51 protein-coding genes, 2 tRNA genes and 2 rRNA genes are annotated in these 56601 nt (G+C 55.8%); 24 read left to right on the top strand and 31 right to left on the bottom strand.

Annotated elements, in window-relative coordinates; translation table 11 throughout:
* Nucleotides 1-53: 53 nt before the first annotated feature.
* The 3 genes from DMG62_18665 to DMG62_18655 all read right to left on the bottom strand — a co-directional run bounded on the left by DMG62_18665 (nucleotide 54) and on the right by DMG62_18655 (nucleotide 2640).
* On the bottom strand, nucleotides 54-1508 hold the full coding sequence (locus tag DMG62_18665; GenBank protein PYY21471.1) for an L-seryl-tRNA(Sec) selenium transferase: 1455 nt from the start codon (nucleotides 1506-1508) through the stop codon (nucleotides 54-56).
* A complete protein-coding gene (locus DMG62_18660; protein ID PYY21470.1) occupies nucleotides 1438-1929 on the bottom strand; it encodes a hypothetical protein in 492 nt (163 codons plus the stop codon). The genes DMG62_18665 and DMG62_18660 overlap by 71 nt, the downstream gene beginning before the upstream one ends.
* Nucleotides 1930-2265: 336 nt before the next feature.
* Nucleotides 2266-2640, bottom strand: a complete 375-nt coding sequence (locus DMG62_18655) for a carboxypeptidase regulatory-like domain-containing protein (protein PYY21469.1) — start codon at nucleotides 2638-2640, stop codon at nucleotides 2266-2268.
* Between the two features lie 145 nt (nucleotides 2641-2785).
* On the opposite strand from DMG62_18655, the gene DMG62_18650 reads away from it, so the two are divergent.
* Nucleotides 2786-4153 (top strand): tRNA uridine-5-carboxymethylaminomethyl(34) synthesis GTPase MnmE, encoded by a 1368-nt coding sequence (locus DMG62_18650; protein ID PYY21468.1) that lies wholly within the window; start codon nucleotides 2786-2788, stop codon nucleotides 4151-4153.
* 68 nt (nucleotides 4154-4221) lie between these two features.
* Here DMG62_18650 and DMG62_18645 read toward each other — a convergent pair whose 3' ends face one another.
* Nucleotides 4222-4416 carry a hypothetical protein gene (locus DMG62_18645; GenBank protein ID PYY21467.1) on the bottom strand — a complete coding sequence of 65 codons (195 nt, stop codon included), beginning with the start codon at nucleotides 4414-4416 and terminating at the stop codon, nucleotides 4222-4224.
* 8 nt (nucleotides 4417-4424) lie between these two features.
* Between DMG62_18645 and DMG62_18640 the strand changes: the two genes are divergently transcribed.
* Entirely contained in the window at nucleotides 4425-6479 is a 2055-nt protein-coding gene (locus DMG62_18640; GenBank protein ID PYY21466.1) for a hypothetical protein, read from the top strand.
* Between the two features lies 1 nt (nucleotide 6480).
* Here DMG62_18640 and DMG62_18635 read toward each other — a convergent pair whose 3' ends face one another.
* The 5 genes from DMG62_18635 to DMG62_18615 form a co-directional block, all read right to left on the bottom strand.
* Nucleotides 6481-7275: a hypothetical protein gene (locus DMG62_18635; protein PYY21465.1), complete on the bottom strand. Its 795-nt coding sequence runs from the start codon at nucleotides 7273-7275 to the stop codon at nucleotides 6481-6483.
* Nucleotides 7276-7356: 81 nt separating this feature from the next.
* Nucleotides 7357-8037 (bottom strand): hypothetical protein, encoded by a 681-nt coding sequence (locus tag DMG62_18630; GenBank protein PYY21464.1) that lies wholly within the window; start codon nucleotides 8035-8037, stop codon nucleotides 7357-7359.
* Between the two features lie 71 nt (nucleotides 8038-8108).
* The gene (locus DMG62_18625; protein PYY21463.1) at nucleotides 8109-8696 is read right to left on the bottom strand and encodes a Holliday junction branch migration protein RuvA; all 588 of its coding nucleotides are present in this window, start codon (nucleotides 8694-8696) and stop codon (nucleotides 8109-8111) included.
* Between the two features lie 268 nt (nucleotides 8697-8964).
* Entirely contained in the window at nucleotides 8965-9276 is a 312-nt protein-coding gene (locus tag DMG62_18620) for a hypothetical protein (protein PYY21462.1), read from the bottom strand.
* Nucleotides 9277-9343: 67 nt separating this feature from the next.
* A complete protein-coding gene (locus DMG62_18615; protein PYY21461.1) occupies nucleotides 9344-10048 on the bottom strand; it encodes a polysaccharide deacetylase family protein in 705 nt (234 codons plus the stop codon).
* Between the two features lie 246 nt (nucleotides 10049-10294).
* On the opposite strand from DMG62_18615, the gene DMG62_18610 reads away from it, so the two are divergent.
* On the top strand, nucleotides 10295-13840 hold the full coding sequence (locus DMG62_18610; protein ID PYY21460.1) for a hypothetical protein: 3546 nt from the start codon (nucleotides 10295-10297) through the stop codon (nucleotides 13838-13840).
* 389 nt (nucleotides 13841-14229) lie between these two features.
* On the top strand, nucleotides 14230-14886 hold the full coding sequence (locus DMG62_18605; GenBank protein ID PYY21459.1) for a deoxynucleoside kinase: 657 nt from the start codon (nucleotides 14230-14232) through the stop codon (nucleotides 14884-14886).
* A 205-nt stretch (nucleotides 14887-15091) separates the two neighbouring features.
* Here DMG62_18605 and DMG62_18600 read toward each other — a convergent pair whose 3' ends face one another.
* The 3 genes from DMG62_18600 to DMG62_18590 all read right to left on the bottom strand — a co-directional run bounded on the left by DMG62_18600 (nucleotide 15092) and on the right by DMG62_18590 (nucleotide 16426).
* Nucleotides 15092-15331 carry a hypothetical protein gene (locus DMG62_18600; protein PYY21458.1) on the bottom strand — a complete coding sequence of 80 codons (240 nt, stop codon included), beginning with the start codon at nucleotides 15329-15331 and terminating at the stop codon, nucleotides 15092-15094.
* A gap of 6 nt (nucleotides 15332-15337) precedes the next feature.
* The gene (locus DMG62_18595) at nucleotides 15338-15652 is read right to left on the bottom strand and encodes a hypothetical protein (protein ID PYY21457.1); all 315 of its coding nucleotides are present in this window, start codon (nucleotides 15650-15652) and stop codon (nucleotides 15338-15340) included.
* A gap of 186 nt (nucleotides 15653-15838) precedes the next feature.
* Nucleotides 15839-16426 carry a ribosome recycling factor gene (locus tag DMG62_18590; GenBank protein ID PYY21456.1) on the bottom strand — a complete coding sequence of 196 codons (588 nt, stop codon included), beginning with the start codon at nucleotides 16424-16426 and terminating at the stop codon, nucleotides 15839-15841.
* Between the two features lie 161 nt (nucleotides 16427-16587).
* Here DMG62_18590 and mviN point away from each other — a divergent pair, with 161 nt between their 5' ends.
* Complete coding sequence (gene mviN, locus DMG62_18585) at nucleotides 16588-18195, top strand: murein biosynthesis integral membrane protein MurJ (GenBank protein PYY21455.1); 1608 nt, start codon at nucleotides 16588-16590, stop codon at nucleotides 18193-18195.
* 363 nt (nucleotides 18196-18558) lie between these two features.
* Here the strand turns inward: mviN and DMG62_18580 are convergent, their stop codons facing one another.
* Nucleotides 18559-19158 carry a hypothetical protein gene (locus DMG62_18580; GenBank protein ID PYY21454.1) on the bottom strand — a complete coding sequence of 200 codons (600 nt, stop codon included), beginning with the start codon at nucleotides 19156-19158 and terminating at the stop codon, nucleotides 18559-18561.
* A 172-nt stretch (nucleotides 19159-19330) separates the two neighbouring features.
* On the opposite strand from DMG62_18580, the gene DMG62_18575 reads away from it, so the two are divergent.
* Nucleotides 19331-20005: a DNA-binding response regulator gene (locus tag DMG62_18575; GenBank protein ID PYY21453.1), complete on the top strand. Its 675-nt coding sequence runs from the start codon at nucleotides 19331-19333 to the stop codon at nucleotides 20003-20005.
* Between the two features lie 75 nt (nucleotides 20006-20080).
* Here DMG62_18575 and DMG62_18570 read toward each other — a convergent pair whose 3' ends face one another.
* From DMG62_18570 to DMG62_18540, 7 genes are all read right to left on the bottom strand, one after another.
* On the bottom strand, nucleotides 20081-20434 hold the full coding sequence (locus DMG62_18570; protein PYY21452.1) for a transcriptional regulator: 354 nt from the start codon (nucleotides 20432-20434) through the stop codon (nucleotides 20081-20083).
* Between the two features lie 94 nt (nucleotides 20435-20528).
* On the bottom strand, nucleotides 20529-21134 hold the full coding sequence (locus DMG62_18565; GenBank protein PYY21451.1) for a GNAT family N-acetyltransferase: 606 nt from the start codon (nucleotides 21132-21134) through the stop codon (nucleotides 20529-20531).
* 65 nt (nucleotides 21135-21199) lie between these two features.
* A complete protein-coding gene (gene fabG / locus DMG62_18560) occupies nucleotides 21200-21946 on the bottom strand; it encodes a 3-oxoacyl-[acyl-carrier-protein] reductase (GenBank protein ID PYY21450.1) in 747 nt (248 codons plus the stop codon).
* 76 nt (nucleotides 21947-22022) lie between these two features.
* Nucleotides 22023-23162 carry a 1,4-beta-xylanase gene (locus DMG62_18555; GenBank protein PYY21449.1) on the bottom strand — a complete coding sequence of 380 codons (1140 nt, stop codon included), beginning with the start codon at nucleotides 23160-23162 and terminating at the stop codon, nucleotides 22023-22025.
* A gap of 45 nt (nucleotides 23163-23207) precedes the next feature.
* Nucleotides 23208-23945: a peptidase C26 gene (locus DMG62_18550; GenBank protein ID PYY21448.1), complete on the bottom strand. Its 738-nt coding sequence runs from the start codon at nucleotides 23943-23945 to the stop codon at nucleotides 23208-23210.
* Nucleotides 23946-24001: 56 nt separating this feature from the next.
* Nucleotides 24002-25297: a hypothetical protein gene (locus DMG62_18545; protein PYY21447.1), complete on the bottom strand. Its 1296-nt coding sequence runs from the start codon at nucleotides 25295-25297 to the stop codon at nucleotides 24002-24004.
* 3 nt (nucleotides 25298-25300) lie between these two features.
* Nucleotides 25301-26410, bottom strand: a complete 1110-nt coding sequence (locus DMG62_18540; protein ID PYY21446.1) for a hypothetical protein — start codon at nucleotides 26408-26410, stop codon at nucleotides 25301-25303.
* Nucleotides 26411-26838: 428 nt separating this feature from the next.
* On the opposite strand from DMG62_18540, the gene DMG62_18535 reads away from it, so the two are divergent.
* The 3 genes from DMG62_18535 to DMG62_18525 all read left to right on the top strand — a co-directional run bounded on the left by DMG62_18535 (nucleotide 26839) and on the right by DMG62_18525 (nucleotide 30456).
* Nucleotides 26839-27582: a gas vesicle protein GvpFL gene (locus DMG62_18535; protein ID PYY21445.1), complete on the top strand. Its 744-nt coding sequence runs from the start codon at nucleotides 26839-26841 to the stop codon at nucleotides 27580-27582.
* Between the two features lie 344 nt (nucleotides 27583-27926).
* Entirely contained in the window at nucleotides 27927-29393 is a 1467-nt protein-coding gene (locus tag DMG62_18530; GenBank protein PYY21444.1) for a sigma-54-dependent Fis family transcriptional regulator, read from the top strand.
* A 694-nt stretch (nucleotides 29394-30087) separates the two neighbouring features.
* Nucleotides 30088-30456 (top strand): RNA polymerase-binding protein DksA, encoded by a 369-nt coding sequence (locus tag DMG62_18525; protein ID PYY21474.1) that lies wholly within the window; start codon nucleotides 30088-30090, stop codon nucleotides 30454-30456.
* 21 nt (nucleotides 30457-30477) lie between these two features.
* Here DMG62_18525 and DMG62_18520 read toward each other — a convergent pair whose 3' ends face one another.
* Nucleotides 30478-30714: a hypothetical protein gene (locus DMG62_18520; GenBank protein ID PYY21443.1), complete on the bottom strand. Its 237-nt coding sequence runs from the start codon at nucleotides 30712-30714 to the stop codon at nucleotides 30478-30480.
* Nucleotides 30715-31154: 440 nt separating this feature from the next.
* Nucleotides 31155-32258: a (2Fe-2S)-binding protein gene (locus DMG62_18515; GenBank protein ID PYY21442.1), complete on the bottom strand. Its 1104-nt coding sequence runs from the start codon at nucleotides 32256-32258 to the stop codon at nucleotides 31155-31157.
* A 615-nt stretch (nucleotides 32259-32873) separates the two neighbouring features.
* On the opposite strand from DMG62_18515, the gene DMG62_18510 reads away from it, so the two are divergent.
* Entirely contained in the window at nucleotides 32874-34256 is a 1383-nt protein-coding gene (locus DMG62_18510; protein ID PYY21441.1) for an APC family permease, read from the top strand.
* A gap of 270 nt (nucleotides 34257-34526) precedes the next feature.
* Here DMG62_18510 and DMG62_18505 read toward each other — a convergent pair whose 3' ends face one another.
* The 3 genes from DMG62_18505 to DMG62_18495 all read right to left on the bottom strand — a co-directional run bounded on the left by DMG62_18505 (nucleotide 34527) and on the right by DMG62_18495 (nucleotide 37916).
* Nucleotides 34527-35378: a pantoate--beta-alanine ligase gene (locus tag DMG62_18505; GenBank protein ID PYY21440.1), complete on the bottom strand. Its 852-nt coding sequence runs from the start codon at nucleotides 35376-35378 to the stop codon at nucleotides 34527-34529.
* A 160-nt stretch (nucleotides 35379-35538) separates the two neighbouring features.
* Nucleotides 35539-36432, bottom strand: a complete 894-nt coding sequence (gene panB / locus DMG62_18500; protein PYY21439.1) for a 3-methyl-2-oxobutanoate hydroxymethyltransferase — start codon at nucleotides 36430-36432, stop codon at nucleotides 35539-35541.
* A 230-nt stretch (nucleotides 36433-36662) separates the two neighbouring features.
* Nucleotides 36663-37916 (bottom strand): 2'-deoxycytidine 5'-triphosphate deaminase, encoded by a 1254-nt coding sequence (locus DMG62_18495; protein PYY21438.1) that lies wholly within the window; start codon nucleotides 37914-37916, stop codon nucleotides 36663-36665.
* Between the two features lie 407 nt (nucleotides 37917-38323).
* Here DMG62_18495 and DMG62_18490 point away from each other — a divergent pair, with 407 nt between their 5' ends.
* Together DMG62_18490 and DMG62_18485 are read left to right on the top strand one after the other, a co-directional pair.
* Nucleotides 38324-38467 carry an alkyl hydroperoxide reductase gene (locus DMG62_18490; GenBank protein PYY21437.1) on the top strand — a complete coding sequence of 48 codons (144 nt, stop codon included), beginning with the start codon at nucleotides 38324-38326 and terminating at the stop codon, nucleotides 38465-38467.
* 9 nt (nucleotides 38468-38476) lie between these two features.
* Entirely contained in the window at nucleotides 38477-38830 is a 354-nt protein-coding gene (locus DMG62_18485; protein ID PYY21436.1) for an alkyl hydroperoxide reductase, read from the top strand.
* 55 nt (nucleotides 38831-38885) lie between these two features.
* On the opposite strand, the gene DMG62_18480 is transcribed toward DMG62_18485, so the two are convergent.
* Nucleotides 38886-39590: a DUF2306 domain-containing protein gene (locus DMG62_18480; protein ID PYY21435.1), complete on the bottom strand. Its 705-nt coding sequence runs from the start codon at nucleotides 39588-39590 to the stop codon at nucleotides 38886-38888.
* Between the two features lie 136 nt (nucleotides 39591-39726).
* Here DMG62_18480 and DMG62_18475 point away from each other — a divergent pair, with 136 nt between their 5' ends.
* Nucleotides 39727-40503 carry a DNA replication protein DnaC gene (locus tag DMG62_18475; protein ID PYY21473.1) on the top strand — a complete coding sequence of 259 codons (777 nt, stop codon included), beginning with the start codon at nucleotides 39727-39729 and terminating at the stop codon, nucleotides 40501-40503.
* Nucleotides 40504-40789: 286 nt separating this feature from the next.
* Complete coding sequence (locus DMG62_18470) at nucleotides 40790-41842, top strand: hypothetical protein (protein PYY21434.1); 1053 nt, start codon at nucleotides 40790-40792, stop codon at nucleotides 41840-41842.
* 97 nt (nucleotides 41843-41939) lie between these two features.
* On the opposite strand, the gene DMG62_18465 is transcribed toward DMG62_18470, so the two are convergent.
* Together DMG62_18465 and DMG62_18460 are read right to left on the bottom strand one after the other, a co-directional pair.
* Nucleotides 41940-42869, bottom strand: a complete 930-nt coding sequence (locus DMG62_18465; protein PYY21433.1) for a hypothetical protein — start codon at nucleotides 42867-42869, stop codon at nucleotides 41940-41942.
* A 169-nt stretch (nucleotides 42870-43038) separates the two neighbouring features.
* A complete protein-coding gene (locus tag DMG62_18460) occupies nucleotides 43039-44637 on the bottom strand; it encodes a hypothetical protein (GenBank protein ID PYY21432.1) in 1599 nt (532 codons plus the stop codon).
* Between the two features lie 106 nt (nucleotides 44638-44743).
* Between DMG62_18460 and folP the strand changes: the two genes are divergently transcribed.
* The 4 genes from folP to DMG62_18440 all read left to right on the top strand — a co-directional run bounded on the left by folP (nucleotide 44744) and on the right by DMG62_18440 (nucleotide 48415).
* Nucleotides 44744-45577, top strand: a complete 834-nt coding sequence (gene folP, locus DMG62_18455; GenBank protein ID PYY21472.1) for a dihydropteroate synthase — start codon at nucleotides 44744-44746, stop codon at nucleotides 45575-45577.
* Between the two features lie 314 nt (nucleotides 45578-45891).
* Nucleotides 45892-46185 carry a hypothetical protein gene (locus DMG62_18450; protein PYY21431.1) on the top strand — a complete coding sequence of 98 codons (294 nt, stop codon included), beginning with the start codon at nucleotides 45892-45894 and terminating at the stop codon, nucleotides 46183-46185.
* 80 nt (nucleotides 46186-46265) lie between these two features.
* Nucleotides 46266-46469, top strand: a complete 204-nt coding sequence (locus tag DMG62_18445) for a hypothetical protein (protein ID PYY21430.1) — start codon at nucleotides 46266-46268, stop codon at nucleotides 46467-46469.
* A 386-nt stretch (nucleotides 46470-46855) separates the two neighbouring features.
* Entirely contained in the window at nucleotides 46856-48415 is a 1560-nt protein-coding gene (locus tag DMG62_18440; protein ID PYY21429.1) for a hypothetical protein, read from the top strand.
* Here the strand turns inward: DMG62_18440 and DMG62_18435 are convergent.
* Entirely contained in the window at nucleotides 48412-48624 is a 213-nt protein-coding gene (locus DMG62_18435; GenBank protein PYY21428.1) for a hypothetical protein, read from the bottom strand. The genes DMG62_18440 and DMG62_18435 overlap by 4 nt on opposite strands.
* Nucleotides 48625-48721: 97 nt before the next feature.
* The gene (locus DMG62_18430; protein ID PYY21427.1) at nucleotides 48722-49987 is read right to left on the bottom strand and encodes a hypothetical protein; all 1266 of its coding nucleotides are present in this window, start codon (nucleotides 49985-49987) and stop codon (nucleotides 48722-48724) included.
* Nucleotides 49988-50210: 223 nt separating this feature from the next.
* Here DMG62_18430 and DMG62_18425 point away from each other — a divergent pair, with 223 nt between their 5' ends.
* Together DMG62_18425 and DMG62_18420 are read left to right on the top strand one after the other, a co-directional pair.
* Complete coding sequence (locus DMG62_18425; GenBank protein PYY21426.1) at nucleotides 50211-50747, top strand: hypothetical protein; 537 nt, start codon at nucleotides 50211-50213, stop codon at nucleotides 50745-50747.
* Nucleotides 50748-51174: 427 nt separating this feature from the next.
* Nucleotides 51175-51813 (top strand): hypothetical protein, encoded by a 639-nt coding sequence (locus DMG62_18420; protein PYY21425.1) that lies wholly within the window; start codon nucleotides 51175-51177, stop codon nucleotides 51811-51813.
* 192 nt (nucleotides 51814-52005) lie between these two features.
* On the opposite strand, the gene DMG62_18415 is transcribed toward DMG62_18420, so the two are convergent.
* Nucleotides 52006-52632: a hypothetical protein gene (locus DMG62_18415; GenBank protein ID PYY21424.1), complete on the bottom strand. Its 627-nt coding sequence runs from the start codon at nucleotides 52630-52632 to the stop codon at nucleotides 52006-52008.
* An 89-nt stretch (nucleotides 52633-52721) separates the two neighbouring features.
* On the opposite strand from DMG62_18415, the gene DMG62_18410 reads away from it, so the two are divergent.
* The 4 genes from DMG62_18410 to DMG62_18395 all read left to right on the top strand — a co-directional run.
* Nucleotides 52722-54236, top strand: a 16S ribosomal RNA gene (locus DMG62_18410).
* Between the two features lie 377 nt (nucleotides 54237-54613).
* Nucleotides 54614-54690: transfer RNA gene (locus DMG62_18405), tRNA-Ile, on the top strand.
* An 83-nt stretch (nucleotides 54691-54773) separates the two neighbouring features.
* A tRNA-Ala gene (locus DMG62_18400) sits at nucleotides 54774-54849 on the top strand.
* A 715-nt stretch (nucleotides 54850-55564) separates the two neighbouring features.
* Nucleotides 55565-56601: ribosomal RNA gene (locus tag DMG62_18395) — 23S ribosomal RNA — on the top strand; the annotation flags it as partial.

Here is a 56601-nt window from a genome sequence, read left to right as displayed (position 1 = left end):
GATCAATTCGCTGAGCTCTCGCGTCGAATGGCCGATCGTGTGAATCGTCGCCACTACTTCGATACAGCCGGGGATGGTTGCGCCGTTGTGGCTGCGAGCGCCGCCGCCGTGGCGTTGTCATCCTCTGTAAACACGGTTCGCAGGTCTAATACGAGCCGATCGTCTTCAATCCTGGCAATCACAGGTGGCAATTGCGAGCGAAGCCGGCTTAAGAGTTGTTCGCTTGTGTGATGGTCCGAAGTAAGGGCAACCAGGAACGTTGGAAGAGTGGCTGTCGGCGCGGTTCCCCCGCCAATCAGTGATTTTCCTTCGGCGATTTCGGCATGCACCCCCGGTATCGAGCTAAGGCGCGCGACGAAAGATTGAGCGCGGCTGCGAATCTCAGACCTCGGTGTATAGATCATGCGCAAAGCAGGAATCGCCGAATAATCTCGCTTTACGTAAGCGAGCAGCGTCGACTCAAGCGCCGCGTAAGTCAATTTGTCGACACGCAGCGCTCGGAACAACGGGTTGGCACGAATACGCTTGATGAGCTCTCTCCGTCCGGCGACTACGCCCGCTTGCGGACCCCCAAGCAGCTTGTCTCCACTGACGCAGACTACGTCAACACCGGCGCGCAGACTCTCGTGCAGTCCATATTCGCCTTGGACGCCGGCACTCGCGAGATCTACCAGCAAACCGTTACCGAGATCTTCCATTACAGGAATTCCGCGGCTGCGGCCTAACTCAACAAGCTCCTGGGATGCAGGTTGCTCAGTAAACCCGATCATCGCGAAATTTGAGCGATGTACACGAAGCAGCAGACGCGTGTTCTCGGTAATAGCCCTCTCGTAGTCCGAGAGGCGCGTGCGGTTTGTAGTGCCCACTTCACGAAGCCGCGCACCCGATTTGGCCATCACGTCGGGCACGCGAAACGAACCGCCGATCTCCACTAGCTCACCGCGCGAGACGATGACGTCGCCACCCTCTGCCAGCGCGTTGAGCGCGAGCAATACTGCAGCAGCACAGTTGTTTACGACGATCGCCTCAGGAGTGGAATTCTCGGTGTCTTCGTAGTGATGATCCGCGAGCAGGAGATCCAGGAGACGCTGCACGTGCACATCGCGACGTCCACGTTCGCCCGTGACTAAGTCGAATTCCAAATTGGAATAACCAGTCGCGATCTCCGAAAGATGTTCGATCGTTTCCTGGGAGAGAGGCGCGCGTCCAAGGTTCGTATGGAGAATGACGCCGGTAGCGTTGATTACTCTGCGCAGAGAGTAATCAAGAGATCGCCGCAGCTCGCGCTCAACAGCTTCTGGAATTCCTTCTACTGCGATCTGAATTGCGATTTCATCGAGGCCGCCGGCCGTGATCTCACGACGTAGGCGCTCAAGAACGGTTCGGACCGCGTCGCTCGTGGCGGCACGGCCCTCACGCCGCAATGCACCTGTCAGACTAGACGAGCGAAGAACCTCGTCCACAGATGGGATTTGCCGAAGCAAATCCTGTATTTTCGTTGCCGGCACTCCCGTATTTCACCAGATGATTACTGGACAGACAAGCCAGCTTTTCGAGTTGATCGCGATGGCGCCGGCTCATCTTCAGCTGACTCCCATCGTTGAGCACGAGCAGGTAATCGCCCCGCTGCAGCGGTTGGAACTCCTTTACGAAATCGAAGTTCACGATGGTGCAACGATGAACGCGCCCGAATTTCTTTGGATCGAGACGCTGTTCGATCGCGTTGATCGTCGAACGGATGCGAAAACTCTGGCCGTTGCTATGGATTTGCACGTAGTTAGCGGCGGCCGAGAGGTGGTCGATCTCGCAGACCGTCTGAAGAAAGATTCGATTCTGAGAACGGATAACGATCTTTTTCGGATACTCCCGGACCTCGGGTTGAAAGTTTCCATTCGGCTGGACAAAGGCATTAGCAGTTGATGCGGCCATAAAACCTCGGCAATCTTTGACGTTCTTAAACAAACCTCACACGGTTCAGGCATGGAGAGAGTGCGCCAGTCGAACCCTGAAAGCGCCAAACGCATGACCATGTGGAGTTGTTTCATCTCTGTAAACCGGAGATGAAGCTGATTTCATCCCGAGAAAGTAGGGGATAGGGAAAAGGAACAAAGAAAAGGAAAATGGCCGAGTGAGATGGAAATAATCGGGAACTTCAAGCGCGGGGCTACTTCGCGAGTAAAACGCAAGAGAATAAAGAGACTCAGGTCACTAGAAGGACGTCAGCAACCAAGTCTTTCTCTGTCCGCTGTGATGTGTTCCCCGTCCCTATTGTCTAGTGTCGATCCGGATGTTAAGCGTAATGTTGTTCCGGTTATCGAACGAGCTGATTGTCTTGGTGCCGCTTTTCTGGCCCTGGTAGTCCGCGTAGATCTCGTAGTCGATATTGGGCGAAAGTCCGTGAAAGCGGTATCCTCCGTCTTTCTCGGTGATGAAGCTCTTGATCGTCAGAGTCTTGGTGTTCTTCAGGTACACGACGGCATCTGGGAGCGGCGTCTCAGCCTTTGTCATTACCTGGCCGGTCACATTACGGCCCTGATCCTGATTCTTGTCAGCGACTGGCGTATCAAGAAATGTCACTTGAGCTGCGCCTACAGCTACCAACGTCGCCAGTGCGAGCATCACCAGAACGGTACACTTCATGGGAACCACCTCTCCTCTATTCTATTCAGACCAGGCAAATAGCTAAAAGTTGCAGGATTTAACTCTTTAGATTCATGAGTTTAGACTAGTGGTTAGTCATGTATCAGGGTTCCTGCTCGGCCGTGCCGCTCGTTAGAATTCCAGAGTGCACCTTGACGACACCATCGTTGCCGTCTCCACGCCGCCCGGCCGCGGGGGAATTGGCGTCGTTCGGCTGAGTGGACCCGCATCGCTGGAGATTGCAACTCCACTGCTTCGACTTAAGTATCCTCTCGCAACGGGACATGCCACGTTTGGGGAACTCGTCGACACGAACACTGGAGATCGTATCGACGAAGTTGTGGTCACGTTTTTCGAGAAACCCCATTCGTACACGACAGAAGACATCGTCGAAATATCAGCGCACGGTTCGCCGGTTGTGCTGGAGTACATCGTCGAGCAGGCACTGGCGCGAGGAGCGCGGTTGGCCGAGCCGGGGGAGTTCACGATGCGGGGATTCCTTCACGGCCGCATTGATCTTACTCAGGCCGAAGCCGTACGCGATCTAATTGAGTCGCAAACTCTATTCCAGGCCAAAGTTGCTGCACAACAGCTGGAGGGAGCTCTCTCACGACGGGTTAAGCCAATTAAGAAACAGTTAGTCGATGTGATTGCATTGCTCGAAGCGGGAATCGATTTCGCGGAAGATGACGTTGCGATCCTTCCAGACGACCAAATTCTGGCAAGAATCTCGCAAATTCAGATGCCGCTCGAATCTCTTGCGCAATCGTTCGCGTATGGTCGGGTGGTACATGAGGGACTCACACTTGCCATTGTTGGGCGTCCGAACGTTGGCAAGTCGAGTCTGTTTAACCGCCTCGTGCAGCGGGAGCGCGCAATTGTTACTGCGATTCCCGGAACGACACGCGATTTGGTTACTGAAACCGTGTCTGTGATTGGAATTCCGATCCGGCTCATCGATACCGCAGGCATTCGCAGCAACGCTGACGAGGTAGAGGCGATTGGGATCCGCAAGTCCTACGAGGCGCTCGCTGACGCTGATCTTGTGCTCATAGTGACGGACAACACTTCATCGCAACACATGGACGAGGAAGAACGGCTGCTTCAAGCTACTTCCGGTCGCAAGCGAATCCTGGTTCGAAACAAAGCTGACTTGGGTCGAGGCAGCGATTACAGCAGATTTGCTGATAATCACATGCCAGAAGTCAGCACCTCCGCTGTTACGGGTGAGGGGATCGAAATGCTTCGGGAACGACTGATAGCAGAACTTGGGGGAAACTCGGCAACTCCACCGGAGGGCGGATTCCTAACCAATCTAAGACAAAGGAACCTGATCGAGGAGTCGCTGTTGGCTCTGAAAAATGCGGAAGGAGCAGTTCGTAATCGCACGCCTCACGAAATGTTGCTGATGGATCTTTATAACTCGCTTCGGCCGCTCGATTCCATCACTGGAGAAACCACCACGGATGACATCCTGAGTCTAATCTTCACCACTTTCTGCATTGGAAAGTAGCTGCCGAAGACGTACGGAGACAGGCTGTCCAGCCGCCCACTCCGCACCACGGACACGGGAAAGCTAAGCTAAGATACTGTGGTTCGCATCTCCTTCGCCAGGTCCCGGTGTGTCCAAAGCCTCAGAAGCTCGCAAATTCTCGGCAGAATCTCCGGGACGTCCTTCGGCGGATATTTCACCGCCGGCTCCCCAACTCGGAATTGTGCGCCGACTTGTGACGAGTGTAACAGTTTCTCCGAATCGGGAACGCTTTCGGCGCGCATTACAGCTAATGGTGGGCCTGCCTTTGCTGCTCATGGCTATCACTTCGGCAACCCTGCTGTGGGCGATTCGGAGCCTGATCACTGCCGAGCGCGCGGTGCAGCACACCGGACAAATGATCGCTCACAGCTTCGAAGCTCAGAATCTCATTTTCGATATGAACATGGAGCTTCGCGGGTACGTTAACACCGGTGATTTGAGCTTGGTTGATCAATATCGGCAGAGCTCCGAAAATGCCGACTCTGTTTTCAATCAGCTTGCGTCGATGGCACGCGACGAAGATACAGAATCACAACAGGTAGAGCAGCTTCGGAATTCCGTTGAACAGTGGCGACGTGTCGCAGAACAAGCGATGCGAAGTCGGACTCTACCTGCGACTTTCCGCGCTGGCTCCGGGGAAGACAGGATCATTCACAACATTCGGGAGGAGCTCTCGCGTCTGGTCTCAAGCCAAAAGGAACGACGCGCCTCTTATCTGGAATCCTCTCGGGAAGCAAGCCGATTTACTTCGCGGCTCGGAATTCTTCTTGCTTTATCGATGGGCTTCATCATTGCGGCGTTTGGCGGTTATCAGTTGCTATCGATCTCCCACGTATACGAAGAAGCTCTTTCCAGAGCCGACGTTCTCTCGCGGGAGTTGGCGGAACGAGAGGCACACTTCCGAGTTCTTGCCGAGGCCATTCCCCAAATGGTTTGGACAACCTCACCCGAAGGGAAGCCCGAATACTTTAATCAACGTTGGCTCGACTACATCGGGGCGGCGCGTCAGTCGCGGGAGCCATGGCTAGAGCGCGTGAATGCTGATGACGGTTCCGCTGCGGCAGCCGCGTGGCAAGCTTCGATCGCGTCCGGTAAGGCGCTTGCGATCGAACTGCGTGTTCGCGATGTTGCGGGTTCCTACCGCTGGTTTTTGGGTCGAGCCCTCCCACTGCGTGACGAACGCGGCGCAATTGTGCGCTGGTTGGGAACTTTCACGGATATCGATGACCAAAAACGCGCTGAAGAGGCGCTTACTCGGTTGGCGTCAATTGTCGAAACCTCCGAGGATGCGATTTATAGCAAGGACTTGGAAGGTTATGTTCGCAGTTGGAATCGCGGCGCAGAGAAGATGTATGGCTACACGGCGATGGAGATGGTCGGAGAACATGTTTCAGTGCTCAGTCCTCCCGAGCGCAGTAGAGAGACTGACGACCTGCTCGAAATCCTGCGACGAGGCGAGTCCATCGACCACTTCGAAACCGTTCGGGTGCGGAAGGATGGAAGGCCAGTTGAAGTTTCAGTTTCCATTTCACCGATTCGCAACTCGGCCGGTGTGGTGACGGGCGCTTCCACGATCGCCCGGGACATTACGGAACGCAACCGTGCCGCAGAGGCGTTGCGAAAAACGGAAAAGCTTGCCGCCACTGGACGCCTCGCCGGAACAATGGCCCACGAGATCAATAATCCGCTGGAGGCAGTGACGAACCTCTTGTATCTCATGGATAAGAACAAATCTCTCGATGATAAAGCGCATGAGTACACACAAATGGCGATCAGCGAAGTTGATCGCATCGGATACATTGCGCGCCAGGCGCTTGGGTTTTATCGCGAAGCTGCCGCTCCTGTCGATGTCAGTGTTGCCGATCTGGTGGAGAGCATTGTGCGCCTATATGCGGCGGGAGCTCAGAACAAGGGTGTTCACATTGAAACGCAGATTGAGACCCAAGTCACTGTGCCCGCCTTTCCTGGCGAGATGCGGCAAGTATTTTCGAACCTGATCGTCAATGCTGTGGATGCCGTGCCGCGTGGCGGCATGATCAAAATCCGTGTGAAGCACGGACGCAATTGGGGATCTCGCAATATGGGTCTGCGCGTCCTTGTCAGCGACAATGGTCCGGGTATTCCCGCCGCTACACGGCCTCACATCTTCGAGCCCTTCTTCACAACCAAAGGTGAAAGAGGAACAGGTGTGGGTCTTTGGGTGTCACAAGGAGTGATTGAGAAGCATCACGGAACTATTTGCATGAAGAGCTCCACGGGAGCGAATCATGGAACGACGTTTTCTGTGTTCCTGCCTTACGCCTGATTCAGGCAGCCATTGGCTTCTCAAGCAGGGCGCATACCGCATGATTCAACACATTTTGCACATGATCATTGAAGGCTCTGAGGTCAGGAACGAGATTGCTTACGTCGGTTGCAAGCAGATTCTCCTGTACAACTTCGTACGCTACGCGCTCAAGTGTCCGGAATTCATTGAACAGATCGTCTATGGAAGAACCTTGCTCGCGGCGTAGCACGCCGTATGTGGCTCCTTCAGCAAAGGTTTTCTGCTCAATAGAAGGATTACCAAACGCGATTAGCGCACGAAAGAGCTCTGGCATTCCGTCATAAAGCCTGTCCTTTGCAATTTTTCTGCGCTCCGAAAGCGATGCAACTGCGCGATCAACAACGATTTGCTGAGACTCTTTGAGGATCCGACTCACGCGCTTTACTGGAGCAGGTCTATGTGGAGTGCGTTCTTTCAGCTTGCGTTCAATGGTGTCGACGAGCTGGTCGATCTGCGTTGGTTTCACCAGATAATCGTCAACCTGGCTGCGAATTGCCTGTAAAGCGGTCTCAAAACCGGGATATCCGGTCAGAATTAGCGTAATGCATTGCGCCTGGGTGCGGCGCATTGCGCTAACAACGGTGAATCCATCTCCTGCATTTCCGATATTTAAGTCGGAAATAAGCACGTCAAACTTGCGTCCAGAGATGGCCGCCAAGGCCTCTGCGACGGTAGAAGCGACTTCAACTTCGTGTCCGTGGAGGCGAAGAATCTCAGGCAAAGTCAGCCTGATGCTGGGTTCGTCGTCGACGAACAGCATACGAAGGGAGGACATTTACAACCTCAAGCAGGTCATCTGAACAGGTTCAGCGGTCACATTTGCTGAACTCTGCAGTCACATAGATGCGCAAAGTGACTACTTCGGATAGACGTTAAGAACGAGTACGCCACCCAAATCGTCGGCGTTGTCGCTCTCCCGGGAGAACGTTAGCTCGTTTTTTGGTGCATTGGCGGCGGGATCGAAGAGTTTAAATTCCGTCACAATCAACAATTTATTGCCGGTTGGCGCCGTGTATTCGTCGTAACTGACACCCGTAAGCAGGTAGCTGCGCCCATTCCAGAGCACCATCAGTGGCCGATTTTGACGCATCGCGACGATCAACGGATCAGGTTGCGTGGGCGCTCCGGCGCTGAATTGCGCCTCTAAGCGGAACCTTTGCCCGTCTGGAAGCACGTAATCGCGGCTTATCTCACGCGCTAAAGAGCCCACATCGACAGGAGACGAGCGACAAATTGAGCCTCCATAGAGACGATCAACCAGGTATTGCTGCTCAATATGCACGCCTTGCGCGGCAGCCAGCGACACGATTCCGGCCACCCAAGCCCAGTTTTCGCACGGCTTTTCTGCGACTTTAAACGCGGTTTTTTCGAGATTTGCGCTTTGTTTGCGCAATACCCAGCCAGCAAGGCGCAGCTTTTTCGCACTAAAGAAGCCACTTAAAGGCACTTTGAGCGACAGATTAAGGCTCTCCCGGAGCGAAATTGAGGCACTTGCGGGTAGTGTAAAGACAATTATGGAAGCCAGAATCCGGCGCATAAGCGCACTATAACTGCGCGTAACGGGTGCCGCTATTGACCGTCGGGATGCGACTTCCGTGCCTCAACGACTCACTTCTGCATCAACGTCATCGTCTGCCGGAAAACCTGCTCAAAGGACGCGGCGTTTCCCGCTCTCTCCAGAGCCCGCCTGACTGCGTGTTCGGCCGGCGTGCGCTGGTAGCCGAGATTCACCAGGGCAGAGACGACATCTTCTTCCATGCGGCTGGTTTGCGGGGGGGCGGGTGCCGCAGCGAGTCCTTCGAGCTTGTCGCGCAATTCCAGCACCATGCGTTCAGCGGTCTTTTTTCCCACTCCGGGAATGCGCGTCAATGCGGTGAGATCGTTGCTCCGCAGCGCGGTTACCAGCGCATCGGCTGCGATGCCGCTCAGGACGGTGATGGCGAGCTTTGGCCCAATGCCGCTGACCCCGATGAGCCGTTCGAAGAGCTGCTTTTCCTCTCGCCGCAGAAATCCATACAACGCGAGAGTGTCCTCGCGCACGTGCGTGTGGATGTACAGCGAAACCTCCGCCCCTTCGGCCGGCAATCCGGAAAAACTCGGGACACTGATCGTGACCTCGTAGCCCACACCAGCAGCTTCGAGGATCACGTGTGAAGGATTTTTTTCGAGGATCCGTCCGCGAAGGTGAGCGATCATGGGAAAGGAAGCGATAAGCTGAAAGGCAACGATAAGCGATTAGCGATTAGCAATAAGCTAAATCGGAAAGGCAGCGATGAGCGATTAGCAATTAGCGATAGGCGAAAAGGCAGCGATAAGCGATTAGCAATTAGCGATAAGCTGAACCACTGGCACCTACAGCCTGTTGCTAGCTGCCTTATATTTTTCAGAATCACGAGTGCCTTTGCTGCTTCAAGTTTCAGCTAATTGCTAATTGCTAATCGCTAATTGCTGTCTTTCCTGCCTTTCAATCCAAATCAAAATCCCGCAGCGGCTTGCCGGTATCGGGAGTATCTTTGGCGCGCTTTATGGCTTCCTGGAATTTGCGCTCCAGAAGATTGGCCTTGTTCTTCTCTGCGTCCACTGCCTGACGGAAGAGTGATTCTTTGCGGCTTTCCTGTTCGCGCATCGCGCGCGCCGCTTCTTCGAAGTCGTTAAAGGTCTTCGGACGCGCTGGGGGAGTATGCGCGATCACCGCCCTGGTCTCCGGATCCACCTTCAGCAGCGCTCCGCAGCACGGGCAGCCAACCTCGAATGCATCCAGCTTTGGTTTAGCCATATATGTCGCCTCTGCGGATGATAGCTCAATTCCAGCATTCCCCGCATTCCGCTGAAGCGGATCCAAGTCAAATCCCGTCGACGCGGCGGAAACGATAATGCCCCCGGTATCGCAAGATCAGGCGCTCTGTGGCCGCAACCGTGTGGCTGCGATCCTGTCCCAAATTGGTATGACCCCCGTCATGAAACAGGACAATGTGCCCGCGAGCATGGTTGCGCTCGATTCCCTTGCAAGCATGTTGAAAGACGCTGTCTGTTGTTGCGTGCCGATGCCAATCGTAGCAAGCGACGCTCCACATCACCGGCTCGAGGCCGAGCTCGCGCGCAACCTGGAGCACGGCGGGACGGCGCGCTCCGAACGGCGGACGAAAATGTCGCGTCTGCACGCCCGTGGCATCGGCGATTGCCTCGGAGCAGTCTGAGAGCTGACGGAGCACCTTCGCGCGCGAACGGAACAGAAGGTTCGGATGTGTCTCGGTGTGGTTCGCTAATAGATGTCCAGCATCGGCGATGGCACGCGCAATCTGCGGACGCGCGCTCACAAAGCGCCCAATCAGGAAGAACGTGGCTTTCACGTCGTGCCGCGCGAGCACATCGAGCAAGTGCTCGGTGTGAACATCGTTCGGACCATCATCGTAAGTAAGCGCAAGATGCTGGGCATCGGCGCAGTGCGTCAAAGTGCGCCCGTAGAGTTGCGACTCAGGAGAGTAGCAGTGATAGGCAAGGTATCCTGCTCCGGCGAGCGCGCCTGCAATAACTGGTTTTGAAATCACGTTCTCGTGATTTTAGAGGAACAGACGAGGTGAACACCCATTCGGCTGCGCTCAGGCACGCTCCGATGACGAAGAGAAACAGAACGCCAAGAAGCGTCACCTCTTCTTTTTGTAACGTTTGTGACCTCGTGTTCATCTCCGGATTTGCTGATTTTCCATAAAACCGCAGAATCAGTTCGTCCATCCAAACCTCTACCAAAATCCACTCTGGCCGCTTGACCCCCGGTCAAGAACTCACATTGAGGAGTGGTGCACGTGCGATCTTTCAAAAGCGGGTCGGTGGTAGTGTGTCTTTTCCTGACGGTACTGCCGGGCACTCCAGTTTTAGAAGGTCAAGGTCATTCTCCAAAAGCAGTCAGGATCTCAGGTACCCTCAATCCCGGAAGCGTGACCGCCGGATCCTTAGTCACGCTCAGCGGGGCAGCGAGTGGAACGACAGTTGCCGACGTGAACGGCAACTACTCTTTTCCCGGTCTTCCAAACGGTAACTACACCATCAATCCTTCGAATCCAAGATTCAACTTTCAACCAGCCAGCCAGAACATCACTCTCCGAGGATCGTCCACTATATCGGTGGATTTTTCGGCATCGTCGCTTCTGCGATCAATCAGCATTAACGGAGCGATTGCATCGATCGCACAGGGCAGCACTGACCAGTTCACTGCGACGGCAACGTTCAGCGACGGCTCCACTCAAGATCTGACCAGTTCTGTAGGTTGGACCTCTTCCAATCCGTCGGTCGCGACCATGAGCTCTGGCGGTGTCGCTACAGGCGTAGGGGCAGGTGTCACGAACATCACGGCTACTTTCGCGGGAGTCACATCGAATGCGGTAGCTCTCACCGTGATCGCAACCACTCTGCAATCGATCACCATTAACGCCACCAACTCTTCCATGGCGAAAGGAACAAGCGTTCAATTCACAGCCACAGGAACCTACAGCGACGGCAGCACACAGAACCTGACGAACAACGTCACATGGACGAGCTCAAGTCCAGCCATAGCCAATATCAGCTCCGCTGGCCTCGCGAGTGGCCTTGCGATCGGTTCGGCGAACATCACCGCGACCCAAAATGGGATTACTTCCAACACCGTGCTCCTGACAATCACTCCGGCCATACTGCAGTCGATCAAGATCAATGCCGGCAGTTCATCGATTGCCAAAGGCACAACCCTTCAGTTCACGGCTACCGGAACGTTCAGCGATGGCAGTACACAGGACCTCAGCAACACCGCCACGTGGTCGACTTCAAATCAGGCGATTGCCACAGTGAACATGACGGGCCTGGCCACCGGTGTCGCGCTCGGGACCAGCAACATCACCGCGACCCAGAATGGAATCACCTCCAACAGCTTTCCGCTTAGCGTGACCGCTGCCATCCTGCAGTCGATCACAATTAACGCCGGCAGTTCTTCCATTGCGAAAGGCACAACAGTTCAGTTCACGGCTACAGGAACGTTCAGCGACGGCAGTACTCAGGACCTTACGAATACGGCCACATGGACGAGCTCGGCTACGGCGGTTGTGAGCATAAACGCCGGCGGATTAGCGAGCGCCATGGCCATCGGGTCGAGCAACATCACTGCAGCCCAAAACGGGATTACTTCGAATAGCTTCGCGCTGGCAGTAACGGCAGCCACGCTGCAATCGATCGCCATCACGGCGAGCAGTTCCTCGGTCGCGAAAGGCACGAGCGTTCAGTTCGCAGCGACGGGAACCTTCAGTGATGGAACTACACAGAACCTCACCAGCACCGCCACCTGGATGAGTTCGACTCCGGCGACAGTGAATATCAGCGCAAGCGGCCTGGCGACCGGAGAGGCCATCGGCACCAGCAGCATCACTGCCACACAAAATGGAGTTGTGTCCAACACTTTTCCTCTCACGATAACCGCAGCCGCGCTGCAATCGATCACTATCAGCGCGTCCGCCGTTTCCATCGCCAAAGGCACGAGCGTTCAGTTCACCGCAACCGGAACCTTCAGCGACGGCAGTACCCAGAGCCTGGCCGGCGCCGCTACCTGGAACAGCTCGAATTCAGCGGTTGCCAACGTCAGCGCGACAGGTCTTGTCAGTGGTGTCGCGATCGGCACCAGCAATATCACTGCTACGCAAGATGGAGTTACATCAAACAGCGTCGCCTTGTCTGTGACTGCGGCGGTATTGCAATCCATCGCGATCAATGCAAGCAGCTCTTCGATCGCTAAAGGCACCAGCGTCCAGTTCACGGCGACTGGAACGTTCAGCGACGGCACCAGCCAGAACCTCACGAATGCTGTGACCTGGGCGAGTTCGAGTCCGTCCATTGCCAACATCAGCGCTGGTGGTCTTGCGACCGGCGTAGCTATCGGCACTGCCAACATCACCGCAACCCAGAGCAGCATTGCCTCCAACAGCTTCGGGCTGACAGTGACCGCCGCCGCAATGCAATCGATCGCGGTTATCGGAAAGAGCGCATCACTCGCGATAGGATCCAACGAGCAGCTCAGTGCAACCGGAACTTTCAGCGACGGCAGCACGCAGAACGTAACCAGTTCCGCGGTCTGGGTTTCTTCCGATTCGGCCGCAGTCAGCCTCGATACAAGCGCCATGGCAACAGCCGCGGGCGTTGGTCAATCGACAATTTCCGCCTCGGTAGGAAACATCGCCGGCAGCATGACCATTTCAGCCACGGCAAGCATTTCAGGCACCGTCAGCGCAGCTGCAAGTGCCGGCACCACAATCACGCTGAGTGGAGCGGCTAGTGCCACCACTACACCTGATCTAAACGGCAACTATACGTTCACAGTCCTGGCGAATGGCGCTTACACCATCACACCTCAGAACAGTTCCTATAGCTTTGTTCCACTGAGCCTGTCCGCCACAGTGAACAATGCAAATGTAGCCGGGCTGAACTTCACAACCGCAGGCGGCAGGCCTTCGTTGAGTCCCTCGAGTTTCAGTTTTGGGAATGTCAACCTCGGGTCAACCGGACAAATCCAGGCGATCTTGAGCGCAGCAGGCGGAGATGTGACACTCACCGCCGCCACAGTCACAGGCGCCGGATTTGGAGTGAGCGGAATTACTTTTCCAGTCACAATCGCTTCTGGAAAGAGCGCGGTTGTTCCCGTTACCTTCGCTCCGACGGCCACGGGCAGCGCCTCGGGTTCTCTGTCTCTGAATAACGGAACGACGCCTCTGGCGACGGCGAACCTCGCTGGAACCGGCGCCGGACTCACAGTTACTCCTGCCAGCCTGACTTTCGGCAACGTGGCCGACGGTAGTACGAGTCCTCCCCTGGCATTCACGCTCAATGCTGTAGGAAACAGCGTCACAGTTAACTCCGACAGCATCGTGCAAAGCGGTGGCGGAGGCGGTGCATTCGCAATCAGCGCTGGGCCCAGCATGCCGATGACGATCGCCGCCGGTCAAAGCATGCAAATCAACGTGACGTTTGCACCCGCGTCGGGCTCACCAGGACCAGCTACGGGAATGGTGACGTTCGCCAGCAACATCAACAGCGTGGCTCCGTCGCTGTCAGGGAGGGGTTTGGCGAACGTGACGCTCGCCTGGAACGCCAGCACGACTCCCAGCGTTACTTACAACGTTTATCGTTGCGGAACATCAGCCACAGCATGTGTGCAAGCCCAGCCGGCTAATTTCACGCGCATCGCTGCTGGAATCAGTGGGCTTACATACCCAGATGCAACGGTCTCTTCAGGGCAGACGTATTACTACGCGTTGACTGCGGTGGATACGAGTGGGACGGAGAGCACGTTATCCACGGTTTCAAGTGGGGTCGCGGTTCCTTGATGGATCGCAGTGAACACGTTCACTTACGTGGTTCCGGCGGTCGCCCGCCGGTAGAAGGCATGCGACACAAATGCGATTGAAGTCGCCGTAGCTACTCATACACAACCATCTGTAGTCGTCGGCATTCGCAACTAGCCCCCCGCTTCACTGGATTGTTGTGCTTGAGTTTTACCGTTTCAGTTGCATGCGGCAGAGTTGCGAGCGTCGTAGCTAAAATGGGGATCAAGGATTTGCAGGAAAGCTCACACGGCGTCTCTGCGAACTCAGCCGCGCGTCATGTCGCATGCCTTGTACCGGCGGGGGCGGCCGGAACCACGTAAGCGGTCGGTGGAAATTTTGGCATTGTTTCCTCTTCCTACTCCACGCTATGCTCCGAGCAGACCCGGTTTATGGCCAAGCTCTTCGATCCCCCCCGGTACATCGCCCTGGACGGTCCGATTCGCGTAGGCAAGAGCACGCTCTCGGGCATTATTGCGGACCGGTTGCACGCGCAGCGCGTCACTGAGCCCGAAAACAATCCGTTCCTTGCGGCTTTTTACGATGGTGAGCCCGGCGCTGCATTTCAGGCGCAGTTTGCCTTCCTCATGGCCCGGTTTGATCAGCTGCGCGCGCTGGAGCGCAATCCGCACAAGGCGATCGTCTGCGACTACACTTTCGAAAAGGACAAGCTGTTTGCCTGCATCAACCTCAACGATGCCGAGCTGGCTGTTTATAACCGTTACTACAACTATTTCCGCGAACAATTGCCCACGCCCGACCTTGTCATCTACCTGCAGGCAAGTCCGGAAGTTCTGAAGAGGCGTCTGCGGAGGAAAAACGCTCCGGGTGAATCGGCAGTCAGCGATGACTACATTGAAGAGGTCGTCAAGGCATACGAGCACTTCTTCTTTCACTACACAGCTTCTGATCTGCTGGTAGTGAACACGAACGATATCGACTTCGTCGACCGCCATCAGGATCTACAGGAACTTCTGCGGCGGCTGTCAGAGCCGATCCGCGGCACGCAGTACTTCCTGCCGCTGGGATCTGAGGCGGCCAGCGCTTAGCTCAGGAACTGCCGGTTTAACCGATTCGCTACGGCGCAGCCTTTGGGCGAGTCAACCAGCGATAACTACCAACGAGTGCACTCGGTAGCTGCTGAAGAATATGCTGCTCAATTGATCTGTAGCGTGGAATTACTTCGTTTTCCAGCTTTGTGCTGGTGAACGTAATCAAGTCGTAACGAGCATTCTCACTCTTCTGTTTCAGCACTCAATATTCGTTCTTTATTCCGCGTAAATACAGCTTGTTCTTCACGAAATTCCATCTGAATTCATGATTGCCGGGATCTATTCCGTCAACCTCGAACAGGAGTGCATCAACAAGATGCAAGGCGGCATAAAAGTAGGCAGCCACCGCCCAATCGATATAGAGGCTGGTTTTGAGATCAAAGTGCTGCGCGAATTCCAGATTCTGAGCTGCCCGCTGAACGTGTTCTCCGGTTTTGGGCACTTGCCTTCAGGCTGCTCGATGGAATATCTGCTGACCTACAGATACATAGTCCTCTAAACGTCGTCCCGGCGAGAGCGGCACTACGTGAAAATCGAAACTGGCATCGGAGTGAGCCGCGGCAACTCTTTCCTCGACATCGGCAATAGCTTGCCAAACCGTGTCCTCATCCCTGCGAATGCCGACCCAAACGTACAGCCCGGCTTCCCCGTGAGCCAAACACACGGTCTCAACAGCAGGAATCTGGGCTAATTCTGCTTTGAGTTGCCCTTTAACAGCATCTAGAGATGGTGCGAGGATTGCCATGCTGTGTTGAGTGGACATTAGTGTATTCGTCTATCGATTTCAAACCCCGCCCTAGGCAGCGAAGTTCCAAAGGTAACTAGAGGCATTTTGGGATGCTTGTGGTTTGCTTTGTCCCAATTTTGCGCACTCACCAGCTCGCCAGCTAGGATCCTCAAAAGAGTATCTTTCCTAGACCGGGTGGATAGCAGTTCCCGAGCGTGGCACTCACACCTGCATCACTTCTTTTTCCTTGGCCTTGCTCATCTCTTCCATCTTCTTGATCTCGTCGTCGGTGAGCCGCTGGATCTCTTCGAGCGCGCGTTTTTCGTCGTCTTCCGAGATTTTCTTGTCTTTCAGTGCCTTCTTGATCAATTCGTTGCCATCGCGCCGAATGTTGCGCACAGCGGTGCGGTGATCTTCGAGGACTTTGTGCAGATGCTTCACCAAGTCTCTGCGGCGTTCCTCGGTAAGCGGCGGAACGGGAATACGGATGATTTTTCCATCGTTCTGCGGATTGAAGCCCATATCGGAAGTGCGCAGCGCCTTTTCAATCTCTGGGAATGAACTCGGGTCAAATGGCTGCACGGTAATCAACTGTGCCTCCGGAGCATGCACCTGCGCGATTTGATTCAGCGGCATTTCCGATCCGTAGTAGGCGACGCGAATGCTGTCGACCATGTGGACCGAAGCCCGTCCTGTGCGAGTAGACAGAAGGCTGTTGCGGAAGTCGCTCACAGCCTTGTCCATGCGGGACTTCAGTTGCGCATAGGGTTCTTTTAGCGCCGGATTGCCGGCCATCATGGAAACCGCCATCTCTTGCTCCCGAGCGGCGCTTCAGTTGCTGAAGCGGCGATATGAAAGAACGGTAATTATAAAGGAAGGTGCGCGAGGCTTCGCGGCACATAGTAGAGACGCAGCATGCTGCGTCTCTACCATTAGTCACCGCTTTGCCTGAATGCTAGATTGACATTGGAATGCCCATTCCGACCGAGAGCACATCGAGCCAGAAACCCGCACCAGCCGCGAGTGGGCGTTCGGCAAGTCTGGTTGCTGCGGGAATTTTTCTCAGCCGCATTGCCGGTCTGATTCGCGAGCGCGTCTTCGCACATTACTTCGGCAATTCCGACACAGCTGATGTCTTTCGTGCTGCCATTCGCATCCCGAATTTTCTGCAGAATCTGTTTGGGGAGGGAGTTCTATCGGCCTCGTTCATTCCTGTTTATGCGCGGCTGCGAGCGCTCGGTAAAGATGAAGAAGCAAGCGATGTGGCCGATGCGGTAGCCACCCTGCTCGCGCTTGTCACTGCAGTGCTCGTGTTGATCGGAGTGCTCGCGACTCCTTACATCATTGACGCCATCGCTCCGGGATTCCACGGCGCCAAGCGAGAACTCACCATTCGTCTCGTGCGCATTCTATTTCCCGGCGCTGGACTGCTGGTGATGTCGGCGTGGTGCCTGGGCATTCTCAACAGTCATCGCAAATTCTTTCTTTCTTACGCTGCGCCGGTCGCCTGGAATGCAGTGATGATCGCCACGCTGATCGGCTTTGGGCGCAACCACTCTGAGGAGTCGCTGGCTGTGATCACGGCGTGGGGATCGGTCGCAGGCAGCGCTTTGCAACTGGGCGTGCAGCTACCCGTGACGCTGCGCCTCATAGGCCGCCTGCGAATTCAACTTGCGCTTCAGCTCGCGAGTGTGCACGAGGTAGTTCGCAATTTTTTTCCTGTTCTTATCGGTCGTGGCGTGGTGCAACTCAGCGCCTACGTCGATTCGATCATTGCCAGCTATCTTCCGACAGGGGCGGTTGCGGCTTTGGGATACGCGCAGATCCTTTACACACTGCCGATCAGCCTGTTCGGCATGAGCGTGTCGGCGGCGGAGTTGCCGGCAATGTCGGGAACGCTCGGCAGCGACAGCGAGATCGCAGCGCAGTTGCGAACCCGTCTCGGCAGAGCGCTACGCCAGATCGCATTTCTTGTAGTTCCTTCCGCGATGGCGTTTCTTATTTTGGGCGATGTTGTGTCGGCACTGATTTATCAGTCGGGAAGATTCACACACGAGAACGCGATATACGTTTGGGGCATTCTCGCCGGCTCAGCGGTAGGACTGCTCGCGTCATCGCTGGGAAGACTCTACTCGTCGACGTATTACGCGCTGCGCGACACGCGCACGCCGCTGCGCTTCGCCATGATTCGGGTGGCGCTTACTACTTTGCTCGGACTCTTTTGCGCGCTGCGCTTGCCGCAGATGGTTGGCATTGATCGAAGTTGGGGTGTGGCTGGATTGACAGCGTCCGCAGGTGTTGCTGGGTGGATTGAGTTTTTGCTCTTACGCTGGAAGCTGCATCAGCGCATCGGCGCAGTAGCGCCTGCCAGCGCATTTCTGGCCAAGCTCTGGTTCTCCGCGCTGATATCTGCGGCGGTCGGTTTTGGGATTAAGCTCGCGGTTGGACATCGCCATCCCATTCTGGTCGCGACGGCGGTGCTGATTCCCTACGGTGTGCTTTATTTCTTGCTCACTTCGATGGTTGGGATTCCCGAAACGCAAACGGTGCTGAGAAGGTTGCGATCGATCATTGATTAGCGCGGAAGGCGCGATATTCCCGTAGCCCACGTGCGAATGGAGCCGTGGGTGGGAAGACACCCAAAAACCCGAGCCCGGAGGGCGGCATTCATTCGGCGATGCGTCGCGCAAAACAACGAATGCAAATCGTGATTATGGATTGAGAACATGGATGTGCAACGACATTCTGCATGTTCAAGAATGCCGCCCTACGGGCTCGTTTTCTTTTTGATACGTTTTACCCACGGCTGAGCCGCACGTGGGCTACAAGAATGCCGCCCTACGGGCTCGGGTTTTTGGGTGTCTTTCCATCACGGCTCATTCGCATGTGGGCTACGGGAATGCCGCGCCTTCGGCGCTGTGAATTACGTCTGAGGGCGGGGACTATTTTGCTGACATCGCCCTTGCTTTGAGCCGTACTTGACCCTTTTCGACTTCCACGCTGTACTCGACTATGGAAGTACCATACTCCCTGCGAAGCTGTTCGGTTTTTTTCTTGACGAATTGCTGGAACGATTCGAAGTTTCCGGCTGGGGCTTTGGCTTTGTGTTGCTTGCGAGCCTCTGCCATGGCGTCGTACAGGGCCTTTACTTTGTTCTTCTCGGCGTCGACATCTGAACAGGTAATGCGGAAAGGCTCCGGCTTGCTGATCTCGATTACTTCGGGAGCTTCGTCCTCAAAGTCGCGGAGACCTTGAATGGCCAGGAGAGCATCCTGCGGGCGGCGGTAGCCTTCTTCTTTGATCCTGAGCTTCTGCTGCCAAAGAGAGTTGTAGACCGCATACTTTTGCTGAACGGAGCTGAATTTGAAGCGTTGTCCATAGCTGAGCCGGCGGCCGTCGCTGTACTTTTTAAGCAGAGACTGCACTCGCCACTCGAGATCGGTGGGAGGTTTTTTGGCGCCCCCGCCGAAGAAAATGTCATACTCGATTTTTAGCCGGCGGACACTGTCCTCGAGTTGATTCAGCTCTTCGTCGATGGTCAAGGGCGCACCTGCGGCTGGGCACAAATGGGCCGCTTGGAGCGGAATATAGCATGGGAAATCCTTGCCCTTCCCGGGTGCCCGGAACCTTCGTAACCGCCTATGCAGCAGCTCTCGACATTGCACCTTTGGCACTCCCACCCCAGTTAGTCTTTGGGCATCTAAGACATAGCGTATGTCCGAACCTAACGTGCCCAAGATCCGGATTGTCCTGGCCGACGATCACGCCATTTTGCGGGAATCTCTGTCGCTGCTGCTCTCAACCCAAAATGATTTCGAGGTTGAAAGCTCGGCCTCGAATGGCCAAGAAGCGCTCGACATGGTGCAGCGCTACCATCCCGACGTGCTCGTGCTTGACCTCTTTATGCCTGACTTCGATGGCTTCGAAGTTCTGCGCACACTGGACCGTTCCGGCAACCGTGTTGCGACGGTTGTTCTGACTGCGTCGGAGTCAGACACTGACTATGCTCAGGTAGTACGGCTCGGCGCGCGCGGTCTGGTGATGAAGGGTGATGGTCCGCAGAGGCTATTTGAAGCCATCCGCCTGGTTGCGTCAGGAGAACTGGCGTTTTCTGACGAGTTGGCACACCAGGTTGTGAGTAGTCTCGCCAATGACACGCGAACGACTCATGCCACACCACAGGCGTCTTTGCACCGTCTCTCTGATCGCGAGCGGCAGATCGCTTATTCAGTGGCGCGGGGGATGAAGAACCGCGATATCGCCAACCAGCTCACTATTAGTGAGAACACGGTGAAGCGGCATCTGCAGAGTATCTTCGGAAAGACCGGGGCTCGGGATCGTTTGGAGCTGGCTGTTTTGGCACTCAATGAGGCGAGTAAGGCGGCTTAGCCTCTTGCTGTCTCTCGCTCTTGTCTTTCATTCCGAACCACCAGGTTTTGGCGATGAGGAATGACAACGACTATCCTACTTCCCAGAACCCGCCGCCAGCTTCTTGACCATAGCCAACACCAGCTTGCGATCGCTGTCGTTCAGATTGTTGGAATAACGGCGGAACTGGGTGAGGAAGCGGACTTCGTCGTCGCTCCATTGCGGAAGGTTCTTTCCATTTTGCGTTTCCGAATTGTGGTCGGCGAAAAACTGTGCCAATGCGATGTCCATGGCCGACGCTATTTTGGCTAGCGTATCGAGCGACGGAATCGTGTGGCCGTTTTCGACGCGCGAGAGATAGCAGCGCAGCAGCCCCGTACGTTTTTCGATGTCACCCTGCGACATGCCCTTTTGCAGGCGATAACTGCGGATAGTCTCACCAATATTCATATTTTGGGTTTTCTCGTCGTGGGGGCGGCGTCCTGGGGTGAGCGAATAGTAATCAGAGTAGAACCTTTCTGCAAGGGGAATTTTTGTCAGGCGGTTAATGGCTTCGGAGGTCCTGCGCGTTTGTGAGGCTCAAGGTAACGCCTTGGCTAGAACCGCACTTCCGTTGCCATGCTCGGAGGTCTAATTCCATGTACTTGGCTCCGGAAATGGGGTTTGGACGATAGGGTTCGATCTCTACGAAGCCTAGCTTTCGATAGATTTCCACCGCTCTGCCCATCTCGCTGGGCACGGTATCGAGTCGCATGCGCCAATATCCAACCGCCGCAGCGCAGCGAAGCAGACAATCGATCAGTTCGCGTGCGACTCCGGATCCGCGGAATGCTGGCCGAACATATAGACGCTTCATCTCGCAGACTTGTGGGCCATCGCCGTGCTTTCCTGCCATTTCACCTTCAAGGCGATGAAAGGCGACACAGCCGGCGACCTGGTCGTCAACCAATCCAAGCAGGAGCATTCCACTCGGCGGGGAATACTCTCCCGGCAAACGCGCCAACTCTTCTTCGAAGCTTTGGAAACAGAGATTGAAGCTCAGGGATTGCGCATATTCCTTGAACAACTCGCGCACCGCCGCAATGCGGACAGGGTTGTCAGCGGGGACGATTGCAATGCGATGCTTGCGGACCGGCGTTATTTCGGACATCAGTTAAGACCACGGTAAACATGCAGTATGGTGCGTCTCTACCAGGGGACGGGGAACGCTGCGGGTCATCCCATCAACATGCCCCCATTCACGTTGAGTACGTGCCCGGTGATGTAACCCGAGTCGGGTGAGGCCAGGAAGCAGACGGCGTGCGCAATCTCCTGATCGGTTCCGGCGCGGCCCAGCGGGATCGCTTTTGCCATGCTCTCGCGCAATTCGGAAGTCAGTACCTCCGTCATTGCGGTTTCGATCCAGCCGGGCGCGACTGCGTTCACCGTAATGTTGCGGGACGCCACCTCGCGGGCAACCGCCATGGTGAGTCCAATGAGACCGGCTTTAGATGACGCGTAGTTTGCTTGTCCCGCCTGCCCCATTTGTCCAAAGATGCTGGTGATGTTGATGATGCGTCCCCAGCGCTGCTTGAGCATGGAACTGATGGCGGCTTGAATGCAGAGATAGGGTCCGGTGAGGTTCGTCGCCAGAACGGCCTCCCAGTCTGCGCGTTTCATGCGCATCATGAGCTGATCGCGCGTGATGCCGGCGTTGTTGACCAGGATGTCGATCTTGCCGAAGCGTTCGATGGCTGATTTGAACGTCGTCTTGATCTGCTCTTCCTGCGCGACATCCATTGCGAAACTCGCTGCCTGCCCGCCCGCAGATGCGATTTCGGATTCGACCTGCTGCAGCTTCTCAACATTGCGCGCGGCGAGCGCAACGCTGGCTCCGTGCGCTGCCAGGCGCAACGCGCATGCGCGTCCGATTCCCTGTGATGCTCCGGTTACGAGTGCGACTCGGCCTTCAAGTGGTTTCATGAGGTTTGGCAAGCAAGAAATTATAGAGGACGTGCCACGAGACTTCCGCGCCTCAACTCAGAAGCATGAATGGGCGTCACTGTTTTGCGGTGAGCTGCCGGATCAAATCCACTTCCGCCTGTCGGTAGGGCGTGCCATCTGGAAGCAATATTTCGTGAAACCACACCGAAGGCTGATCGAGAACGTAGGGATGTCTCCAGGAATCCCAGGGGAAATATGTTTGCGTCTTGCCCGCGACGAATCCCCAATTGATCGCTCCGACCCGCTCCTGTTTTGCGATCGGCAGGATCGTGTCAAACGTGCTGCCGGCAGAACGAGCCATATATTCGGTGCAGATCACGGGTCGGTTGTACTTCTTCAGCCAGGCGACTTCACGCTTGAAGTATTCGGGCCAGGAATAGTTGTGGAAGCTAATGATGTCTGACTCGCGGAGCTGAATCTCCTGCAGGGTGCCTAGTTTTGTCTCATCAAGCGACTTGTCGACCTCCCACACTCCACTGGTGAGAGGCTGGATCGGATTCATCTCTCGCGCCCATTGGAAGACTTGCGGAAGAAGCACCGCAACTCTCGCCACCTTATCTTTCTCTTTCAATTCCTGTTTTGGGTAGGATCCCTGGTTGTCGGCTCCGGGTTCATTCCAGACATCCCATCCGAGAATGCGATCGTCCTTCGCGAAGGCTCCTACTATTCCCTGAACGTAAGACTTCAGTCGAGGATATTGGCTTTCATCTGTCAGGGCCGCCGCACCCGGACTCTGCACCCATCCTGAATTGTGAATGCCCGGAATCGGCGGATGCTGCGGGCCAAGATGCGGCAACGGGTCCCAGCATGAATCGAACAGCACAAACAGCGGCCGGATGTGATGGCGTGCCGCGATGGTTAGGAACTGGTCAATGCGTCTTTGCAACCCCGGCGCATCTTGCTGCCATAGCAGGTCGTGCAGGAAAACACGCATCGTGTTCATGCCCAGGCCCTCTGCCCAGGTGAGTTCCTGATCAATCTGCTCGGGATTGAAAGTAGCTTGCTGCCACATCTCCAGTTGGTTGATTGCCGATCTGGGAATGTAGTTGGCTCCCACCAGCCACGGCTGCCTGGCGTACCATTCCTGGGTTTTTTGCTCGGACCAGCGAGAAGTTTGAGTGTCGGCTGTGCTGGCGAATGCCGTGGCAATGAGCGCCACAGCAGCGAAAAGGAATTTGATCGCGGATGTCTTCATGAACGGGAAGACATTTTATTCGAGAAAAGCAGTCTGCGCGCGAGCCTATCCTACTGACTCGGATACTTCTCGCGGCTTCCAACTGCGCGCCGCCTTCACGAATTCGCGAAAAATGGCCTTCGAGGGCTCATCCGCTGCGTAAGTTCGCTCGGGATGCCATTGCACGGCCAGGACGAAGTGGTCAGGGGAGGTGCCTTCGAGCGCCTCGATGATTCCGTCTTCGGAACAGCGGGCCACAACGCGCAGGCCGTCACCGGGGACGTCGGCTGACTGGTGGTGGCTGGAGTTTACGCGCACGTGCTCAGAGCCGAGCACTTGCGAGAGTCTCGATCCGGGAGCAACTTGAACGTCGTGTGCGAACTCCACTTTTCGCCCGGCCTCGTGATTCACGCTCGTGTTCCCAATGTGCTGTACCAGAGTTCCCGTGCGCCACACGTTCAAGGATTGCAGTCCATAACAGATTCCCAAAACCGGTTTGTGCAGGTTGTGTGCGTCCTGCAGCAGTAATTCATCCAGGTTGTCGCGGCCTGCGTCAGCAGTCGCAGTCTTGGGGTGGCGTTCGGCGCCGAACTTCTGCGGATCGACGTCTGCAGGACTCCCGGGCAGCAAGACCCCCTCGCAGCTTGTGATCAACTTGGCAATTTCGTGTGGCGTCGCGCGTGCGGGAATGACAACCGCTTCGCCGCCCTCAGCCTTGATGGCGTCAAGATACTGGGGCAGGGAACGCTGGTTATATTCAGGGTTGGAAGAGGTAGGTTCGGGAATCGCAATGCGAGGCTTCACTCCAGTAGTTTACAAGCTACGGAGCTGCGAACCTTCGGAGCTACGAACCTTGAAAGCTAGCTTCCCACGTGCAGCGGGATGAACTGCGGCCTTGGGCTGTTCGCGTCGCGTCCTTTTCGTTTGCTGAACGCGTTGCGGTAAACAGCGTCATATTGAGCCCCCACCGCTTCCGGGCTGCGTGTCGCGCGACAATGATCTCGCCCCGCGGAAGCAAGCGCGCGGCGGAACTGTGGATTTCCAGCAAGAAAGCTGGCGCGCTTGGCGATATCGCTTACCTCGCCCGCCCGGAACCAGAGGCAGCCGCGGCCTTCCGGAGTGATGTCGCGATGCTGCTCCGCGTCACACGCGAGCAGCGCGCGCCCATGTGCGAGAACCTGAACGGCGATCCCGCCGGCAGCGTGTTCGCGGTCGCAAATCACGACATCTGCTGTTGCCAGAGCTCTTTCTTGCACGCAAGGAGGCAAGACGCAAATCCACGGCATTAGATTGCACGACGAAGCTATCTCAGAGATTGAATCTTTATCAGTTCCGTCTGCGAGCAAAACCAGCCGGACATCAGGATTGTCGCCGCGCACCGTGCACAGCACGCGCATCCAGCGCAGGAATGCGGCACGATTTTCCGATTCGCTACCCTCGATAGCCGGCGCAAGTAACAGGACTGTATCGGGTCCGGCGTTCGCCAATTCGATCAGCCATTTTCGTTCGGGGACAGACTCCAACAGAGTCTGCTCGACAGGCTGTGGGATCAAGAATACATTCGCAGCATTCACGCCGCGATCCAGGCATGCGAGGCGCTGGATATGATCGTTGACAACCACCGCCCCGGCCCGCGTGAGCACAAACTGCTCGGCAACGCGGAAGGAGCGGCCAAGCCACGAGTTCTCATCGCCATTCCCAGCCGCAGCGGCCAGCTTTTCAATGGGCCGCCTGAATTGATACACGACCGAGGATGAAACCCGTACTGCCGCCATTCCTGCCGAAAAAGAATGGGCGTGAAGCAATTCGGAGGAGGTTTCGGCGGCGCTCTCGTAGATCAGATTTTTCCATTCACGCACGTGACCCCAGGTTTCGAGGAGAGAGATCGAGCGCGCCTGTTCTCGTTTTCCTGTTTTGAAAAATCCAGCCGTTCCTATAGTACCGTTTGGCGTAAGCAGGGAAGGCCTCATGCCCACAGCCAGCTGACCTTCCACTAGCGGCAAGACATCCCGTGCCAGTTCGCAAGCGTGAATCACGGCCCAGGGATAGGATTTTGGAGAAGGATGCCGGCGCGTCTCCGCCTCGGCTAAATGAGTTCGCAGACTATTTCCAGTCGCGGCGGGATCTTTCCGGTTCCTGAATCTCGTTAAGGCCATGCGCTAAGAAACTTCCTTCCGCTCGGAGGCGAGCAAGCGCGAGTACGTCAGCACCTGGTTACGGCCTCGTGACTTCGCGGCATACAACGCGGCATCGGCGCATTCAATTAATTTCTGGCGGCAATCGGCGTCGCAGCCGTACACAGCTATTCCGATGCTGATTGTGAGCTTCTTGTGGCCATTCGATGCGTCAATTTGGAAGTCCGCGTTTTGAATGGATTTGCGGATGCGCTGTGCTACCGAGATTGCTTCCTCTTCCATGGCCTCAGGAAGGATGATCACGAATTCTTCTCCGCCATAACGAGCCACTGTATCGACTTCGCGCATATCCTTCACAAGCAGTGAGGTAACCTGGCGCAACACAGAGTCCCCGACCTGGTGTCCGTGAGTGTCGTTTAGCGCCTTGAAGTGATCGATATCGACCATGAGCAGGGCAAACTGTTCGTTTCTGCGATCCGAGCGCTTTACTTCGAGGTCTAATTGCTGCTCGAAATATCCTCGTGTCCGCAGTCCGGTCAGATAGTCGGTGAATGCGAAGCGCAGCAGGCCTTCATTGGCCTGCTCGCGCGTGAGTAGATTCTCAGAGACGAGAGCAAGAGTCCACAATAATTGCGCGTCATCCTCGGTGAAAGCCTCGCTCTTCTCACAAAAAAGCTGTAAGGATCCCAACACTCTGCTTTTCACGAACAGCGGGACGATCAGGGCAGACTTTGCTCCAGTCGCCGCGAGTTCAGCGTCCACCTTCGGATTGCGTCCCGTTTCCATCAACAACGGCTGAGCTTGCTGGGTCACCCAGAAGTGCAGGAGATTTCCGCCCCATGGCACCTGGGGACCGTCATTGATGTGCCCACGACGCAAGCGTAGTTCGGTCTTCTCCTGCGGCTCGTTCCAGAAATAGACGCAGGCGCTGTCGAAATTCGTAATAATTCCCGCAAGATCGCAGATCAGATTCAGCGCCGGGCCCAGCTGCATCTGCGATCCGGTAATAATCGCCATGCGCAGAATCGCCTGCACGCTGCGCCAGCGTTTGCCCAGGATCTCTGGGCTCAATTCGCCTTTCGGAGACACGGCAAACTGCGATGTGTCGAGTTCGGGACCAGACGGTATAGTCATTGGCAAATGATGAAGAAGCACGAATTCTGGATCTGAACCAGGCCCGAGACAGTTCTACTGCTGCTCCTAAGATGCCGAATCAAGGGGACTTCGTGGTATCGAGCTGATTAACCTGAGGACATGGCCGATTTCCTGTTGAAGAAGTCAGCGGGCATTTTACCGATGAAACCGGAAGATATCGGCTAAAATTCGGCGACTTTGCGTGGAGCTCTCCTCGAACTTTTTGGGCGTTTCCCGTAGGTCCAGAAAAATGAAGCACTTGCAAACTACTCCGTTCCGGTACTAGGATACGTGCAGCTGTGAACACGCTGCACCCCCGAAAAGCGTGTCGCTCGCGTCGCCCGTTCCAAAATCTGAAGTTGCGGTTCTACCCTGTTCGTTTCCTGTGCTTGGCCGCACTGTGCGCCAGCACGCCACGGAGAAGCGTCATGGCTTGGTACGCATACTGCATTACCGAACAGAAAGCGTTCCTAGGTTCTGCTCGTTCTCGTCGTCCCTTCCCAGTTGATGGATTAAACGGTGTTCGTGGCAGTCAAGTATTTGCCTATCCCAGCGGGGAACTCGCAGTCATCGTCAGTGAATACACGCCTGGTGAGCTGAATCAGCAGGCGGTCATCGAACATGCGCGCGTAGTCAGCGAATGCTTCCGCAACACGACCGTGTTGCCGTTCCGTTTTGGAACCGTCTTCGACACGGACGAAGCCATGCGCCGGGCTATCCGCGCCAATCGCAAAGCCTTCACCGACTCGGTCTCGCGACTGAGGGGCAAGGCGGAAATGCATCTCAAACTCGTGGTAAAGGACGGCTCTCTGCGCGAAGCCATGAACGACATCGAACTGCCTACTTCGGTCGGCGGCGAGTATCTTTGCCGGCTCCGGGAAAAGGCAGTTCGGCATCGGGAACGGCAAACTAAGGCTCGCGCCATCTCTGTCCAGGTAAACAAACTCTTTCATCCGCTCGAGGAAGATGTGAGTTGTCGCAAGAATAATGGTGGCGGCATGCTCATCGATATCGCCCACCTGATCGATGAAAAATCGGTGGAGCGCTATCAGAACAGCTACTCCAGCGCGGCCCGCCAGCTTAAAAACTGCGAAATCCTCATCAGCGGACCTTGGCCTCCCTATCACTTCATGCCCGGTAAACTCCGGACTCCTGGAAGCGCTAATTCGTAGGAAATCCGGTTCGCGTATCTGCTGCCCGGCCATTCGGCCGGGCATTTTCGTTGCATTCAATGGCGATTCGATAGGGATAACCCTTTAGTTATCTTTTGGAGAGCTTCTCTTGAAACTTCTGCAATGCTTTCCTCGAAATCTGGGCTAACATAGGCATCCAAGTACCACTCTTGGGAATCTGAGTACATGATTCAGGCCTCGGATGCCGGCGAACTGGCTTTGCTTCCATATCGGCTAAGCTCAGCAGCCCACCGCGCTCACTACTCAGCTTTCTTGCCTTAAGCGCAACGATCCGAACAGAACGCCATTAGAGAGGGCCGTTTTTGCCGTTTAAGACCCGGATTTTGATTGCCGACGACGACCAAACGATGGCGCGCTCGCTGAGCGACTACCTCTCGCGGCGCAACTTCGACATCGCTTTTGCCGGCAATCACGAAGAGAGCCTGCGAACCCTGCGGTCATTTGACCCCGGGGTCGTCTTGCTGGACTACGCGCTGCCACCGGTGGATGGCGGGGAAACCCTGGAGCGGCTCAAACAATTGCGCCCCGAAATGCCTGTAATCGTTTATTCGAATGATGCAGATGCCGAGGTCATCTTCCGACTTTCGAAGTTGGGAGCCGACGACTATCTGAAAACTCCGTTCCAACTCAACGATCTCTTCACGCGAATCTCGCGAGTCCTGGAAAAGCGTGGACCAAGCGATGGTGGACAGTTGCGCGATCGCGTGCGGCGGCAAAGTGATTTCTCCACCCTCTTCGGCACCAGTCCGCGTATGGAGGAGATCAAGAACACGATTGAGCAGGTGGCCGATACCAACGCCACTGTCCTAATCCGGGGCGAGAGCGGAACCGGAAAAGAAGTAGTTGCCCGGATGATTTATGGCCAGTCGATGCGCCGGGAAAAACCTTTCGTCAAGGTGAACTGCGCAGCGATCCCGCACGAATTGCTCGAGAGTGAGTTGTTCGGATACGAACCCGGAGCTTTTACCGGAGCCAACCGTCAGAAGCTGGGAAAGTTCGATCAGGCGAACTTCGGCACGCTATTCCTCGACGAGATTAGCGAGATGCATCCGGCGCTCCAGGCAAAACTCCTGCATGTGCTGCAGGACGGACAATTCTCGCGCCTCGGCGGCAAGCGCGACATCGCTGTTGACGTCCGTGTGCTTGCCGCAACGAACAAATTCCTGGAACAAGCTGTGGCCCGAGGCTCTTTCCGCGAAGATCTGTTCTACAGGCTGAACGTCGTCACCGTACACATTCCTCCACTGCGAGACCGGCGGGAGGAGATCCCAGTATTCCTGGAATTCTTCCTGCGCAAATACAGCGAGTTCTACGGTAAGCAGCCGCCGCCATTCAGTGAGTACGCCGTCACGCGGATGATGGAATACACCTGGCCCGGAAACATCAGGGAACTGGAAAACCTGGTGAAAAGGTATGTGATCGTCGGGAACGAGTCGCAAATCATCCGCGAACTCTCCATTCACAAGCCCATCATGTACTCTGAGGCGGCAAACAGTGCGCCTCCAGCTCCAGCCGCGCCCACTCATCTCGACTCCCAGCCCCCGGTGCCCCAGATATCAAGGTTTTCGGGAAATTCGAAACACCTGAGGGAGGATCGGCTGTCCTTGCTCGAAATCGGTCGCCGGGCAGCCATGAAAGCTGAACGTGAAGCGATCGAGCGCGTGCTCCTGGAAACCCGTTGGAATCGCCGGCAGGCAGCGAAAATCCTCAAGATCAGCTACAAAGCTCTGCTGAACAAGCTCAAGCTTATGGAAGAGCAAAGTACCCAATCTGAGCAGACCGAAGCCTAAAAGTGGTACTTGGATTCCATATAATCTTCCGAAGATTTTCGATCAGGAAGCGCCTTCCACAATACTTAGGGTTTTCCAAATGCAGCAAAGTCGCATGAATCCTATTCGTTTCTAAGTTGCGCGTTTTCAACACCTAAACGAATGAGCTTTGGCGGGCGAAGTGCATAAGGGATTGGTAATAAAAGAGGCTACATATTTGAGACCTATGGTCTTGCACAATGGAAAATTCCTTCACCCATGCCTGATCGCGGTGCGGTCTGGTACCTTGCTTCTCCTTCCGTGAACGGTTCCCTCCCCTTTGCCTCTTTGAAACAAGCCCTCAGTGATGAGGGCTTTTTTCTTGGACGCCGTGAGCATTCGGCGGTCGATGGGAAGGGCTGTCGGCGCTCCACGTTCGGCTTTCGGCCTCTGATCCGATTTGTAAGTCCAGTTTGCTTCCCGATTTGGAATTCTTGACCAGATTCAATTCCCGCTGTCATTTAAATTCTTCGTACCCACCGGTCCATTGACCGAAAGCCGACTGCCCAACTCCGGTCTACTGGCCGACTGCCGAAAGCCGACCGCCTGTCCGCGCAGCAGGCCATGTTGACGTGGAATTCCGTGCGGGCATATGATTTTTTGTTTCCCCAAAAGCCGCCGCGGCATCTATCTATTTTCGACTTTTTGCGAGGTGAGCCAGGGAATGCAGGCAACTATGGAAAAGAAGCGCCTGGAACAGTTCAGGAAGCAGCTCGAGCAGCGGCAGCAGGAGCTGCGCCGAGTAGTATCGCGGACACAGGAAGACGGCCGCATCGCGGATGCGGAAGCCGCGCAGGACATCGCCGACCGCGCCGCCAATTCCTATACGAAGGAATTCCTCTTCGCGCAGAGCAACAACGACCGCCAGCTACTCGGGATGGTCGAGATGGCACTCTCACGCATCCGCGAAGGCAGCTTCGGCGAATGCATCCACTGCGGCAACGAAATCAACGCCAAGCGCCTCGAAGCGGTGCCATGGACGCGCTACTGCATCGAGTGCCAGGAGAAAATGGAAAAGGGCTTACTCGAAGAGTCGCACACCTAAGAACAAGTTGGAATCCGGCCGCTAGCGGCCGGATTTCCTATTTTCGGCGCCTTCTTCGCGTCTTCTGCTTCGCCGTTCTCGCACAGGGCGAACTTCACGGTGCGCGTAGGAGCTAAGAACCGCCTCACCCGGATGCGCGTTTTGAGGTGGGTTCGATGGTGGTGAACTTTCCATAGCGCTGCTCACTTCGAACACACCTTCCCAGAACGTCGCGCGTCCGCCAACGCCAATGTTGGAGTCTGGATCTTTGCTATTCATACGAATCACTCACTTAAGAAGCGTTCCTGGAGAAATTCGTCTACTGCTTGAACGAAAAAGATGGCCGGCAGCGGTTCTACAGGCTGCGGAAGAAGGAGGATTTGCAGTAGGGAAGGGCACGGCTCATCTGTGCCGTAAATGCGATCCCACAATGGTTCGGCTTTAGCCGCTGAGGTAAATGCCTTGTTTCATCAGCAACACGCTGCCTCGGGCGATAAAGCGCGAACCATTTCTAACCCGCATGACTAAAGTCGGGGCCCTTCCCTAAAGCTCCTTTCCACACCATTTTTCGGCAACTTGTCTGCCGCTGATCAACACATGGTCTGCCCTGGAATGGCCGAGCAGCTTCGGCAGGTTGTCGAGGAGGGTAGCTGCTGGCGCAGAATTCTAGCAGGAATGCAACAGCCGTGATTCGGATCTGTGCTGTGGAAAATCCCAGCTCAGCTTTCCAGCCAGTTCGCGTACAAGCGGTGAAACTGATGTACGCCCTTTTCCTGCTTGGCGCTGAATCGGCCGCGAGTATAGCTGCGCGACTTCAAGTTGCGATGAACGACTTCGCAGATGCGTCCATCTTCGATCTGAATTTCGTCGCTGAAGCGAATGGTTTGGGTTGGTGCTTCCGTCTTGACCACACTCTCCGGGAAATACCATTCGAAGACAGCGACGCAACGCTCCGTCGCAAGCGGCAGCACGATGTTGAGCGAAACGTTATCGGGATAGCAATTCAACATCCAGTTGGGAAAAATCCAGAAGTACTCAGCTTCATCTCCACCCGACGCCTGGCTGTAGCGGCGCTGCACGTCCTTTTCGTTCTCTGGACCGCGAATTGGACTCGCCTGGCGTGAGTGGAACGCAAACGTTTCAGTGACGTATTGACCGTAGTCCAGCTCGCGATTCAGACTGGGATGCACGCTGGGCAGGTGATAGCCCTCGAGATAGTTGTCGATATAAACCTTCCAGTTGCACTCCATCACGTATTCGCGCCGCTCGGCCAGCTTGAGCTTCTCCAGCCGGTACTTCGCGGCTTGCTCCGGCAATTCGCGCAAGCCGGAGACCAGAGCCCCAGCTCGCGCATCGAGGTTAACAAAGACCCACGCTCCCCATTCCCCAATGGGAACGGGTTGCAGGCCAAACTGGGAATGATCGAAGTTTGTGGTTCCATCCATCTCTGGAGCATTCAGCAAACGACCATCGAGGGAGTACGTCCAGCCGTGATAGCCGCAGCGAAACACTTTCCGCGATCCACAGCCTTCCGCCGGCGGACCGGCGCGATGACGGCATACGTTGTAGAAGCCGCGCAGAACGCCATCGCTGCCTCGGACGATCAGCAAAGGTTCGCCAGTCAGTTCAGCAGTGAAGTAATCTCCGGGATTCGCAACCTGATCACGCCGTCCAACGATCTGCCACGTCTTACTGAACAGAACTTGTTTCTCGCGCTCAAGCAACGCCGGATCGAGATACACGTCAGCCGGAAGAGTCCACGACTTCCCAACCGCGGGATCGATTTCGAAATTCGAATTACGCGAGCGGGAAACGGTAGCCATGTTGGGAATTCTATTTAACCATGAGGTCGGGGTGAATCGGGTGATCGGGCCACTGGAAGGATCGGTTGATCGGGCCATCGGGTGATCGGGTTGAAGTAAAAAGGCTTTCGGCACTCGGCTGTCAGCTTTCGGCCTCTGGGTTGCTATGTAACTCACAGAACAGCTTCCTGGCAGAAAGCCGAACGCCGATAGCCGAAAGCCTTTTGGGTTTCACTTCACCCGATCATCCGATGACCCGGGTTGATCGGGTGAAGTAAGAGGCGTGCTTTTCTAGACACTGTCATTCCGAAGCGCTTGATTGTGGCGCGAGGAATCTGCTGTTATTTTTTACGTCCGCAGGAACAGCAGATCCCTCACTTCGTTCGGGATGATAGTAAAACGAAGAGAACGCGATGACACTAAAAGGGAGAGAACGGCATGGCCACTGGAAGGATCGGGTGATCGGGTGAAGTAAAGAGGCTTTCGGCACTCGTACTCGGCTGTCGGCCTCTGGGTTGCTATGTAACTCACAGGACAGCTTCCTGGCAGAAACCCGAACGCCGATAGCAGAAAGCCTTTTGGGTTTCACTTCACCCGATCACCCGATCACCCGATCACCCGATCACCCGATCCTCCATGACCCGATCACGCGATCCTTCCTCGCCCTCAGCGGTAGAAGTGCGGAGTTCCGAGCGCAAACGTGGACGCCTGCTGCAAATCCTTGGGTTTGGATTCGGCATTGCCGTCATCGTCGGCAACACCATCGGAGTCGGCATGCTCCGCACTCCCGGTGATGTTGCTACTCAGCTCCCCAGCCGGGGGCTGTTCATTGCGGTCTGGATCGCCGGCGGTTTCCTAACTTTTCTTGCCGCCATAAACATCACTGAGCTGGGTACGATGCTGCCCTATTCCGGTGGACACTACACGTTTGCGCGGCATGCTCTAGGCGAATATCCCGGCTTCGTGATCGGTTGGACCGACTGGCTTTCAACCTGCGGCAGCGAGTCCGCCGCGGCTGTGGTGATGGGCGAGTATCTCGGCATTCTCTTTCCTGAGCTGGCAGGGAAGTCGCGATGGCTGGCAGCGATGATTCTGATTTTGCTGGCAGCCTTGCAGTGGCAGGGAGTGCGCTGGGGCAGCGGCTTCCAGCAGTTCAGCACGCTGCTGAAAGGTTTGGGATTCTTTGCCTTCGTAATTGCCTGCCTGCTTTTCAAACCGCCGAATTCTCAATCGCTTTCGGCGGCTACGGCTGCACTGCCTCATGGATGGCCTTTGTTCGTTGCCTTTCTAATCGCAATGCAGTCCATGATCTACACCTACGATGGATGGGCCGGTGTCATTTACTTCTCGGAGGAAGTCGAAGATCCCGCTCGCAACATTCCGCGCTCGATGTTCGGTGGCGCTCTGGCCGTAGCCGCGATCTACATCTCAGTCGGTTGGGCGATTGTGCATGTGCTGCCGATCTCCGCCGTCGCAGGACAGCAAATGGCGCTGGGAGCGGCCGCCGATCGTCTGTGGAGCGGTCAGGGAACGCGCCTGATCGCGGCGCTTACCGTGATTTCGGTGATCAGCTTCATGAACGCATGCCACATGATGGCTTCCCGGATATTGTTCGCGATGTCACGGGACAAATTGGTCATTCGGCAGGCCGATATCGTGAATCGGGGAGGAACTCCGACCATCGCCTTGGCGCTCAGCACTGCGGCGGCGCTGATGTTCATTGTGTACGGCGGATTCAACAAGATCATCGCGGTGTTGGCGTTCTTCTTCGTCATCAACTACATCGCCGATTTCATTTCGATCTTCGTGTTGAGGCGGCGCGAACCAAATCGGGAACGACCCTATCGAATCCCGGGCTATCCCTGGACGACGATCTTTGCACTGCTGATCTACCTCGGATTTCTGGCGAGTATCTGCGCAGCAGACGCGCGCAACAGCTTGTATGCGCTGATTCTCTTGGCGGTAAGTTATCCAGCGTTCCGGCTTTCGAAGAGACTCGCGACGGGTATACCAGGTTAGCTAACGTGGTTCCGGCCGCCCCGGCCGGTACACGGTTGAGGAACCAACGAGTATTGGTGAACCCAAATATTTTTTCGGTGTAAGAACTTCCAACGACGAGCTAATTCTTCTACTCGAATGCAAGCGAGTTCAGCTTTGTGCCGGCAGAAGAATCAGCTGGTCACTCATTGCTGAGTACAAAAGTGCTTGTATTCACGAGCATTCGTGGGTTTCTTCAGCCTTGTACCGGCCGAGGGCGGCCGGTACCAGGTTACGGCGAGAAGCCGGTTTTTACCTGGTACTGGACAGAATGATGTTGTCAATCAATCGTGTTTTCCCCACAAAAGCCGCTACAGCCACCAGGGTCCCTGTCCCGATTTGGGAGACAGGGTCCAACGTATCCCGGTCCACGATCTCGATATAGTCCACTCTCACCGCCGGTTCGCCGGCAAGAACCTGGCGCGCAGCCTCGATCAGCTTCGCTGAACTGCGCTCACCGCCTCGATATCCCGATTCGATCGCGCGCAAGGCTCGCGAAAGCGCCGCTGCCTGCCTACGTTCTTCTGGCGACAAATACGCATTGCGCGATGAGAATGCCAGACCATCCGGCTCGCGCACGATCGGAACCACCACAATCTCAAGCGGAAATATCAGATCGCGAGCCATGCGCTTGATGATCGCCACCTGTGCCGCATCCTTTTGCCCAAAGAGCGCCACGTCCGGCTCGACGATATGAAATAGCTTTGCCACAACCGTAGTGACGCCGCGAAAGTGTCCCGGACGCGAGCGTCCATCCAGTCGATCGCTGATTCCTTCCGCTGTCACAAACGTGACAGCTCCTGGCGGATACATCTCTTCGACACTGGGCACGAACAATAAATCGACGCCCTCGGCCTCGAGTTTTTTCCGGTCGGCTTCGAACGTTCGCGGATATTTCGCAAGGTCTTCATTGGGCCCAAATTGTGTCGGGTTCACGAAAATCGAGGCCACCACGAAGTCAGACTTCGCTTTGGCTGCACGCACAAGGGAGATGTGCCCATCGTGCAATGCGCCCATGGTGGCAACAAATCCGACTCGCTTGCCCTGCAGCTTGGCAGCGCGTGCCTCCGAGCGAGTCTCGACAGCACCGTGGAGGATTTTCATTCAGGAATGTGCTCGAATCTCGATGGACTGCTTTACTCGCAATGACAAAAACAAGAGCGAACACGAAGGTCACGAAGGCAAAGCGAGGTCACAACGCCGGCATCTGTTTTTTTGTGACCTCTAGTTCTGCCTTCGTGACCTCCGTGTTCGCTCTTCGGTCTTATCTCGTCATCGCCCGTTTACGCGCTCGAATCGTTTCCAAATCGGCCTGAGTCTCGCGGGGCAGATGATACGACTCCACGTCAGCCGGAAAGGCCTTCGACTCGACGTCAGCTTTGAACTGTTTCACCGCTCCCGAGATCAGCGCGCCCGCATCGGCGTACTGCCTGACGAACTTTGCCGGCTCGCGGTCGGTGAGATTCAGAATGTCATTGATCACGAGCACCTGCCCGTCGCAATCCGGTCCTGCGCCGATGCCGATGGTTGGACACTCGACTTCCTCGGTAATAATCCGCGCCACCTCGCGAGGAATGCCTTCCAGCACAATTGAGAAGACGCCCGCTCGATGCAGCGCGACCGCATCTTTCACCAGCCTCTCGATTGCGGCGAGGCTTTTGCCCTGCACGCGATAGCCGCCCATCATGTGCACTGATTGAGGAGTCAACCCAATGTGTCCCATGATGGGAACCTCGGCGTCCAGCAGCCTATGAATGAGGCTGACGCGCTTCTCGCCGCCCTCGATCTTTACGGCCTCGGCCCCGCCGTCCTTCAAAAAGCGGGCAGCGTTCTTGACCGCCTGCTTCTCATCGACGTGATACGAGGCATACGGCATGTCGGCGATGACGAGCGCACGGCGTACTCCACGGCGCACAGCGCGCACGTGATGCAGCATCTCATCGACCGTGATCGGCAAGGTGTTCTCATAGCCGAGTACGACCATGGCGAGCGAGTCGCCCACCAGGATCATGTCGATTCCAGCCTGATCGACCAGCCGCGAAGTAACGTAATCGTAAGCGGTAAGACACGTAATCGGCGTGCCCTGCTGCTTCTTTTCTTGTACGGAATTGATGGTGACCTTGGCGTCGTCACCAAAACGAGGCGAGGTGATGCTCATTGTTTCCTCCAGTGCACTTCCACAGATGGATAGCGCCTGTAGCTGCAAATAGGGTGCAGACGAGAGAATTCTAGAGCAGCAATTAGCAATTAGCAATACCCGAAAGGCAGCAATAAGCGATTAGCGATTAGCGATAAGCAATTAACTAAAGCAGAAGACCATTGTTATCCATGGTTTAGCTAATTGCTAATCGCTAATTGCTGCCTTTCCGCTGCCTCTCTGCTGCCTTTTCAGTGCTGCTCCAAAAGCACTACATCGCGTCTCCCTCTGGCGCTCCATTCAGTCTCACGCTCCTCGTGCTTCATCTGAGTCTCCCGAGGCTCGGTGAACTTGAACTGCTTGCTGGGAGTAAGTTCCTGCTTCTGGTACGAGGACCCGATATCTTGCCCGTACACCACTTGCGGCGTCGCGGCCATGCGGTAGTAGAGCAGCTTGCCGACGAACTGGCCGTCTTCCAGCAGGATCGGCATATCGTGCGCACGGACTTCGAGCACTGCCTTCGTGCCCGGAATCTCACCCTGGGCACCGTATCCGAATCCCGGATCGAAAAAGCCCGCGTAATGGACGTGGAACTCGCCCATCGTCGGATCGTATGCAACCATCTCGGCGGCATGGTCGGGGGGGACGCGGACTTTTTCCTTCGACGCCAGCAGATAAAACTCATCTGGTTCCAAAATGAGACGACGACTGGCCGGCTTGCGGATGAACTCCCAGAAGTCCGCCATCTCATAATGGCGAATTTTGCTGAGATCAATGGGTGCAGCGTATTTCTTTGCCTTGTAGGCAACGATGTCCGACCGCTCGCTGCCTTCCAGGTTCACCGTCACTGACAGTCCGCGATTGATGGCGTCCACGAGACGATCCTCGGTCTCGTAGCGAACCAGTTGGTCGTCTTTGGCAAGCTCACGCAGCACACTGTCGCGCCGAGCCTCCGCTTTGCCGCGGATGAAGCGAAGCTGATTAAGCTTGAGGCCTTCGCGAACATAGACAGGGAAGCTTCGGGTTACGACTTCCGCGTACAGCTCACCCGAGTATCCGCGTGGAACGCGCTCGAACTCTTCGCCGTGTTCGGTGATCAGTCGCGTGAAGATGTCCAGGCGTCCCGTAGTGCTCTTAGGATTCGCGATCCCGCTCACGTCTGCGGGCAAGTTCAGAGTTTCGGTGAGCTTTACGATGTAGACCGAATTTGGCGTCAGCAGAGTTGGCTGGCGCAGGTCGAGCGTGTCGATTAGCAGCCCATCATGAACCTTCTTTAGCAGCGTGGACGATTTTCCCGGCAGAAAGCTGGCTCGAACGTGAAGCGCCTGTGTGCCCAGGCGTAAGTCGATACTGGCAGGCTGAATCTGCTCGTCCTTAATGGGGAGCGATTCCGGAGCAACAATTACTCCGTTCTTGACCAGCGCACGCAGCGATTGCGCCGGCAGGATTCCGTTGTTGCGCTCCAGCTCAGGTTCATTCGGCAGGCTTTGCTTGGGTGTATTCATCGCTAACGGCAGGTTACTTGCCACAAACCGTGAGGGCAATAGGCAGCTTCGCTGAAAACTCGGTACCAACGGTGGAATTCGCGTACAGAATAAATAATGGTTCACCGGGCTGGCTGAATTGCTGTTCGCGTCGGGGCATCCACCCTGAGTCGTGCCGAAGAGTGGGGTTGGAAATATGCGATTACTTCCGGCACGACTGAAGTCAGTGGCCTGACACGAACCCAATCGAGCTCATTTTTCCTGGCGTCAAGCGTAAGCTGGGGTTAACACTGATTTAACATTTCGGCCCTATATTTATCGTCGGCACGGTTGAAGGTGCCGCTCCGTCCCGTTAAAATTACCTATCCCACCTGCCGGGTTCCCAAAATAGCCAAGGTCAGGCAAGCTCGTAAGAGCGGAGGAAAGTAGTGCTTTCAGTTGGCAGTGCGGCTCCGGATTTCGAACTTCCAGCGGTCACGGGCGACCGGCGTCATAAAGTGCGCCTGAGCGACTTCCGCGGCAAGAAGAACGTTGTGCTCGCCTTCTATCCGCTGGATTGGACACCCACGTGAACCGAGCAGATGACGGCGTACAGTCGAGAACTCGACAAGTTCGCCGCCTACGATGCCCAGGTCATGGGCATTAGCGTTGACTCCACCTGGAGCCACATCGCGTGGCAGGAAAAAGAAATCGGCAAGCTGAACTACCCCCTGCTGAGCGACTTCTATCCCCACGGCGAGATAGCGCGGAAATACGGCGTCTTCCGCGAAGGCGATCCTATTCCGGGAATCAACGAACGGGCTATCTACGTGATCGACAAGACGGGCAAGATCGTCTTCGCTCAACTCTATGAACTTGGCGAATCGCCTGACAATCAGGATGTAATGGAAGTTCTCGAGCGACTGGCGCCGTCTGCTCAGTCGTTGGTCGGTTAGAGCCGCGTTAACCACGGAGACGCGTTTCTCCATCGTGAAAGGGTTCTGCCGAAGATCATCTGCGCAGAGCTGGGGCGCGAGCTTTTTCACCTGAGAAAAGGGTAATCGGTTCAGCGACTGGCCGGCCGCGTGTGTAGTTAATCCACGCCTCCGCGGCGATCAGATTGATCGTGAAGCCAAGCCAAAACGCTGTCCCGAAAAACTCATGAGGCGATAACCGCCGTGCTGCAAAGAATGCGCCGATGATGGGCCGCACGGTTGCCACGCCAAGGCCGATTGCGAAGCCGCGAATCATCCACTCACGATGCAGGGCTATCTCTCTGCGCCGAATATGAATGAACGCCTTTGTCAGGCAAAACACAAATAGGAGCGCGTAGAGCACAGTTGCCGCAGTCTCATTCGCGCCACCAATCGCCATCTGGAAGCTCATCGTTAACGCGGAGACTGCGATGATTGCGCAGCAGACGAGAAACACGCGTCCTGACCAGCGATGAAACCTCAGGTGCTGGTTGCGAATGGTTCGCGAGAGTTGAAGCGGGCCAAGCACCATGAACAGCATGCCCGGCAATATGTGCACGAGGGTCAGCAGTTTGTGCCGGCTGAAACCGATGTCCAACGCCGCTGTGGGTGAATTGCTCCTCGAGAACTGCGCAGGAAGGTCTAACGCAAGAAGGCGACGTACAGCCGCTGCGAGCCCGATGAAGGCAAGAATCCAGATACATGTCCATAGAAGCCGCACAAGCCCGGTCTTCGGCCGCATGACTTATGGTACGGTGCGAACCTCAGTTGGGTTTCGTGAGATTCGTGGGACTTCGATGGACCAACAGTTGGGCACCTTTGTGGTCTCTGCAGCTCTCGCCTATGATGAAATCGTCCAGCGAATTCTGATCAGTTCGATGCCTGTATCTACCGAAACTTGTCCGCAATGTGGCGGCTCGGGATGGAAGACGATCCCGGCAACCACCGCCAAGCCGCAAAGCGTAACCCGTTGCGAGTGCCGCATCGGCAACTGGTCAGAGCGGTTGCTGAAGAAAGCATCTATCCCCGCCAGATATGGACACTGCACTTTAACGAACTACGAAGTCGATGAACGCCTGCATCCGTCGTTGAATACCGCCAGGTTGCGTGCGGAGCGCTTTGTCGAGGACTATCCCGTGAATACTACTGGTCCTTTATTCATTGGGCCTGTAGGAGTCGGAAAGACTCACCTCGCCGTGGGCGTCATTCGCGCGCTTATCGAGCAGAAGCGCATCTCCTGCCTTTTCGTTGACTATCGAGAACTGCTGAAGCAGATTCAGAATTCTTACAATCCCAGCGTGCAGGCGACGGAGCTGGAGATCCTCAAGCCGGTATTTGAAGCGGAAGTGCTGCTGCTGGATGAACTCGGCGCCGTGAAACCTACCGAGTGGGTCTGGGACACAGTGAGCCTGGTACTCAACACCCGCTATAACGACAAGCGCACGACAATCATCACGACGAATTTTCCTGATGAACCTCCGGCAGGAACGCAGGGTGAACCAGGCGATAAATTCGCAGCCCGGCGCGCCATGCGCGAAGAGACTCTCGGCGACAGGATCGGCGAACGCATGCGCTCCAGGCTGCAGGAAATGTGCAGAGTCGTGAAGCTCGAAGGCCAGGACTACCGTCCGACGGCACGGCGACAAAGACATTGAATGATCGGGTGATCGGGCCATCGGGTGATCGGGTGAAGTAAAACCAACTGCTTTCGGCGATCGGCTGTCGGCTTCGCGCAAATAACGGGTTTCCGTAATCCCCGGAGCGGGCTTACAGGCTGAACGCCGAGAGTCGAAAGCTGAACGCCTCGGTTTCCCTTCACCCGATCACCCGATCACCGGATCACCCGATTCTAGAGGTCTCCTCCGCTCTGAATGCCGCATCTGAGCCTATAGCGCCAGAGGGATTCCGCTGCTCTGGCCAATCCAGCTCAGGAGCATCACGATGGCTCACCTCGGCACTCTGCATGATTTCCGTTTCGAGAATTCCACTGACGATATCCGTGGCGCAGCGCTCTACGGGCGCGAAGACGAGAAGCTGGGCAAAATAAAAGATGTGATCTTCGATCACTCCAGCGGGGCGGTGCAATACGCGGTTGTCGATACCGGCGGATGGCTCAAGAGCAAACTCTTTCTTGTTCCCGCGGAACGCATTTGTCCACGCAGCGACAAGGAAGACGAGTACGTCGTCGCGCTCTCGAAGGAGCAAATCGAGAACTTCCCTGTGTACGACGAGAACACTGTAGGCGACGAGAAGCGTTGGGACACATACGAACGCGCTTACCGCGGCTCAGCGAAGTTTGAGGAGACAGGTGGTCTGCTGCACCAGGCGGGAGGAACCAACATCCTGGTATCTGATGGCCTGCGGGCACAGGGATCAGCGCCCATCACGAGCAGCGGACGGTCGGCCTCAGGTTACAAGAGCCCCATCCATCACCGGGAAGTTGGGATGATGGACACAACCCCCACTGGCATCGGGCAGAATCCGTCGAACGACCGTCTGGAGTTCGTTCCAGACGCGATCGGAGCAGATCGTGGAGACATCAAAGACAAGCCGGTCATTGCCGCCGACTCTGGATCGAGCGCGAAGAACATCGCCGACCGCTCAATTGGCGAAGCGGCTGATGTCTCGCGCAGCACTCGCGCCAGAGACATTGTGAACCGGGAGGACGATCGGTTCTATCACACCGACCGTGGCAGTAAGCTCGCACCCGTGGAGCAAACGATCGAGGGCGATGCCATCTTCAACAGTGAGGATATTGCTGGACGTATGCACGAACGCGGCAATGTCCACGATGCCGACGAGCCCAGCTATCCACTGATCGGCGGAATGGAAACAGAAACCAGCCGAGGCCGACTGCCGAACTATCCTGATGCAAGCCAGGGACAGCGCTGGGCTCGATTTGAAGAAAATCTACGCAGAGAGCGTCCCAAGATTGTAGGCCGCTGCAGCGTTTGCGAAGAGCTCCAGAATCGGCACAAAGAAGACGTAGCCTAGAAGCAAGGCGAACACGAAGGTCACAGGCGAAACCAGAGGTCACAAGGATTTTTTTGCGTCCTCTTCTTTCCCTTCGTGCGCTTCGTGTTAATCCCCGTCACATGTTGGTGTGACCAGCGCGCATCTCTTCATTGAATCTGGGCTTCAGCAAAGCAAGAGCAGACTCCATTTGCTTCACGAAGTGATCCGCTTGCCCCGAGAGCTTTGCACTCACAGTCGCGTACTCTTCGGAAGAATCCAGGGTAAGCCATCCTTCGCCTGCGAGCTCCCGCCCAATCTTCTGCAAGTCCTCGATGGAACAGTCGAGATACTGAGCGTCGTAAGGATCTGCGATCCAACTCGCCTTGCCCTCGCCAAGACGTGCGCCCGTCCAGAAAACCTTGGTGCGCACGAATTCCTTGCGCTTGCTATCGTCGGTCTCGCTGAAGATGAACCGCTGCTGGCGGAAGCTGTAATAGCGCGTGCTCACCGGCACCGGTTGGCGATTGCCGCTCTTGAGGAGTTCGAGCTGCCCGAGGTCCAGCGTCTTGCGGATGGCGTTGAATGTGACCCCCTCCGCGTAAGGCTGCTCCAGGGCCGGGAGTACTTCGGCAAAGGTTACGGTCAAACTGGCTGCTACCTTCGCGTGCAGCGGACTTCCTGGCTCCGCCAGTTGCGCGATGCCGTGCAGAATGAACGAATCTGCTCCCGAAGTGGAATGATGGTACGGCCAGCTGAATTGCTGCATCGAGAGCGGCAAGCCGTGAAGAGTGAGAAAGACATCAGGACGCGCCGTCTGCATGCGCTTCGCGAGAACCTGAAGATAGGTCTTCAACTCGTCGCCTAAGGGCGTATGTCTTTCAATTTCGGCGGAGAGCGATTCACTCGTTTCAACCGAGTAGGTGGTGCCAATAGCAGACTTAAGTTGAAGCTTTGTGGTCGGAGCTCCAGTGAAATCAGTTCCCGATCCGGCACCGGCAAGCGTGAGCCCGGCTTGCAGTGCCAGTTCCTGGATTTGCTGAGAAATCGAATGTGATGCGATTAGCATAGTCGGGATTTATTTTACCCACTTCGATAAGAGGATTGAACACGGAGGAGACGGAGGGCGCCGAGGAAAAGTTAAAACCGAAGATTTAGCATGAGACCGACATAATGTTTTTGCCTTTTGATTTTCCTCAATTCCCTCCGTCTCCTCCGTGTTCAATTGCCCTTGAAGTTCAATCTTCTTCGAGGACAGCATTCAAGATGTCATCAATCATCTGCTTGGCTCTGGTATTTCCCAGCGTGTGGTGATTCACCAGGATTGAGAATGCGATGTTGTGGCCGGCTTTAGTCAGGGCATAACCGGTCAGAGAGTTCACTCCACCCAATTGTCCTGTTTTGGCTTGTAGATGATCGGCAGCGAATGTGCCCTTGAAGCGCGTGGAGAGCGAACCATCTTCTCCGGCGACGGGTAATGTTTCACGAAACTGTGCGGCCCAGGGCTGCCCATAGGCGTATTGCAGCAGTTGAGTAAAAGCGTGCGGCGTTGCCAGATCGGAACGTGAGAGTCCTGACCCATCGTAAAGCGAGAACTCAGCAGCGTCCATGTGTACCTGTTCTGTCAGGAATCGTTGTTCGACATCGAGCCCGCCTGAGACCGATCCGGAGACGCCTTTCAGCTTTCCCAGAAGACGCAGCATCAGCTCCGCATGCAGGTTCTGGCTGACTTTGTTAATGACCACGAGATCCTGCAGCAGCGGCGCCGATTGATGTTGCGCCAGAATGACTCGCGATGGCGGATTACCCGCCGCCACCATGAGTGGCTGATGAGGGAGAGGTGGGGGATATTGCCAGGCCAGCGAATGCACGCTGCGAACTTTGCCGCGAACGGTAATTCCACGCTGTTGCAGCAGCGTCTTTAACAGTTGAGCGTTTGCCGTTGCAGGATCTTCGATGGCAAGAGCTTCGTCATCTCCGGCGTCGCCGACTGGGATGGTTCCCCAGAATGTCAATTCCAGCGACCCAGGTTCCCGCATGATCCCTATATTGCGTGCGACACCGCGCCCGGTTGTTGTGACAAGATTCCTGACCGTGTAGTAACTGCTGTAAGGGTCAAGGGTCAGCAGCGCCCGCTCGCCCACACGATCGGCTGGTTTGAGACTGGCAAAAACCACATTATCGTTAATAGTTAGTGCCGAAACGGGAGCGCCGTAGTCCCACATCAAGTCATCCTGTGTCCAGCCTTCGCCATAGCGCTCATAGACGAAGTAGCTGTCGTCGGCAACGATGTCGCCATCGATCACTCTAACGCCAGCCGCGGCAACCTGATCCACAAGCTCGTCGAGCATTCGCGCGTGCTCCGTTACACGCTCCGTTCTCCTGTTATACGGCAGGATTCGTCCAGAGAGATTGGGATCCCCGCGTCCGACGAGAATCAAATCGCCAGCGAGTCTGCCCTTGTTGTCAGGAGCGCCGCCGGATTCCATGGTCGTCAGGAACTTGTGGTCGGCGCCGACCAGAGCCATCGTCGTCACAGTCGTGAACAACTTCGTGTTCGATGCCGGCTGCAGCAGCTTGTCTGCGTTTTCCGCGTAGAGCGAACCACCGGTTGCGAGGTCGACAATGCTGATGCCCCATGTCGCATGCTGCGCCCGCGGATCCTGTAGCCGGATCAGATTGATGCGCGACGCCAGCCGTGTGCCCAGCTCCTGCATTGCCTGCGGAGAAACCGCAGGCGTGGGAGGTGCGGATTGTTGCGTATCCGACGACTGGGAATTCGCAAAAGCAACCAGCGTTAGGAACAGCGCGATGAGCCGCAGCCAGAAATTGGTCATTGCGCCGGATTGTAGCGCACGCGCTGTTTACAATCGCTGCATGCGTCCGCGATTCGATTGGAAGCTGCGTTCCCGTTCGCTCAAGCTCGGCGAGCGCACGCTCATTATGGGCATCGTGAACGTTACGCCCGACTCGTTCTCCGATGGCGGCCGGTTCTTCGACCTCGATCGTGCCATCGCCCACGCGATCGAACTCCTATCCCAGGGAGCGGACATCATTGACATCGGCGGCGAATCTACGCGTCCGGGAGAAAAGGAGTTCGTCCCGGCCGATGAGGAAAAGCGGCGCGTCCTCCCGGTCGTGGAAGGCATTCTGAAGCAGGCTTCCGATGCCCTGCTCTCGATCGACACTTACAAAGCCGAAACTGCGAAAGCAGCACTGGCAGCCGGGGCCGAGATCGTGAACGACGTGAGCGGTTTCACGTGGGACGAGCACATGCTTCCCATTTTGGTATCGAATGCCTGCGGATGCGTGCTTATGCACAGCCGCGGACGTCCTCCGGAATGGCGTAGTCTGCCCCCGCTGGAAGCAGCGGAAGTAACGCCCCTGGTGCTGAAAGATTTGCGCAGCCTCGCGAAGCGCGCCACGGAGGCCGGCGTCCAGCGCGAGCGCGTTGTCCTTGATCCTGGATTTGGCTTTGGAAAGCGCCTCGACGAAAATTTTTCGCTGCTTGCCGACTTCTGCGAGCTGCATCAATTGGGATTCCCCCTGCTCAGCGGCACCTCCCGAAAGTCGTTCCTCACCAAAGGCACGCTCGGTGGCGAGGCCGTTTCCGACCGCCTGGCTGGAACCCTGGCAACGGTGACGGCAAGTATCCTCCAAGGCGCGCATCTGGTTCGTGTTCATGATGTTAGGGAAACGCTAGAGGCGGTCAGAACAACCGATTCCATCCTCCGAGCACGCCGGCGGTCCGCCCAGGCCATAACTGATAAGTTTTAAGTCCTTTAGTCCCATCCGCTTAAGCCTTTGGGGAACAACCATCCAGCCTGCCGCAGGCATCTACACCCGCATGTCAGCAGTTCGGATTGTCCGCGGAACTGCCGCCCTGCCGCCGGACGTGGAAGAGAGGTTCGTTGAAAAGTATGGCCGTGAAATGACTCCAGAAGAGCGGAGATTCTTGGGGCTGAGTCCAGAAACGGGAAAGCCACGTCCAGAGCATTACCAACAACCTTGCAAGGCTGCTTGAGGACAGCCATACCTGCTCCAACCCCGGAGCGAAATTTAGCGAACACCCCTAGCATTCGCAGAAATCTATGTTTCTGCGTTTCGGTGAGTCTCGATTCATGCCGAGAACGGTTGTGCTTTGCGGTTTTGGACTGGTCACCGGACACGAGCAGTGTCCGCAGTTGGCCGCTTACCGCATTGAGGCAAGGACCGCCGACAACAAGCGCGTCGTCTTGCATCTCTGCTCAGACCACATTCATCGCGCGTGGCATATCGCTCAGAATGCCGTCGACAAAAAGTTCCCCGATCACCACGCGCGCGTACGCTCAATTCATCTGCATCAGATGCAACAAAAAGTTCAGACTGCCGAAGCCGCGTCGTAAGTTCACGGATTACGGCGTCTTTCTTAATTCTTGTCAAGCAAATCCACGCTGCGATACATTCCCGTATTTGGCCATAGGTTGTGATTCTCAAGTTCAATTATGGGAAAAGGAGCGTGCAGTTGAGCAAGACGGATTTTACAGGTCCCGCCTCCAATGACTCGAAAGAAGAACCTCACATTCAGCGTGAGATAGATCACGACAAGACCGGCACCATCCGCCGGTATCTTCGCCTTGCCGACACCATGCTGAGTGATCGCGACGACGATCCTTCGACGGCTGCTTGAGCATCGCGGTTTGTGGAGACCGGTAAGGAGCGAGGGAAGGGGACGGGTTACAGAGGACACGGAACAGGGGATAGTAATCAGAACCGGCCAGGGTCGGGGCCCCAGCGGACGCCGATGCTCCGGGTTTTGCTTACGTGGTTCTGGCCGCTCCTGGCCGTGAGCTCTTGATCAGTCCATTTGCCACTTTCGATCGTCTCGCACTACACAATCATGAAACCCGAACCGCGTTGCACCCGGTCGAGGGGCGGGTCTGCGGCAAGCGGCTGGTTTGCAATTGTTGGGGTGAAGACGGCGGCCGGAACCAGGCAAGCAAACTTTCTGTTGAGTAATTTGAATGTGACGGATACGATTCCGCTTCTTCGTACCCGATCAGGGAATTGTTCAAGATGGATCCGGCCCATGTTGCGCGCGAACTCGAAGAATTCCTGGCGACGGCTCCGCGAGCCTGCGTGATTGAGGAAGGAGAAACGACTTTCGATCTGAGCGCCGCAAAGTATTCCGTTTCCGGAGAAAACGGCAAGTGCCTGCTGCACTTGTGGTCGCACGAGAGGAACACCGTCAGGCGAGTCGTCGATCTCGAACGAAAGAACGGACAGCTCAATCTGGCCATCCAGCGCTTCGGCAAGGGAAAGCCATCATGGATCGAAATTGTCTCTGACCGCGAGCGACGGCCTCCAGCCGTGCAACGCCAGGCGCGTCTGCAATATCAGCGGCTGCTGGGACGAGCACTGCAGCGCACCTTCCCAGATTGGAATGTCGAAGGGCTGGTCTCTACGGCAGATCTGGAGCACAGCTTCAGCCCTGTGTACACGCGAGGAGTGCTGCGTCATGGACGGTCGACCATCTGTGTCTTTGGAGTGAATGATTCGGAGTTGCAGGCATCGGTCGATGGAGCGCTCACCTTTGCGCTGCTCTGGTTTCAATATTGTCGTGAGCGCGAAGTTACACGATCGGTAGTTGAGGGATTGCGCTTGTTTATTCCGCGCAGCCGGTCGGCGGTGATCCAGGCGCGAATGCATTATCTGCATCGTGCGGCCTTCCGCTTTGAGCTATTCGAATTCGACGAGCGTGGGGAGACCTTCGAGCAACTCGATCTCTCCGATCAGGGAAACATCGCCACACGGCTAGTCCACTGTCCGGAGACGAGCCGAGTCCATGAACGTTTTCAGTCTGCAATCCAACGCATTCGCGGCGCCGTTCCTGAATGCGAAAGAATCGTTCTCAGCTCAACAGAACTCGGCTTCCGCCTGCATGGGCTGGAGTTTGCGCGAGCGCGCGTTGCCAGTCCGAACCACCGCTTCGATCGGACGCCGGAGATCGTCTTCGGCAGCGGCCCGCATGAAACTCTGCTTACAGAACAGTCCGAACCGCTGTTTGAAGATCTGATGCGACGATTGCGCGAGCTCCGCCGAGCGGAAGGCGATAAGAAACACCCATTGTGGCGCATGCAGCCAGAGCGATGGCTGGAATCCGAAGTGAAGAAGGATATAACGTTGCTCGATGCAAGACTCGACCCGCGCTACGTCTATGCGCAAGTCCCAGCCTTTGCCGCATCAGATCGCGGCATGATCGATCTGCTGGCCAGCACCCGCAACGGCCAACTCGCTGTTATCGAACTCAAGGCCGACGAAGACATTCATCTTCCATTACAAGGCCTGGACTATTGGTTGCGCGTGAAATGGCATCACGAGCGTGAAGAGTTTCACGGCTTCGGTTATTTCATCGAGGCGGACGGAAGTGCCAACGCTCTCTCATCCGAATCGCCGATTCTCCTACTGGTTGCGCCCACTCTGCACATTCATCCCGCAACCGACACGATCCTCCGCTTCCTGTCACCCGAGGTCAATTGGAACCTCGTGGCGATTGACGAGCGCTGGCGCGAGAGCGTGAGCGTGGTGTTCCGCAAGAGAAGCGCTGGAGCATTGGGCAGCGCCGGAAGCGCCTAAATGAAAGCCCCACACGAAATGCTGGTTGACATGCCAAATGCCCCACCGCGCCGGAGGCGCCGAATGTGAAAGCCCAGCATGAAATGCCTGGTTTTCGCCATGAAATGCTGGGTTGACGCGTAGATTAGAATCCCGAGTCCCGGAGGGACGGCATATGGAATTGAGCGCGACATCGGCAGCCATGCCGTCCCTCCGGGACCCGGAATCATCCAACCCGCCCAGCACTCCATGCTGGGCTTTCACATTAGGCGGTTGGGCGAGCGGCAGGCTTTTCATCCACATCGAGCGCCTCCGGCGAGGATCGACTCATCGCTCCGTGTTCATCTCTTGCCGCTCTCCTCTAAAAACTCGCGAGATTCCACGGACAATTCTTCTTAGCGGCAGTTCGCCTGAATGGGTAATGAAAATTTCCCCCTTTTTACTCGACCGGTAATACCAGCGCTTCAGAAGCGCAAGTTGGTCCGCCAGTTCGCCGCGCTCTGGTTTGCGCGTCTCGATCGTGCCCAAAGCTTCGGCAACACGAGCTTCAAGGGTCTGAGGCTTCGATTTGCCAGCTTTGGTGTCGGACTCGAGCGGAACAGCCATGTGTGGATGCGAGAACAAAGAACTCGATCCCGAATTGGGATTGGCATGCTGCATGGCTGCCACGCTGAACTGAAGCGGACCATGGAGCAAGCCATCGCGAAACTCGAATAGGGCAACGTGCTCCGCAAGCGCCGAACGCTGCACGATCACGGCGCGAAGCTGTTCTATGCGTCCCACGATTCCCGGCACGCCCATCCATGGCGCCTTGGTTTTTTCAATGCGACCGTGTATTCCCGAGGCCTTTTCAAATTCCAGTTCCGCACTTGCCGCCTCGCGCTCAGCTTCGAGTTCTGTGACCAGCGATGCCGCGCGGCTGTCGAGGTAATCCTGCACGCGGGCGACTTCAGCCATATACTCAGCGTCGGTGCAGCCGGCAAAGCATGGCGCCAGGCACATTTTCATTTCGGAGTAAATGCATCCCGGAAACGACGGATCAGGATGAAGGTTGAACGTGCAGCGCCGCGATTTGAAGAGATCGAGCGCGTCATTCAGGAATTTGTTTGCCGCAGCCTTCGAAGCGAATGGACCGTAGTAGACGCTTGTTTTGGGTGATTGCGTAACCTCAGCCTGCGATTTGTTCAGGACTGCATTCTTCCCTAATCTCCTGGTGAAATATGCCCGCGGATATTGGTTCTCCCACCCGATCTTAATCAGCGGAGCGGGAATCAGCTTCATCCGCTTGCGATAGGAGCGCGGGAAGTATTCGCGCAGCGCTTTGTACAGCAGCAGTCGATTTTCAAAATCGGAACCGGTGAGCGTGTACTCAATCGCTCGGGTGCGCTGGCGCAGGTTCAGGCGCTTGCTATCCGGCGAGGCCGCAGAAAGAAGCCGCTCGAGACGCCTGCGTAGGTTGGCGGTCTTGTTGATGTACGGATCGGCGTTAGGATCGTCGCTGCGCAGGAGAAAAACCGCCGGCGTTTCTGGAAGACGGCCGAGGGTATCTGCACTCGCCTCAGGCGTGAACGGGATGGACTGCTGCCATTTCATCTCGCTGCTGCACTATGATTATGGGCGTTTAAGAAGAAGTAATCAGCAGTCAGTGGCCAGTTTCCAGTAAGTCCGCTGGTACCTGCAATTCTTAGCCTCGGGAAGTTGAAACCCGTTACTAAAAGCGCCGTAAATCGTCCAACATAGCTGCCGAACCGGCGTGGTTCGGGACGGCTGAGATTGAACACTGAAAACTAATCACTTGATCGGGAGGCAGTTCGTTATGAAGAGACACACAGCAATCGCCGCCTTTGTCGTTTTCCTCGTCGTGTCCTCGTGGGCACAGCAGCAGGACAAGAGCAAACGTCCCAGCCCTCCGGGCAGCGCCGAAGCAACGTTCGCTGACGGCAAGAAGGTCACGATCGAATACAGCCGTCCATCCGCGAAAGGCCGCAAGATCTATGGTGGATTGGTTCCTTATGGCGAGGCCTGGCGCACCGGAGCCAACGAAGCTACCTCGCTCAAAACCGATACCGATCTGCTAATCGGCGGCACCACCGTTCCAGCCGGCAGCTACACGCTGTTCACGCTCCCCGGGCAGAATTCGTGGAAGCTGATCATCAACAAGCAGACGGGACAGTGGGGCACGAACTACGACCAGAGCCAGGATCTCGCGCGGGTGGACATGACTACGAGCTCATTGCCGCAATCGGTGGAGCAATTCACCATCGGTCTCGACAAAACCGGCGCTGATTCGGCCAAGCTGAATCTTGACTGGGAGAAGACGCGGGCATCGGTCGACGTGAAAGAGAAGAAGTAGTAACGCACTCGAAAACGCGGTTCCCGGAATTCAAGAGGTAAGGGTTTGATCGATTACTCCGTGATGCGCAGTTAGAGCAATGGGATCGGTTTAACGTAAAACCAGCGCGCAGCGCGGAATTCTCGTAGCCCACTGCCGTAAGCCGTGATTTGTGGGAAGGCGGGAGCCCTGGGTTTGTGTGGGACAAAGAACGAGCGCTGGAGGCGCGGCTTTTTCCCATTCTGATCCATAGTGTTGCAGGCAGCAACGAAACAGTGCCGCGCCTACAGGGCTACCACTTGAAACCATCCCCCTCGCGCAGGGCTTACGCCGCTGGGCTATCAGAATTCCGTGCTTCGCGCTGGCATTGCCCACAGCATCTGACCGTTTTTGCCTCGGTCTTCAAATGTTTGTTGACAATTCTAAGTTCTGTGGTAGCACGCAAATTATGAGTGACGAAGAAAAGGTATACCCAGAATCAGACAACGAACCGGACGAGGCTGCTGAAGCTCCGGCACTTTGGCAAAAAATAGATCGTCTCTTTCGCGAAGCGGCAGCGGGAGAACCTGAGGAACCGGAGTTAGTACCCGTCGACATGAGCGATGAGGAAATGGATGCGCTTTCCAACGAGGAGCGGGATAAGCACATACATTTCTACGAGCAAAGTATCAAAATAGGCGAGCTACAAAAGGCGCTGAATCGTAAGGGCCTCAATATGGGACTGTTGAAGCTGGCTAATAAGGCTCCTCGATGCAGTTACCTGAAATCTAATGGCCAGCAATGTCGCGCACCGGCAATGGGAAGCAGGTATCACTGCGTTTTTCATACCCGCTCTATCGACAATCAGCAGAGCCCCAACATACGAATTGAGGTGTTGGAGAACAGCCAAAGCCTGCAGCTCGCGGTGAAGCAGATCATGGAGCATATCGTAGCCGGGAGAATCCAGCCGCAAGCGGCAGCGTTGCTTCTCCGCGCCGTGCAGATCGCAAATTCCACGCTGAAGCCAAAACGTGTTCGCGTCGCAAAACGCAAACCACCTCGCAGTGAAACCGACCTCTGGGGTAACCCTGAGGAAAGTTCGGCGTAACCCCGTGGAAAACTCGGGGTAACCCTGTGGATATTTCGGGGTAACCCCGGGGTAGAAGCACTCGGCATTCGGCACTCAGCATTCGGCCATAAACCGTTACTGGAGTTGAGGAAGCGAGGCAAAAACAGGGCTCTAAGATGTCGCAAGAAAATGGTTCTTGGCTGAATGCCGAATGCTGAGTGCCGATTGCTTCTATGCACCAAAAAACAGCACTCCCGCGCTTGCGCAAACCGGTGCCGGTTGGTATAACTGAACTCGACGATAACGGTTGGCAGTCAGCCGGGTTGAGCAGAGACTCAGAAATCGCTGAATCTTAAGGGCTCCCTGGAACATCTGATAGTAAGCCGATAAAAAGGCAAACTCCGGCGCCAAGGCCAGAGTGAATTCAGAGCAAATCCGCTGAGGCGGGGACCCAGGCTCTGAAGGGTTTTGCAAGTCGCAACGACCTCCGAAGAAGTTCTTTAAACAGCAGCTTTTCCCTGTGGGCATTCTCGTCTGCAAAATGTCGTCTGCAAAATGCAGCGGAGATGCACCAGAGAAATCAACATCTGCGCGAAATATGTACGCCGCGGGTTGACGAATCGAGAATGGCTGCGGTACTTTTGAAAGGTTCGTCTCTACGCGTCTGAACAGACCGTGAAGATGACACAAGTTTCGAGGACAACCGGTGCTTTCGAGTGCCGGGAGTTCGACTGAAACGCGCCGCTCAGGCGGAATGCGGATTTGGTCTTTGACAACAGGTTGAACGTGCCAGTCGTGAGATGGTCCCGGCATGCCGGGATCCTGGAACGCTTGAGTAGCAAGTTCAAGCGATCTCACAAAGTATGTCCGTCCCTGCCTTTCGAGCGCAGGGCGGCGACTCGATTCCCTCTACTTCCGTCGAGGGGCGAGTCATTCAGGTTACAAACGAGAGTTTGATCCTGGCTCAGAATCAACGCTGGCGGCGTGCCTAACACATGCAAGTCGCACGAGAAAGTGGAGCAATCCATGAGTACAGTGGCGTACGGGTGAGTAACACGTGACTAACCTACCTTCGAGTGGGGAATAACCTCGGGAAACCGGGGCTAATACCGCATAACATCTTCTGGCTGAGACGCCGGTTGATCAAAGCAGCAATGCGCTTGAAGAGGGGGTCGCGGCTGATTAGCTAGTTGGTGAGGTAACGGCTCACCAAGGCGATGATCAGTAGCCGGCCTGAGAGGGCGCTCGGTCACACTGGAACTGAAACACGGTCCAGACTCCTACGGGAGGCAGCAGTGGGGAATTTTGCGCAATGGGGGAAACCCTGACGCAGCAACGCCGCGTGGAGGATGAAGTCCCTTGGGACGTAAACTCCTTTCGATCGGGACGATAATGACGGTACCGGAAGAAGAAGCCCCGGCTAACTTCGTGCCAGCAGCCGCGGTAATACGAGGGGGGCAAGCGTTGTTCGGAATTATTGGGCGTAAAGGGCGCGTAGGCGGTGCGGTAAGTCTGTTGTGAAATCTCCGGGCTCAACTCGGAGCTTGCATCAGAAACTGCCGTGCTTGAGTGTGGGAGAGGTGAGTGGAATTCCCGGTGTAGCGGTGAAATGCGTAGATATCGGGAGGAACACCTGTGGCGAAAGCGGCTCACTGGACCACAACTGACGCTGAGGCGCGAAAGCTAGGGGAGCAAACAGGATTAGATACCCTGGTAGTCCTAGCCCTAAACTATGGATGCTTGGTGTGATCGGTACCCAATCCGATCGTGCCGAAGCTAACGCGATAAGCATCCCGCCTGGGGAGTACGGTCGCAAGGCTGAAACTCAAAGGAATTGACGGGGGCCCGCACAAGCGGTGGAGCATGTGGTTCAATTCGACGCAACGCGAAGAACCTTACCTGGGCTCGAAATGTAGTGGAATCAGGTGGAAACATCTGCGTCCCGCAAGGGACTGCTATATAGGAGCTGCATGGCTGTCGTCAGCTCGTGTCGTGAGATGATGGGTTAAGTCCCGCAACGAGCGCAACCCTTATCGTTAGTTGCCATCAGGGCAAGCTGGGCACTCTAGCTAAACCGCCTCGGATAACGGGGAGGAAGGTGGGGATGACGTCAAGTCCTCATGGCCTTTATGTCCAGGGCTACACACGTGCTACAATGGCCGGTACAAACCGTCGCAAACCCGCGAGGGGGAGCTAATCGGAAAAAGCCGGCCTCAGTTCGGATTGGAGTCTGCAATTCGACTCCATGAAGCTGGAATCGCTAGTAATCGCGGATCAGAACGCCGCGGTGAATACGTTCCCGGGCCTTGTACACACCGCCCGTCACATCACGAAAGTGGACTGCACTAGAAGCCGGCGTGCCAACCGCAAGGGGGTAGCCGTCCAAGGTATGGTTCATGATTGGGGTGAAGTCGTAACAAGGTAGCCGTAGGAGAACCTGCGGCTGGATCACCTCCTTTCTAAGAGAGAACGTCATGGCACACTCGCGGCCCCCGCGTTTTTCGGAACAACGGGGATTAAACATACGAGTGAAGTTGCCATGTACCCGGTTTCGTTTTCCTTAACCTGAAAAATGAAACTGGAAATCCGCTGTAAGCTTTCGGGCTTACAGCTACTGTTCGGACCTCTCTTTCTCGAACTTTTCAGCATGATGGTCAGGCTGGGCTTAGCCCGGCCGCACGTTCAACCTTGTCCTCGAAAAAAGTCGTCGGTCGTTGGTCTTCGGCCGTCGGCAAAACCAGCTAGGCTTGCGCTGAATGGGTTGTGCTGACGACCGAGGGCCGACGACCGATGGCGAGATTTTGGGCTCCGGAAACGGTCGTGGTATTTTGGAACAACCGGGCCTGTAGCTCAGGTGGCTAGAGCGCACCCCTGATAAGGGTGAGGTCGATAGTTCAAGTCTATCCAGGCCCACCAAAGATCAGGTTTCAAGGTGGCAAAGTTTCGAAGGTTTCAAAAGCCATGAAACTTTGAAAACGTGAAACTTTGAAACTTGTTGTGGGGCTGTAGCTCAGCTGGGAGAGCGCCTGGTTTGCAACCAGGAGGCCACCGGTTCGATCCCGGTCAGCTCCACCAGAATCTGTCGTTGGTCGTCGGCCTTCGGTCGTCGGCTTCAATCAAGGGTATCGGAGAGTTGGATGGAATCGATACTGGAATTGCGCGGGTTACTGATACCGATTGTTTCCGTGATTGTCGGCGGAGTAATTGCGATTGTGATTCTCGTGCTTCGGCATCAGGAGCGGATCGCCAAGATTGAGCGCGGGATTGATCCCGACACGCCGCATCGGTAAATTTAAACCAGCTTGATGTTGGGCGTCATGCGACAACCGTCATACGTATAACGAGTACGGTCTAATAGAGTGTTGCGTGGCGCCGAACATTGGGTTGGAGAAGAGCAGCTGCTAGCTTCTGGCTATTAGCTTCTAGCTTGAACCCAGATCCGCTCAGGCGGATTGCTGAACGTCAATGACGTTTCAGCGAGGACGATGTTTGACAACTGAATAGATTGGGCAATCTACAAGGCTGTAAATTTTTATGAGTGCCTAGAAAGTGAAAACACCTGCTGGGGCGCGGGACTTGAGAGAGTCGAGCGCGCGATGAGCAGGGAGTTTAAGGCTCATAAAATTTTCGCGGCGTGTGGTGGCGATTGCGGAAGACGCAGTGGTTTGCAGAAATGCAGATCCCTCGGCTTCGCAACATGCTTCTCAAGCATGTTGCTTCACTCGGGATGACAATTCTGAAGAAATTCGGAGTTGAGAATCCGGGTGAGAGCAGGAACTGCCGTGGGTCGAGTTAATTTTATGGTCAAGCTACTAAGGGCGCATGGTGGATGCCTTGGCAGAAGCAGGCGAAGAAGGACGTGGCAAGCTGCGATAAGCCTCGGGGAGCCGCAAGCAGGCTTTGATCCGGGGATTTCCGAATGGGGAAACCCACGGGGGCAAAACCCCCGTACGGCCCGATGAATAAATAGTCGGGCACGAGCGAACCCTGGGAAGTGACCATCTCAGTACCAGGAGGAAAAGAAAGAAACCTCGATTGCGAAAGTAGTGGCGAGCGAAATCGCAATAGCCTAAACCGGTTCCACCTTCGGGTGTAGCCGGGGTTGTAGGGTCGACAATAGTAGAGTTACCAATCCAGTCGTTAGCTGAACCCCATCGGAAAATGGGGCCATAGAGTGTGATAGCCACGTAAGCGAAAACGATCTGGACTCGAAGTCGATACCTGAGTAGGGCGGGGCACGAGAAACCCTGCCTGAAGCTACGGAGACCATTCCGTAAGGCTAAATACTAGCTTCTGACCGATAGTGAACCAGTACCGTGAGGGAAAGGTGAAAAGAACCCCTGCGAGGGGAGTGAAAAGTACCTGAAACCATGTGCCTACAAACGGTGGGAGGACTATGTCGCGCAAGCGAAAAGTCTGACCGCGTGCCTATTGCATAATGAGCCGGCTAGTTATTCTTGTCAGCAAGGTTAAGCGAAAGCGAGCCGCAGCGAAAGCGAGTCCTAATAGGGCGAATCAGTTGGCAGGAATAGACGCGAAGCGGGATGATCTACCCTTGGCCAGGCTGAAAGTGAGGTAAAACTCACTGGAGGGCCGAACGGGTGTTTGTTGAAAAAAGCTCCGATGAGCTGAGGGTAGGGGTGAAAGGCTAATCAAATTCCGTGATAGCTCGTTCTCTCCGAAATAGCTTTAGGGCTAGCCTCGGATGATTTGTGGTGGCGGTAAAGTACTCGATGGACTATGGGGCTTTCCAGCTTACAGAATCCAACGAAACTCAGAATGCCATGCAACAACCAATCCGGGAGTCAGACGGCGGGGGCTAAGCTT

The sequence above is a fragment of the Acidobacteriota bacterium genome (genome assembly GCA_003225175.1).
Taxonomy (GTDB): Bacteria; Acidobacteriota; Terriglobia; order Terriglobales; family Acidobacteriaceae; genus Gp1-AA112.
The sequence above is the reverse complement of the archived record's forward strand: the minus strand, read 5'-3'. Positions and strand labels throughout refer to the sequence as shown.

What these genes read in the sequence shown, in the direction of transcription:
- DMG62_18660 (PYY21470.1), bottom strand. Translation starts at nt 1,929, where the DNA reads ATGGCCGCATCAACTGCTAATGCCTTTGTCCAGCCGAATGGAAACTTT.
- DMG62_18655 (PYY21469.1), bottom strand. Translation starts at nt 2,640, where the DNA reads ATGAAGTGTACCGTTCTGGTGATGCTCGCACTGGCGACGTTGGTAGCT.
- DMG62_18645 (PYY21467.1), bottom strand. Translation starts at nt 4,416, where the DNA reads ATGCGCGCCGAAAGCGTTCCCGATTCGGAGAAACTGTTACACTCGTCA.
- DMG62_18640 (PYY21466.1), top strand. Translation starts at nt 4,425, where the DNA reads ATGGTGGGCCTGCCTTTGCTGCTCATGGCTATCACTTCGGCAACCCTG.
- DMG62_18635 (PYY21465.1), bottom strand. Translation starts at nt 7,275, where the DNA reads ATGTCCTCCCTTCGTATGCTGTTCGTCGACGACGAACCCAGCATCAGG.
- DMG62_18630 (PYY21464.1), bottom strand. Translation starts at nt 8,037, where the DNA reads ATGCGCCGGATTCTGGCTTCCATAATTGTCTTTACACTACCCGCAAGT.
- DMG62_18625 (PYY21463.1), bottom strand. Translation starts at nt 8,696, where the DNA reads ATGATCGCTCACCTTCGCGGACGGATCCTCGAAAAAAATCCTTCACAC.
- DMG62_18620 (PYY21462.1), bottom strand. Translation starts at nt 9,276, where the DNA reads ATGGCTAAACCAAAGCTGGATGCATTCGAGGTTGGCTGCCCGTGCTGC.
- DMG62_18605 (PYY21459.1), top strand. Translation starts at nt 14,230, where the DNA reads ATGGCCAAGCTCTTCGATCCCCCCCGGTACATCGCCCTGGACGGTCCG.
- DMG62_18595 (PYY21457.1), bottom strand. Translation starts at nt 15,652, where the DNA reads ATGTCCACTCAACACAGCATGGCAATCCTCGCACCATCTCTAGATGCT.
- DMG62_18590 (PYY21456.1), bottom strand. Translation starts at nt 16,426, where the DNA reads ATGGCGGTTTCCATGATGGCCGGCAATCCGGCGCTAAAAGAACCCTAT.
- mviN (PYY21455.1), top strand. Translation starts at nt 16,588, where the DNA reads ATGCCCATTCCGACCGAGAGCACATCGAGCCAGAAACCCGCACCAGCC.
- DMG62_18575 (PYY21453.1), top strand. Translation starts at nt 19,331, where the DNA reads ATGTCCGAACCTAACGTGCCCAAGATCCGGATTGTCCTGGCCGACGAT.
- DMG62_18570 (PYY21452.1), bottom strand. Translation starts at nt 20,434, where the DNA reads ATGAATATTGGTGAGACTATCCGCAGTTATCGCCTGCAAAAGGGCATG.
- DMG62_18565 (PYY21451.1), bottom strand. Translation starts at nt 21,134, where the DNA reads ATGTCCGAAATAACGCCGGTCCGCAAGCATCGCATTGCAATCGTCCCC.
- fabG (PYY21450.1), bottom strand. Translation starts at nt 21,946, where the DNA reads ATGAAACCACTTGAAGGCCGAGTCGCACTCGTAACCGGAGCATCACAG.
- DMG62_18555 (PYY21449.1), bottom strand. Translation starts at nt 23,162, where the DNA reads ATGAAGACATCCGCGATCAAATTCCTTTTCGCTGCTGTGGCGCTCATT.
- DMG62_18545 (PYY21447.1), bottom strand. Translation starts at nt 25,297, where the DNA reads ATGGCCTTAACGAGATTCAGGAACCGGAAAGATCCCGCCGCGACTGGA.
- DMG62_18540 (PYY21446.1), bottom strand. Translation starts at nt 26,410, where the DNA reads ATGACTATACCGTCTGGTCCCGAACTCGACACATCGCAGTTTGCCGTG.
- DMG62_18535 (PYY21445.1), top strand. Translation starts at nt 26,839, where the DNA reads ATGGCTTGGTACGCATACTGCATTACCGAACAGAAAGCGTTCCTAGGT.
- DMG62_18525 (PYY21474.1), top strand. Translation starts at nt 30,088, where the DNA reads ATGGAAAAGAAGCGCCTGGAACAGTTCAGGAAGCAGCTCGAGCAGCGG.
- DMG62_18520 (PYY21443.1), bottom strand. Translation starts at nt 30,714, where the DNA reads ATGAATAGCAAAGATCCAGACTCCAACATTGGCGTTGGCGGACGCGCG.
- DMG62_18515 (PYY21442.1), bottom strand. Translation starts at nt 32,258, where the DNA reads ATGGCTACCGTTTCCCGCTCGCGTAATTCGAATTTCGAAATCGATCCC.
- DMG62_18510 (PYY21441.1), top strand. Translation starts at nt 32,874, where the DNA reads ATGACCCGATCACGCGATCCTTCCTCGCCCTCAGCGGTAGAAGTGCGG.
- DMG62_18505 (PYY21440.1), bottom strand. Translation starts at nt 35,378, where the DNA reads ATGAAAATCCTCCACGGTGCTGTCGAGACTCGCTCGGAGGCACGCGCT.
- panB (PYY21439.1), bottom strand. Translation starts at nt 36,432, where the DNA reads ATGAGCATCACCTCGCCTCGTTTTGGTGACGACGCCAAGGTCACCATC.
- DMG62_18495 (PYY21438.1), bottom strand. Translation starts at nt 37,916, where the DNA reads ATGAATACACCCAAGCAAAGCCTGCCGAATGAACCTGAGCTGGAGCGC.
- DMG62_18485 (PYY21436.1), top strand. Translation starts at nt 38,477, where the DNA reads ATGACGGCGTACAGTCGAGAACTCGACAAGTTCGCCGCCTACGATGCC.
- DMG62_18480 (PYY21435.1), bottom strand. Translation starts at nt 39,590, where the DNA reads ATGCGGCCGAAGACCGGGCTTGTGCGGCTTCTATGGACATGTATCTGG.
- DMG62_18475 (PYY21473.1), top strand. Translation starts at nt 39,727, where the DNA reads ATGCCTGTATCTACCGAAACTTGTCCGCAATGTGGCGGCTCGGGATGG.
- DMG62_18470 (PYY21434.1), top strand. Translation starts at nt 40,790, where the DNA reads ATGGCTCACCTCGGCACTCTGCATGATTTCCGTTTCGAGAATTCCACT.
- DMG62_18465 (PYY21433.1), bottom strand. Translation starts at nt 42,869, where the DNA reads ATGCTAATCGCATCACATTCGATTTCTCAGCAAATCCAGGAACTGGCA.
- DMG62_18460 (PYY21432.1), bottom strand. Translation starts at nt 44,637, where the DNA reads ATGACCAATTTCTGGCTGCGGCTCATCGCGCTGTTCCTAACGCTGGTT.
- folP (PYY21472.1), top strand. Translation starts at nt 44,744, where the DNA reads ATGGGCATCGTGAACGTTACGCCCGACTCGTTCTCCGATGGCGGCCGG.
- DMG62_18450 (PYY21431.1), top strand. Translation starts at nt 45,892, where the DNA reads ATGTTTCTGCGTTTCGGTGAGTCTCGATTCATGCCGAGAACGGTTGTG.
- DMG62_18440 (PYY21429.1), top strand. Translation starts at nt 46,856, where the DNA reads ATGGATCCGGCCCATGTTGCGCGCGAACTCGAAGAATTCCTGGCGACG.
- DMG62_18435 (PYY21428.1), bottom strand. Translation starts at nt 48,624, where the DNA reads ATGATTCCGGGTCCCGGAGGGACGGCATGGCTGCCGATGTCGCGCTCA.
- DMG62_18430 (PYY21427.1), bottom strand. Translation starts at nt 49,987, where the DNA reads ATGAAATGGCAGCAGTCCATCCCGTTCACGCCTGAGGCGAGTGCAGAT.
- DMG62_18425 (PYY21426.1), top strand. Translation starts at nt 50,211, where the DNA reads ATGAAGAGACACACAGCAATCGCCGCCTTTGTCGTTTTCCTCGTCGTG.
- DMG62_18420 (PYY21425.1), top strand. Translation starts at nt 51,175, where the DNA reads ATGAGTGACGAAGAAAAGGTATACCCAGAATCAGACAACGAACCGGAC.